This is a genomic window from Mesorhizobium sp. BHscii (genome assembly GCF_053848065.1).
The window spans coordinates 274,279-330,776 of sequence record NZ_JBSPKW010000002.1; the positions used below are offsets into that span (position 1 = coordinate 274,279).

At 61.6% G+C, this 56,498-nt stretch carries 50 protein-coding genes and 3 pseudogenes (2 of these 53 only partly in view); 27 read left to right on the forward strand and 26 right to left on the reverse strand.

Translation table 11 applies throughout. The annotated features are described in order from the left end of the window. On the reverse strand, positions 1 to 546 hold the 5' portion of the coding sequence (gene mobA, locus ACWTU7_RS04130; RefSeq protein WP_455837802.1) for a molybdenum cofactor guanylyltransferase MobA. The gene continues 87 nt to the left of window position 1, outside the view; the window shows 546 of its 633 coding nt (coding positions 1–546); its start codon is at positions 544 to 546; the stop codon falls past the left edge of the window. Then, a complete protein-coding gene (gene fdhD, locus ACWTU7_RS04135) occupies positions 536 to 1,429 on the reverse strand; it encodes a formate dehydrogenase accessory sulfurtransferase FdhD (protein ID WP_095518952.1) in 894 nt (297 codons plus the stop codon). The genes mobA and fdhD overlap by 11 nt, the downstream gene beginning before the upstream one ends. A 181-nt stretch (positions 1,430 to 1,610) precedes the next feature. On the opposite strand from fdhD, the gene ACWTU7_RS04140 reads away from it, so the two are divergent. From ACWTU7_RS04140 to ACWTU7_RS04160, 5 genes are all read left to right on the forward strand, one after another. Continuing rightward, entirely contained in the window at positions 1,611 to 2,867 is a 1,257-nt protein-coding gene (locus ACWTU7_RS04140) for a molybdopterin molybdotransferase MoeA (protein WP_455837801.1), read from the forward strand. A gap of 117 nt (positions 2,868 to 2,984) precedes the next feature. Next, positions 2,985 to 3,224 carry a sulfurtransferase TusA family protein gene (locus tag ACWTU7_RS04145; protein WP_127209119.1) on the forward strand — a complete coding sequence of 80 codons (240 nt, stop codon included), beginning with the start codon at positions 2,985 to 2,987 and terminating at the stop codon, positions 3,222 to 3,224. 227 nt (positions 3,225 to 3,451) lie between these two features. Beyond that, a complete protein-coding gene (locus ACWTU7_RS04150) occupies positions 3,452 to 5,125 on the forward strand; it encodes an NAD(P)H-dependent oxidoreductase subunit E (RefSeq protein WP_455837800.1) in 1,674 nt (557 codons plus the stop codon). A 1-nt stretch (position 5,126) separates the two neighbouring features. Beyond that, a complete protein-coding gene (gene fdhF, locus ACWTU7_RS04155; protein WP_455837799.1) occupies positions 5,127 to 7,916 on the forward strand; it encodes a formate dehydrogenase subunit alpha in 2,790 nt (929 codons plus the stop codon). A gap of 669 nt (positions 7,917 to 8,585) precedes the next feature. After that, positions 8,586 to 9,380, forward strand: coding sequence for an inositol monophosphatase family protein (locus tag ACWTU7_RS04160; protein ID WP_455837798.1), 795 nt, complete (start codon positions 8,586 to 8,588; stop codon positions 9,378 to 9,380). Here the strand turns inward: ACWTU7_RS04160 and ACWTU7_RS04165 are convergent. Genes ACWTU7_RS04165 through ACWTU7_RS04175 form a run of 3 tightly spaced genes read right to left on the reverse strand, consistent with a single transcriptional unit; the run spans position 9,370 to position 13,756 of the window. Then, entirely contained in the window at positions 9,370 to 10,446 is a 1,077-nt protein-coding gene (locus tag ACWTU7_RS04165; protein WP_455837995.1) for an ABC transporter ATP-binding protein, read from the reverse strand. The two genes, ACWTU7_RS04160 and ACWTU7_RS04165, sit on opposite strands and share 11 nt — an antisense overlap. Beyond that, entirely contained in the window at positions 10,446 to 12,728 is a 2,283-nt protein-coding gene (locus tag ACWTU7_RS04170) for an ABC transporter permease (protein ID WP_455837797.1), read from the reverse strand. Before ACWTU7_RS04170 ends, ACWTU7_RS04165 begins: the two co-directional genes overlap by 1 nt. A gap of 2 nt (positions 12,729 to 12,730) precedes the next feature. Next, the gene (locus ACWTU7_RS04175) at positions 12,731 to 13,756 is read right to left on the reverse strand and encodes an ABC transporter substrate-binding protein (RefSeq protein ID WP_455837796.1); all 1,026 of its coding nucleotides are present in this window, start codon (positions 13,754 to 13,756) and stop codon (positions 12,731 to 12,733) included. A 1,393-nt stretch (positions 13,757 to 15,149) separates the two neighbouring features. Here ACWTU7_RS04175 and ACWTU7_RS04180 point away from each other — a divergent pair. The 7 genes from ACWTU7_RS04180 (at position 15,150) to ACWTU7_RS04210 (ending at position 23,045) form a co-directional block, all read left to right on the forward strand. Next, positions 15,150 to 15,626, forward strand: a complete 477-nt coding sequence (locus ACWTU7_RS04180) for a hypothetical protein (RefSeq protein WP_455837795.1) — start codon at positions 15,150 to 15,152, stop codon at positions 15,624 to 15,626. 464 nt (positions 15,627 to 16,090) lie between these two features. Then, a complete protein-coding gene (locus ACWTU7_RS04185) occupies positions 16,091 to 16,270 on the forward strand; it encodes a hypothetical protein (RefSeq protein WP_455837794.1) in 180 nt (59 codons plus the stop codon). Further along, positions 16,267 to 16,464, forward strand: coding sequence for a universal stress protein (locus ACWTU7_RS04190; protein ID WP_455837793.1), 198 nt, complete (start codon positions 16,267 to 16,269; stop codon positions 16,462 to 16,464). Before ACWTU7_RS04185 ends, ACWTU7_RS04190 begins: the two co-directional genes overlap by 4 nt. Before the next feature lie 598 nt (positions 16,465 to 17,062). Next, a complete protein-coding gene (gene rnk / locus ACWTU7_RS04195; RefSeq protein ID WP_455837792.1) occupies positions 17,063 to 17,512 on the forward strand; it encodes a nucleoside diphosphate kinase regulator in 450 nt (149 codons plus the stop codon). A 146-nt stretch (positions 17,513 to 17,658) separates the two neighbouring features. Further along, on the forward strand, positions 17,659 to 18,198 hold the full coding sequence (locus ACWTU7_RS04200) for a nucleoside-diphosphate kinase (RefSeq protein ID WP_455837791.1): 540 nt from the start codon (positions 17,659 to 17,661) through the stop codon (positions 18,196 to 18,198). A gap of 1,048 nt (positions 18,199 to 19,246) precedes the next feature. Further along, positions 19,247 to 19,801: a DUF488 domain-containing protein gene (locus ACWTU7_RS04205; protein ID WP_455837790.1), complete on the forward strand. Its 555-nt coding sequence runs from the start codon at positions 19,247 to 19,249 to the stop codon at positions 19,799 to 19,801. 703 nt (positions 19,802 to 20,504) lie between these two features. Further along, positions 20,505 to 23,045 (forward strand): NAD-dependent epimerase/dehydratase family protein, encoded by a 2,541-nt coding sequence (locus tag ACWTU7_RS04210; protein ID WP_455837788.1) that lies wholly within the window; start codon positions 20,505 to 20,507, stop codon positions 23,043 to 23,045. A 129-nt stretch (positions 23,046 to 23,174) separates the two neighbouring features. Here ACWTU7_RS04210 and ACWTU7_RS04215 read toward each other — a convergent pair whose 3' ends face one another. The 4 genes from ACWTU7_RS04215 to ACWTU7_RS04230 form a co-directional block, all read right to left on the reverse strand. Beyond that, positions 23,175 to 23,945, reverse strand: a complete 771-nt coding sequence (locus ACWTU7_RS04215; protein WP_455837787.1) for a sensor histidine kinase — start codon at positions 23,943 to 23,945, stop codon at positions 23,175 to 23,177. Between the two features lie 133 nt (positions 23,946 to 24,078). Then, positions 24,079 to 25,041 carry a CBS domain-containing protein gene (locus tag ACWTU7_RS04220; RefSeq protein WP_455837786.1) on the reverse strand — a complete coding sequence of 321 codons (963 nt, stop codon included), beginning with the start codon at positions 25,039 to 25,041 and terminating at the stop codon, positions 24,079 to 24,081. Between the two features lie 483 nt (positions 25,042 to 25,524). After that, positions 25,525 to 26,373, reverse strand: coding sequence for a LysR family transcriptional regulator (locus tag ACWTU7_RS04225; protein ID WP_455837785.1), 849 nt, complete (start codon positions 26,371 to 26,373; stop codon positions 25,525 to 25,527). Between the two features lie 279 nt (positions 26,374 to 26,652). Further along, a complete protein-coding gene (locus tag ACWTU7_RS04230) occupies positions 26,653 to 27,024 on the reverse strand; it encodes a DUF488 domain-containing protein (RefSeq protein ID WP_455837784.1) in 372 nt (123 codons plus the stop codon). 142 nt (positions 27,025 to 27,166) lie between these two features. Between ACWTU7_RS04230 and fsa the strand changes: the two genes are divergently transcribed. The 3 genes from fsa to ACWTU7_RS04245 all read left to right on the forward strand — a co-directional run bounded on the left by fsa (position 27,167) and on the right by ACWTU7_RS04245 (position 29,876). Then, entirely contained in the window at positions 27,167 to 27,823 is a 657-nt protein-coding gene (gene fsa, locus ACWTU7_RS04235) for a fructose-6-phosphate aldolase (RefSeq protein WP_455837783.1), read from the forward strand. Positions 27,824 to 28,066: 243 nt separating this feature from the next. After that, positions 28,067 to 29,593 (forward strand): FAD-dependent oxidoreductase, encoded by a 1,527-nt coding sequence (locus tag ACWTU7_RS04240; protein WP_455837782.1) that lies wholly within the window; start codon positions 28,067 to 28,069, stop codon positions 29,591 to 29,593. A gap of 73 nt (positions 29,594 to 29,666) precedes the next feature. Then, positions 29,667 to 29,876, forward strand: a complete 210-nt coding sequence (locus ACWTU7_RS04245; protein ID WP_455837781.1) for a hypothetical protein — start codon at positions 29,667 to 29,669, stop codon at positions 29,874 to 29,876. 227 nt (positions 29,877 to 30,103) lie between these two features. Here ACWTU7_RS04245 and ACWTU7_RS04250 read toward each other — a convergent pair whose 3' ends face one another. The 3 genes and pseudogenes from ACWTU7_RS04250 to ACWTU7_RS04260 all read right to left on the reverse strand — a co-directional run. Beyond that, the gene (locus ACWTU7_RS04250) at positions 30,104 to 30,784 is read right to left on the reverse strand and encodes a Tim44/TimA family putative adaptor protein (protein ID WP_455837780.1); all 681 of its coding nucleotides are present in this window, start codon (positions 30,782 to 30,784) and stop codon (positions 30,104 to 30,106) included. A gap of 44 nt (positions 30,785 to 30,828) precedes the next feature. Further along, positions 30,829 to 32,424: a cytochrome c oxidase subunit I gene (gene ctaD, locus ACWTU7_RS04255; protein WP_455837994.1), complete on the reverse strand. Its 1,596-nt coding sequence runs from the start codon at positions 32,422 to 32,424 to the stop codon at positions 30,829 to 30,831. Positions 32,425 to 32,541: 117 nt separating this feature from the next. Further along, a pseudogene (locus ACWTU7_RS04260) lies at positions 32,542 to 33,177 on the reverse strand (5-formyltetrahydrofolate cyclo-ligase); the annotation flags it as partial. An 848-nt stretch (positions 33,178 to 34,025) separates the two neighbouring features. Between ACWTU7_RS04260 and ACWTU7_RS04265 the strand changes: the two are divergent. From ACWTU7_RS04265 to ACWTU7_RS04275, 3 genes and pseudogenes are all read left to right on the forward strand, one after another. Then, positions 34,026 to 34,305 (forward strand): annotated as a pseudogene (locus tag ACWTU7_RS04265) (MFS transporter); the annotation flags it as partial. Then, the gene (locus ACWTU7_RS04270; protein WP_455837779.1) at positions 34,302 to 34,775 is read left to right on the forward strand and encodes a cyclophilin-like fold protein; all 474 of its coding nucleotides are present in this window, start codon (positions 34,302 to 34,304) and stop codon (positions 34,773 to 34,775) included. The pseudogene ACWTU7_RS04265 and the gene ACWTU7_RS04270, both read left to right, overlap by 4 nt. Before the next feature lie 23 nt (positions 34,776 to 34,798). Then, positions 34,799 to 35,815 (forward strand): zinc-dependent alcohol dehydrogenase family protein, encoded by a 1,017-nt coding sequence (locus tag ACWTU7_RS04275; RefSeq protein WP_455837778.1) that lies wholly within the window; start codon positions 34,799 to 34,801, stop codon positions 35,813 to 35,815. 52 nt (positions 35,816 to 35,867) lie between these two features. Here the strand turns inward: ACWTU7_RS04275 and ACWTU7_RS04280 are convergent, their stop codons facing one another. Beyond that, positions 35,868 to 36,764, reverse strand: a complete 897-nt coding sequence (locus tag ACWTU7_RS04280) for a LysR family transcriptional regulator (RefSeq protein WP_455837777.1) — start codon at positions 36,762 to 36,764, stop codon at positions 35,868 to 35,870. A 156-nt stretch (positions 36,765 to 36,920) separates the two neighbouring features. On the opposite strand from ACWTU7_RS04280, the gene ACWTU7_RS04285 reads away from it, so the two are divergent. The 4 genes and pseudogenes from ACWTU7_RS04285 to ACWTU7_RS04300 form a co-directional block, all read left to right on the forward strand. Then, complete coding sequence (locus ACWTU7_RS04285; RefSeq protein ID WP_455837776.1) at positions 36,921 to 37,367, forward strand: (2Fe-2S)-binding protein; 447 nt, start codon at positions 36,921 to 36,923, stop codon at positions 37,365 to 37,367. Positions 37,368 to 37,378: 11 nt separating this feature from the next. After that, positions 37,379 to 39,616, forward strand: coding sequence for a molybdopterin cofactor-binding domain-containing protein (locus tag ACWTU7_RS04290; protein ID WP_455837775.1), 2,238 nt, complete (start codon positions 37,379 to 37,381; stop codon positions 39,614 to 39,616). After that, positions 39,613 to 39,987, forward strand: coding sequence for a c-type cytochrome (locus ACWTU7_RS04295; protein ID WP_455837774.1), 375 nt, complete (start codon positions 39,613 to 39,615; stop codon positions 39,985 to 39,987). The genes ACWTU7_RS04290 and ACWTU7_RS04295 overlap by 4 nt, the downstream gene beginning before the upstream one ends. A gap of 205 nt (positions 39,988 to 40,192) precedes the next feature. Then, a pseudogene (locus tag ACWTU7_RS04300) lies at positions 40,193 to 40,860 on the forward strand (3-keto-5-aminohexanoate cleavage protein); the annotation flags it as partial. 283 nt (positions 40,861 to 41,143) lie between these two features. On the opposite strand, the gene soxR reads toward ACWTU7_RS04300, so the two are convergent. Continuing rightward, positions 41,144 to 41,578 carry a redox-sensitive transcriptional activator SoxR gene (gene soxR, locus ACWTU7_RS04305; RefSeq protein ID WP_455837773.1) on the reverse strand — a complete coding sequence of 145 codons (435 nt, stop codon included), beginning with the start codon at positions 41,576 to 41,578 and terminating at the stop codon, positions 41,144 to 41,146. 86 nt (positions 41,579 to 41,664) lie between these two features. Here soxR and ACWTU7_RS04310 point away from each other — a divergent pair, with 86 nt between their 5' ends. Together ACWTU7_RS04310 and ACWTU7_RS04315 are read left to right on the forward strand one after the other, a co-directional pair. Beyond that, on the forward strand, positions 41,665 to 42,387 hold the full coding sequence (locus tag ACWTU7_RS04310) for an SDR family NAD(P)-dependent oxidoreductase (RefSeq protein ID WP_455837772.1): 723 nt from the start codon (positions 41,665 to 41,667) through the stop codon (positions 42,385 to 42,387). After that, positions 42,384 to 43,418, forward strand: coding sequence for an S-adenosylmethionine:tRNA ribosyltransferase-isomerase (locus ACWTU7_RS04315; protein ID WP_455837771.1), 1,035 nt, complete (start codon positions 42,384 to 42,386; stop codon positions 43,416 to 43,418). The genes ACWTU7_RS04310 and ACWTU7_RS04315 overlap by 4 nt, the downstream gene beginning before the upstream one ends. A 1,088-nt stretch (positions 43,419 to 44,506) precedes the next feature. Here ACWTU7_RS04315 and ACWTU7_RS04320 read toward each other — a convergent pair. Beyond that, on the reverse strand, positions 44,507 to 44,746 hold the full coding sequence (locus ACWTU7_RS04320) for a DUF2905 domain-containing protein (protein ID WP_342586922.1): 240 nt from the start codon (positions 44,744 to 44,746) through the stop codon (positions 44,507 to 44,509). Positions 44,747 to 45,400: 654 nt separating this feature from the next. Between ACWTU7_RS04320 and ACWTU7_RS04325 the strand changes: the two genes are divergently transcribed. Further along, the gene (locus ACWTU7_RS04325) at positions 45,401 to 46,120 is read left to right on the forward strand and encodes a DUF899 domain-containing protein (protein ID WP_455837770.1); all 720 of its coding nucleotides are present in this window, start codon (positions 45,401 to 45,403) and stop codon (positions 46,118 to 46,120) included. A gap of 127 nt (positions 46,121 to 46,247) precedes the next feature. On the opposite strand, the gene ACWTU7_RS04330 is transcribed toward ACWTU7_RS04325, so the two are convergent. Together ACWTU7_RS04330 and ACWTU7_RS04335 are read right to left on the reverse strand one after the other, a co-directional pair. Continuing rightward, a complete protein-coding gene (locus tag ACWTU7_RS04330) occupies positions 46,248 to 46,673 on the reverse strand; it encodes a GFA family protein (protein ID WP_455837769.1) in 426 nt (141 codons plus the stop codon). 23 nt (positions 46,674 to 46,696) lie between these two features. Further along, complete coding sequence (locus tag ACWTU7_RS04335; protein ID WP_455837768.1) at positions 46,697 to 47,167, reverse strand: SRPBCC family protein; 471 nt, start codon at positions 47,165 to 47,167, stop codon at positions 46,697 to 46,699. 106 nt (positions 47,168 to 47,273) lie between these two features. On the opposite strand from ACWTU7_RS04335, the gene folP reads away from it, so the two are divergent. Continuing rightward, a complete protein-coding gene (folP, locus tag ACWTU7_RS04340) occupies positions 47,274 to 48,107 on the forward strand; it encodes a dihydropteroate synthase (RefSeq protein WP_455837767.1) in 834 nt (277 codons plus the stop codon). 11 nt (positions 48,108 to 48,118) lie between these two features. Here the strand turns inward: folP and pqqE are convergent, their stop codons facing one another. From pqqE to ACWTU7_RS04385, 9 genes are all read right to left on the reverse strand, one after another. Further along, positions 48,119 to 49,240, reverse strand: coding sequence for a pyrroloquinoline quinone biosynthesis protein PqqE (pqqE, locus tag ACWTU7_RS04345; protein ID WP_455837766.1), 1,122 nt, complete (start codon positions 49,238 to 49,240; stop codon positions 48,119 to 48,121). Further along, a complete protein-coding gene (gene pqqD, locus ACWTU7_RS04350; RefSeq protein ID WP_127208872.1) occupies positions 49,237 to 49,533 on the reverse strand; it encodes a pyrroloquinoline quinone biosynthesis peptide chaperone PqqD in 297 nt (98 codons plus the stop codon). Before pqqD ends, pqqE begins: the two co-directional genes overlap by 4 nt. After that, positions 49,530 to 50,288, reverse strand: a complete 759-nt coding sequence (pqqC, locus tag ACWTU7_RS04355) for a pyrroloquinoline-quinone synthase PqqC (protein ID WP_455837765.1) — start codon at positions 50,286 to 50,288, stop codon at positions 49,530 to 49,532. Before pqqC ends, pqqD begins: the two co-directional genes overlap by 4 nt. Continuing rightward, the gene (pqqB, locus tag ACWTU7_RS04360; RefSeq protein ID WP_455837764.1) at positions 50,285 to 51,223 is read right to left on the reverse strand and encodes a pyrroloquinoline quinone biosynthesis protein PqqB; all 939 of its coding nucleotides are present in this window, start codon (positions 51,221 to 51,223) and stop codon (positions 50,285 to 50,287) included. The genes pqqC and pqqB overlap by 4 nt, the downstream gene beginning before the upstream one ends. A 172-nt stretch (positions 51,224 to 51,395) precedes the next feature. Next, positions 51,396 to 51,491, reverse strand: a complete 96-nt coding sequence (locus tag ACWTU7_RS04365) for a pyrroloquinoline quinone precursor peptide PqqA (RefSeq protein ID WP_101918690.1) — start codon at positions 51,489 to 51,491, stop codon at positions 51,396 to 51,398. Positions 51,492 to 51,650: 159 nt separating this feature from the next. After that, complete coding sequence (locus ACWTU7_RS04370) at positions 51,651 to 52,208, reverse strand: PQQ-dependent catabolism-associated CXXCW motif protein (RefSeq protein ID WP_455837993.1); 558 nt, start codon at positions 52,206 to 52,208, stop codon at positions 51,651 to 51,653. A gap of 19 nt (positions 52,209 to 52,227) precedes the next feature. After that, the gene (locus ACWTU7_RS04375) at positions 52,228 to 53,088 is read right to left on the reverse strand and encodes a substrate-binding domain-containing protein (protein ID WP_455837763.1); all 861 of its coding nucleotides are present in this window, start codon (positions 53,086 to 53,088) and stop codon (positions 52,228 to 52,230) included. 1 nt (position 53,089) lies between these two features. Beyond that, positions 53,090 to 53,614 carry a c-type cytochrome, methanol metabolism-related gene (locus ACWTU7_RS04380; protein ID WP_095518902.1) on the reverse strand — a complete coding sequence of 175 codons (525 nt, stop codon included), beginning with the start codon at positions 53,612 to 53,614 and terminating at the stop codon, positions 53,090 to 53,092. Positions 53,615 to 53,798: 184 nt separating this feature from the next. Further along, on the reverse strand, positions 53,799 to 55,697 hold the full coding sequence (locus ACWTU7_RS04385) for a methanol/ethanol family PQQ-dependent dehydrogenase (protein WP_095518901.1): 1,899 nt from the start codon (positions 55,695 to 55,697) through the stop codon (positions 53,799 to 53,801). A gap of 685 nt (positions 55,698 to 56,382) precedes the next feature. Here ACWTU7_RS04385 and ACWTU7_RS04390 point away from each other — a divergent pair. Beyond that, positions 56,383 to 56,498: the 5' portion of a hypothetical protein gene (locus ACWTU7_RS04390; protein ID WP_455837762.1), read on the forward strand. Its footprint extends 238 nt past the window's final position; 116 of the gene's 354 nt are visible here — the first part of the coding sequence; its start codon is at positions 56,383 to 56,385; its stop codon lies beyond the right edge, outside the window.

The window sequence follows — 56,498 nt, forward strand, 5'->3', positions numbered from 1 at the left end:
GGCCGGCCAGGACGCGGTGGCAACCTGGTAGCGAGCCGTCCAGAGGTCGATCTTGCGAATGCCCTCTTCGACGAGTGCATGGCGTAACTCATCGCGCATCGCCACTTGCCAGAGTCCGATGACAGGATGCGTCCGGCGCGCTGACACCGCCACCGCCAGATCCGCACCTTTCGCCAAGCGCGCCCGATGCAGCCGTTCGACGAGGTCGCGCGGCAAAAAAGGACAGTCCGCCGCGACGCTGACGACCCATTCGACGTCGGGCCTGTTCTCCTCAGCCCAATTGAGGCCCGCAAGCACGCCAGCGAGCGGCCCCGGATAGTTCTCGACCGGGTCGGCGACGACTGGAAGGCGAAAGCGGTCAAAGCGGGCAGGGTCGCCATTGGCGTTCAGCAAGAGCCCGTCGCATTGCGGGCCGAGGCGATCGAGGACACGATCGAGGATCGTGAGTCCGTCGATCCGACGCATGGATTTGTCGCCACCGCCCATGCGCCGGGCGAGCCCCCCGGCGAGAACGACGCCCAGGGTGGGCACCTTCTTATTCGCCATCGGCGGCTCCCTTGCGTCTGTGACGAGGTGCTTCCTCGTCGACGGAAGCGAGGTCCTGGTCGAAGACAATCCGATCCTCGCCAGACAGCACGGCGAACCGCTTGCCGCGCGCCCGGCCGACGAGCGTCAAGCCTGCCTGACGCGCCAAATCGACGCCCCAAGCGGTAAAACCCGAGCGTGAGACGAGGATCGGAATGCCCATTCGAACCGTCTTGATCGTCATTTCCGACGTCAGCCTGCCCGTCGTATAAAGGATCTTGTCGGCCGGATCGATGCCGTGGCGATACATCCAGCCGGCGATCTTGTCGACGGCATTGTGGCGCCCGACATCCTCCATATAACAGACCGGCGTTCCTTCCTTGCAAAGCACGCAGCCATGAATCGCGCCCGCTTCAAGATAGAGCGACGGCGTCGTGTTGATCGTGCGGGTCATTTGGTAAAGCCAGGAGGTGTGCAGTACGGCTGCCGGCAGAGCGGTATTTTCGAGCGCCTCGAGAAGATCGCCGAAAGCCGTACCCTGCGCGCAGCCTGAAGTCTGCGTCCGTTTCTTGAGCTTCTGCTCGTAATTGGTGTTGCGCTCGGTACGAACGATCACGACCTGCAGGTCGTCGTCATACTCGACTTCGGTTACGACGTCGTCGAATTTGAGCATGTTCTGATTGAGCAGGTAGCCCAGCGCCAGATATTCGGGATAATCGCTGATCGTCATCATCGTGACGATCTCCTGCGCGTTCAGATAGAGCGTCAGCGGGCGTTCAACGGGGACGCGGACTTGAATAGCGGCGCCCGTATGATCGATGCCGCTGACCTGTTCGGTCAATCGGATGTCCTCCGGACTCGGCATGATGATGGCGGGGTCTGGTCGGCTTTTCATCTGCTGCATGGCGCTCTCTTGAAAATTGCAATCCCGCTCGCCGGGGTGGATGCATTACCTTCAGCTTGACGTCTACTATATACCCTGTTCAAACGCAGGCCGGTCGACAAAAGCGCCTATAAGCGCAGACTGGCTTGCCGGATGGCGCCGAGCTGCCGGTTCGGCCAGATCCACAGAGGCTGAAGGCTCGATGGCGCAACTTTCAGACGACTGCTTCGCTTTCGGCGGCCCGATGCGATCGGTCGATGATACCGCCGCACTGATTGCTTCACGGCTGACCGTTGTGGACGAGACCGAAACCGTCCAGCTGGCGAATGCCGATGGGCGCGTCCTGGCGAGAGATTTAGTTGCGCCGCTGCCCCTGCCGCCTTTCACCAACTCAGCCGTCGACGGCTATGCACTGCGCGGCGACGACCTGCCGGGAACCGCTGAAAAAGCTTTCCTCGTGAGCGACAGGATCCAGGCCGGGGTGGCCCCGGATCGGCCCGCCGCGCCCGGACAAGCCATACGCATCTTCACTGGCGCTCCGCTGCCGGAGGGGGCAGACACGGTCTACATGCAGGAAGATGTCCGTGTCGACGAGACCGGCAGGGTCATTCTTCCGCCCGGCCTGAAAAGGGGAGCCAACGTGCGGTCGGCGGGCGAGGATGTCGCAGCAGGCAAGGTGGTCCTGCAGGCCGGCCAGCGCATGCGCCCGCAAGATGTTGCGCTCGCCGCGGCTCTCGGCATGACGCAGCTCGAAGTCCGGCGCAAAGTTCGCGTCGCGATCTTCTCGACCGGCAACGAGATCGTCACGCCGGGAAATGCCCGGGGACCGGCCCAGCTTTTCGATTCGAACCGTTTCATGCTTATGGCCATGCTCGCAAGAGTGGGCTGCGAGACCACCGATTTGGGCATTCTGACCGACGACAGCAGCCTGATCGCGGATGTGCTGAGCGAGGCTGCCCCAGGCCAGGACCTGATCCTGGCCTCCGGCGGGGTCTCGACCGGGGAGGCCGACTGCGTCAAGGCAGCACTAGAGAGGGTGGGCACCCTGGTATTCTGGCGGGTGGCCATAAAACCCGGCCGACCAGTCGCCATGGGGGTGATCAGGGGAACAGCCTTCATCGGGCTGCCCGGAAATCCGGTGGCGAGCTTCGTCACATTCGCCCATATTGCGCGCGCCGCGATCTTGGCACTGGCCGGCGCACGGCAGCAGCCACCAAACTCGCGGCCTGTGCGGGCCGCCTTTTCCTACCGCAAAAAGCCGGGGCGACGCGAATATGTGCGGGTAAGCCTGCGTGGAACGCAGGACGGTACATATGAAGCCGTCAAATTCCCGCGCGAGGGCGCGGGCCTGCTGTCTTCTTTGGTCCAAACCGACGGCCTTGTCGAACTCGGCGAGGAAGTAGCCCAGGTAGAGCCGGGTCAGACCGTTCAGTTCCTCGCCTATTCGGACCTGAATTGACGAACGCCGTCGGGCCGGCGCACGCAGTTTGCCGAGACCCCTGGCCGCTCTTGTTTGCGGCAGCCGGGAGGCCGTGGCCGTTGACGACCGGTCACCGGTCCGCCATGGTGCGCCACCATGACAACGAGACAGCTCGATCTGACGGGATTGAAATGTCCCTTGCCGGCGCTGAAAACCCGCAAGGCGCTCAGCGGCATAAGGCCAGGCGAGCGTCTTGAGGTCCGTTGCACCGATCCGCTGGCGGCCATAGACATTCCCAATCTGATCAACGAAACGGGCGACCGCCTGGAGGCGACGGAACGGGATGGCGACCACATCATTTTCTTGATCGAGAGGGCGCAAGCTGCCCCGGTATAAACCGTGCGACAAATCAGGGCGCAGATCAGTTCTGTCGCGGCGCCCCGGGATGCTAAAAATTGCCAGACCGGCATTGCTTCAACTCGTGTGCCAGGTCCTTGATCAAAGGTGCGCCGGGCTCAAGGGCAGGATACGGCTAACTTGAACCCTGTAATGCGGGAACACAACGATATCGGTGGCTTGAGCCGCCTTCCTCAGACGAAGGGTTCGCGCCGGGAGGAGAGAGAATGACAATGCAGCAACGGCGGTCCCCGGATCGCGGACCCAAAGGGCGGGCGCTGGATGACGTGGCCCTGGCCGATGTCCGGGAACTTCTTGGCCATCGCGAACGGCGCCGGGAGCTCTTGATCGAGTTCCTGCATCTGATCCAAGACCACTACGGTTGTCTGTCGGCCGCGCATCTGCGCGCGCTTGCCGAGGACATGCGCCTGTCCCAGGTGGAGGTTTACGAGGTCGCGACCTTCTACGACCATTTCGATATCGTGAAGGAAGGCGAGGCGCGGCCCGCGCCGCTGACAATCCGGGTTTGCGAATCGATAAGCTGCATGCTGGCGGGCGCGGAACGCCTGTTTGGCGAACTGGCCGGCGACGCCGACCCGCAGGCCATCCGCGTCATGCGTGCGCCCTGCATGGGCCGCTGCGCCACCGCCCCTGCCGCGCGCGTCGGCGACCGCGAAGTCGACCACGCGACAAGCCACAAGCTGTTGGCGATGGCGAGAGACGGGGACATCCGCACAGCGGCGCCTGACTATGTCGGCTTGGATGCCTATCGCGCTGCCGGTGGGTATCAGCTCTTGCAGAAAGTGCGCGACGGCGTGCTGACCACGAATGCCATTATCGAGATCATGGAGCACGCCGGCCTGCGCGGCCTCGGCGGCGCCGGCTTTCCGGCCGGCAAGAAATGGAGTTTCGTGCGCGGCTATCCAGGGCCGCGGCTGATGTCGATCAATGGCGACGAAGGCGAGCCTGGCACTTTCAAGGACCGCGTCTATCTTGAAAGCGATCCGCATCGTACCTTAGAAGGGGCGCTGATCGCTGCCTACGCGGTGGAGGCCAAGCGCGTTTACTTCTACATGCGCGACGAATACCCAGCCGTGCTCGCCATTTTGCGCGCCGAGATCGCGGCGCTCGAGGTGGCCGGCATCGTCAAGCCCGGCTTCATCGAACTGCGGCGCGGCGCCGGCGCCTATATTTGCGGCGAGGAAAGCGCGATGCTGGAAAGCATCGAGGGCAAGCGCGGCATGCCCCGACACCGGCCTCCTTATATTGCCGAAGTCGGCCTTTTCGGACGCCCGACACTCAACCACAACGTCGAGACGCTGTGGTGGATTCGCGACATCGTCGAGAAGGGGCCCGAATGGTTCGCCGCGCAGGGCAAGCCCGGCCATCAGGGAATTCGCTCCTGGTCGGTTTCCGGACATGTGAAGGAGCCGGGTGTCAAGCTGGCCCCGGCCGGCGTCACCGTGCGCGAATTGATCGAGGATTATTGCGGCGGCATGGCAGACGGGCATGAATTCAAGGCCTATCTGCCAGGTGGAGCCTCGGGGGGCATCCTTCCGGCGTCGATGGGCGACATTGAACTCGATTTCGGCGGCGAACTCGCCAAACAGGGCGCCTTTGTCGGCTCACATGCGGTGGTCGTCCTTTCGCAAGCCGACAATATCAAGGATGTGACCCTCAATCTCATGAATTTCTTCAAACATGAGAGTTGCGGGAAATGCACGCCGTGCCGGGAAGGAACCGAAAAGTTGGTAACGCTCTTGAAAGAGAAGGGCGTGCCCAACGAGACGGCGATGCGCGACCTTGAAACAGTGATGCGAGATTCCTCCATCTGCGGTCTCGGCCAGGCGGCGCCCAATCCGGTCAATCACCTTTTGACGCATTTTAGGGATGATCTTTGAAATGGCAGATGGCGTCATATTCACCCTCGACGGTAAAACGGTCACAGCTGCTGACGACGAGACCATTTGGGACGTTGCGAAGCGCGAAGGCACCAGGATCCCGCATCTGTGCCATGTTGACATGCCGGGCTATCGGCCAGACGGCAATTGCCGCGCGTGCATGGTCGATGTCGAGGGCGAGCGGGTGCTCGCCGCCTCCTGCATCCGCAAACCTTCCGCCGGAATGGTGGTGAAGACGGATACCGAACGGGCCAGGAAATCGCGCGAGATGGTGTTCGAGCTTCTCGCCAGCAATATGCGGCCGGCGGCCGACGGTCCGGATCAGCAGTCGATGTTCTGGCAGTGGGCCGGTTCGATGGGGATCTCGGGCGATCGCTATAGCTCAAAATTTGCCAGAGACGATGTTCGGCCGGAATTCGACATCACGAATCCCGCCATTGCCGTCAATCTCGATTCCTGCATCACTTGCGGCGCCTGTGTGCGGGCCTGCCGCGAGGTCCAGGTCAACGATGTGATCGGCATGGCCGAGCGCGGCAATCACTCGCTTCCCGTCTTCGACATGCACGATCCGATGGGCCTGTCGACTTGTGTCACCTGCGGTGAATGCGTTCAGGCCTGCCCGACCGGCGCGCTCTACGAAAAGTCGCTGATGGACAAGACAGGCAAGACCCGCGTCATCCAGGAATTCGACAAGGTCATCGACACGCTGTGCCCGTTCTGTGGCGTCGGCTGCCAGACCAGCGTTGCCGTCAAGGACAACAAGATCGTCCAGGTCGATGGCCGTAACGGCTATGCCAACGAGAACCGGCTCTGCGTCAAGGGGCGTTTCGGCTTCGATTATGCCATGTCGCCTGAACGGCTGACGAAGCCGCTCATCCGCCGCGACGACGCCCCGAAATCGGGCGATTTGGACATGCGCGGCGTCGATCCGCTGACCGTGTTTCGCGAGGCTACCTGGGAAGATGCGCTCGCGCGTGCCGCCGGCGGGCTGAAGCGCATTCTCAAGGATCATGGCGGGCAGGCGCTGGCCGGCTTCGGCTCGGCGAAAGGCTCCAATGAAGAGGCTTATCTGTTCCAGAAGCTGGTGCGCCAAGGCTTCGGCACCAACAATGTCGACCATTGCACGCGGTTGTGCCACGCATCGTCGGTGGCAGCACTCATGGAAGGCGTCGGTTCGGGAGCAGTTTCGGCGCCCTTCAACGACGCGCTGAAGGCCGAATGCATCATCGTCATCGGCGCGCGGCCGACCACCAACCATCCGGTCGCCGCGACCTATTTCAAGCAGGCGGCCAAGCGCGGCGCCAAGCTGATCGTCATGGACCCGCGCGGCCAGGACCTGATGCGCCATGCGTCGCATTCGCTGCGGTTCAAGGCTGGCAGCGACGTCGCCATGCTGAACGCGCTGATCCACGTCATCGTTGAGGAAAAGCTCTACGACGAGCAGTATATCCAGGCCAACGCTTCCGGATTCGAGGCGCTGAAGGCCAAGGTGAAGGATTTTTCGCCCGAAGCGATGGCCGAGGTCTGCGGTGTCGAGGCGAGCGTGCTGCGCGACGTCGCCCGCACTTACGCGACCGCCGAGCGGTCGATCATCTTTTGGGGCATGGGCATTTCCCAGCACACACACGGGACCGATAATGCGCGCTGCCTGATCGCTCTGGCGCTGATCACCGGACATGTCGGCCGGCCGGGAACCGGCCTGCACCCGCTGCGCGGCCAGAACAACGTGCAGGGCGCATCCGATGCCGGGCTCATCCCGATGTATTTCCCCGACTATAAATCGGTCGAGAACATCGACATCCGCGGCGCCTACGAGAACTTTTGGGGCCAGACGCTGGACCCAAAACGGGGCCTGACGGTCGTCGAAATCATCGACGCCATCCATGAAGGCGAAATCAAGGGCATGTACATAATGGGCGAGAACCCGGCCATGTCCGATCCGGACCAAACCCATGCCCGGCAAGCACTGGCCATGCTCGACCATCTCGTGGTGCAGGACATTTTCCTGACCGAGACCGCTTGGCATGCAGATGTGGTGCTGCCGGCCTCGGCACATGCCGAAAAGCTCGGCACATACACCAACACCAACCGGCAGGTGCAGATTGGGCGTCCAGCGCTCGAACTGCCAGGCCAAGCGCGTCAGGACTGGGAACTGATCGTCGAACTGGCGAGGCGCGTGGGTCTGGACTGGAATTACGGCCATGTCTCGGATGTCTATGCCGAGATGGCCAGCGTCATGCCTTCGCTCAAACACATCTCCTGGGATCGCGTCGAACGCGAGGGATCGGTTGTCTATCCGGCCGACGGCCCCGACAAGCCTGGCAACGAGATCATCTTCTCGTCCGGATTCCCGACCGCGGACGGACGCGGCCGCATCGTGCCGGCCGATTTGCTACCGCCCGATGAGGTGCCCGATGAAGAGTTTCCACTGGTGCTCACCACCGGCCGCCTGCTCGAGCATTGGCACACCGGCGCCATGACGCGCCGGGCGGGCGTGCTGGACGCGATCGAGCCACACGGGATCGCCGCGATGAACCCTTATGAGATCAAACGGCACGGCCTACGCCAAGGGGAGATGATTGCGGTCGAGACGCGGCGCGGCACGGTGGACGCCATCCTCCGCGCCGATCGGGAGGTCGCCGACGGCATGGTGTTCATGCCGTTCTGCTTCAACGAAAGTCCGGCCAACATGCTCACCAACCCGATGCTGGACCCCTACGGCAAGATTCCGGAGTTCAAATACTGCGCCGCACGAATTGCGCCGGCGGCGAAGGCCGAAGCTGCCGAATGAAACCGATATCACGCCATCTACACGACCCAGACGGCTGGGCGTGCCATTGGTCGCGGCCCGCAGCCCGCGTTCGCTTCGCAAGCGTCGCCGAACTGTGCGGTGCTGTCCGGCCTAACGTCCATTTGGTCGAGCTCTGAGGCCGAGGCAATTGAAGCGGCTGGCCTGCTGGCCGCAGCCCGTCCAAGTGGATGAGCACCTTGGCGAGAATGACCGCTCCGCAACAGGCTTCCTTCCACCCGCCGATTTCGAACGAGTCGCTTACTCCTGCTTCGCTAATCCACATGAGAGTGTCCGCGGATGGGACCGTGCGATGCCCAAGAACTCAAAGTACGGGCCGTGTTTCGCTCCATCCGACGGTGATATTGCTTTCGTCGCACGGCGCGGTGTCGGCACGCTCTTGCTCTGCGAGCTACTGGATGCGCCGATTTCGCGCAGGGGGATCAACCGTTCCCTGGACATTTCTTCACTTTCGAGTGGCCGGGATACGAGGTCATCCACGCGAGGGTTAAACTCAAGCTTTCCCCCGAAAAATCGGCGATCAATACAAACGGCTGACGGAACGAACGGAAGCAGAAACAATGACACAATTACCTGCGTGAATGATCCTGATCAGCGGAAGGCGATGACATCTGCTTTGACAAGAGGTGGATCAACAAAGAGCGAGTGCCCATGGCCGGTGGCAATAACGATCGGATGCTGTTTGCGACTGCGTTGGCGCGGCGCGGCGGCGAGCTCGGCCTCCAATATTTCCGACAACTGGAGACGCTCACAATCGAGAGCAAGGGTCATCAGGACCTGGTTTCCGAGGCCGACCGGAATGTCGAGACGTTTATCCGCCAGGAGCTTGCGACTCAGTACCCGGAAGACGGCGTTATCGGAGAGGAACACGCCGCACTAGCGGGCGGATCGGGTTACACCTGGGTGATAGATCCGATCGACGGCACTGCCAATTTCCTGCGCGGCATCCCAGCCTGGACCGTCGTCATCGCCTGCGTCAAGGAGGGGGTGACGGTCGTGGGCGTTATCCATGAACCGTCTACCGGCGAGACTTTTTATGGACGACGCGGCGGCGGAGCTTTCCTCAACGAGCGGCCCATAAAGACAAGTCCGACGACGAGTCTGATGCAAGGCTCGGTCGGAACCGGCTTCTCAAATCGGCGTGAAGCTCGTGCCGTCGCCAAACTGATCGATCTCCTGCTTCAGGAGGGCGGCGTCTTTTTCCGCAATGCATCCGGCGCGCTTATGCTTGCCTACGTCGCGTCGGGCAGGCTGCTCGCCTATGTCGAGGAGCATATGAACGCTTGGGACTGCCTCGCAGGCATGCTTCTGGTCGAAGAGGCCGGCGGATTGGTCGTCCCGGCCGATCCGAAAACGGTCCTGGAGGAAGGAACACTGGTCATCGCGGGCGGTAAGGGCGTGTTCGACAAGGTCCACGCGCTTTGCAAAGAGGCGTTCAGTCTGTGATCAGCACGGGCCCGCGTTCGGGAAAGCCGATGCTTACCGGCTGCCCCGCTCGAAACGCCGTGTCAACATCCGGCGAGATCACGAAGACTTCGCCGAATTGCGTGGCGACTACGAATTCGAGGTGGCTGCCGACATAGGTCACTTTTTCAAGTGTGCCGGGCAAAGTGCCGGGAGCATTCGGTTCACCAATCTCGAGGCGGCTCGGTCTCGCCGCCAGCTTGGCTGGCCCCGGTTTGCGGCCGCGAGCCGGCAGCTTCAGGACAGCGGATCCCAGCTGCACGGTGGCGCTGTCGCCCTCGACCGACACCACCTCGCATTGGAACATGTTGGCTTCGCCGATGAAGTCGGCCACGAAAGCATTTGCGGGCTGCTCGTAGAGCTCGCGTGGCGTGCCGTCCTGAGCAATCACCGCATTGTTCATGACAATGATGCGATCGGAGACGGCGAGCGCTTCCTCCTGGTCATGGGTGACATAGACGACCGTCAGGCCGAGTTTCTGCTGAATCTCGCGGATCTCCTCGCGCACGCGCCGGCGCAGCTTGGCATCCAGGTTCGACAAAGGCTCGTCGAAGAGCAGCACCTGCGGCTCCAGAACCAGCGCCCGCGCTACCGCCACTCGCTGTTGCTGTCCACCCGAAAGCTGGCTCGGCAGGCGGTCGCCGAAGTTGGAGAGTCGGACCAGCTCAAGCCCTGCTCTGGCCCTCTCGGCCGTCTCCTTCCTCCCGAAGCCGGAAAAGCCCAGGCCGTATTCGACGTTCTGGGTCACGGTCATGTGCGGGAAAAGCGCGTAAGATTGAAACACCATGGACACATCACGATCGGTAGCCGGCAAACGGGTGACGTCGGCGCCCCCGATCAGGATCTGGCCGCCCGTTACCATTTCCAGTCCAGCGATCATGCGCAAGGTGGTCGTCTTGCCGCAGCCCGACGGTCCAAGGAGGGTGACCAGCTTCCCGGCCTCGATGAACAGCGAGACGCCATTGACGGCGGGCGCCTTGCTCTTGCCGTAGATCTTGGTGACGTTCCTGAATTCGACTGAGGCGGCGTTGCTGCGAATTTCGGCCATCATCCGCCTCCCGAGATCGCCGGCTGTGGACGCGCCACCACTGACTGGCTGACATTGGTGCGCGACTTCGCCAGATCGCCGTCGAGACCGCGCCGGCCGATCATGCGGCTGCCAACAGCAAGCTGCATCAGGCCGATCACCGCTAGCATGACACCGATCAGGACGGCGGAATAAGCGATGGCGATGCCGTATTCGTTATTCTCGACGCGGCCGACGATGTAGCTGGTCGACATGTCGTACTGGGCGCTGACCAGAAAGATAATGGCGCTGATGGCGGTCATTGCGCGAACGAAGGAATAAACCAGCGCGGCAAGGATGGCCGGCCGCAGCAGCGGCAGCACCACCTTGCGGAAGGTTTGCCAGGAGTTAGCGCCGAGAGTCAGGGAGGACTCGTCAAGGCTGCGGTCGATCTGCGACATCGACGCGACACCCGCGCGAACCCCGACCGGCATGTTGCGGAAGATGAAGGAGAGCACCAGGATAATGCCGGTGCCGGTGAGCTCGATCGGCGGCACGTTGAACGCGATCACATAGGATACGCCGATCACAGTGCCGGGAATGGCGAAGGACAGCATCGTTGCGAACTCGAAAGCGTCTTTGCCGGCAAAATTCTGGCGGACCAGCAAATAGGCGGTCAAGAGTCCGATGGCCGCGGTCAGCGGCGCGGCGATCAAAGCTATTTCCATGGTCGTCCAGAACGAACTCCAGGCCGAGCCGCGCCAGTGGACGCCGAACTCGTTCCACCCGATGGAGAACGCCTTCACGTAGTGTTCAAAGGTCAGAGAGAAATCGACGCCCCACAGCTTGACGAAGCTGCCGTAGAAGATCGTCGCATAAATCAGCAAGGTAAAAAGCGTCCAGACAGCGGCTACCGCGACGACGAGGTTGCGGAATGTTGCCGGTAGAAGCGGGTGGACGCCGGCGTCGCCTTTTCCGGAAACGGTCGTGTAGGACTTTTTGCCGAGCCAGAATCGCTGGGCGTAGAAAGCCCCAAGGGTAAAGAACAGGAGTACGAGGGCGAGGATCGCCGCCTGCGCCTGGTCGTATTGTGCGCCGACAATCGCGAAGAAGATCTCGGTGGACAGAACGTCAAAATTGCCGCCGAGCACCAGCGGATTGCCGAAGTCAGCCATGCTCTCGATAAAGCCGAGCAGAAAGGCGTTGGCTAGACCCGGCCGCATCAAAGGTAGAGACACGGTGATGAAGGTCTGCCAGCGATTGGCGCGCAGGGTCTGGGCGGCCTCCTCCATGGAGGGGCTGACGCCCTCGACCACTCCGATCATCACCAGAAAAGCGATCGGCGTGAAGGCGAGCACCTGGGCCATGAGCAGGCCAGGCAGTCCATAGATCCATCGCGTCGGACTGACGCCGATTAGCTCGGCGAACCCCAGGTTGATGGCGCCCGAGAGGCCGAACAGAAGAATGATGGCGAGGCCGATGACGAAGGGTGGTGTGATGATCGGCAGCACGGTCAGCGCCCGCAACAGCGCGCCGTAGCGAAAGCCAGTACGCGTCACTACCAGGGCAAAGACCAGGCCGAGTGCGGTGGTCATCACGCCGACCAGAATGGCGAGAAACAGCGAATTCCAGGCGACGCCGCAGCGCGGACCGCCGAAAAGGCAGCCGAGATTCCAGAGCCGGTCGCTGGAGAGTTTTGCGAGAAAGATGGGAAGCGAATAGTCGCCCTCTTGTGTGAGCAGTGCGCTCCCCAGCATTTGACCGATCGGCATGAAGATGAAGATGGTGACCACGGCGACGACGAAGCCGATCGAGCCGACGACGAACTCGTCGCCGGCCACCGCGCCGCGCGCCGCAAGCCCTAGGGTGAACAGGAACAGGAACGCGCCGCTTACGAGCAGTGCTCCCCAGCCCATGCCGAACTGGCGGTCGTCGAGCTCGCCAACGAACCAGGTCAACCATTGCCACTGGAAACCACGCAGACCAATGCCGAAACCTTGAAGCAGGAAGTAGGCGACGCCGGTCGCGCCGACGACGATTAGCAAATTCCCAAAGAAAGGGTCGGACTTCCTTCGCCCCCATAGCAGGAGCGGCGCGAGAAGCAGCGGCCCGAGGGGTGCAAGCCAGAGTTTCTCGCCTTGCAGCACAAGGAAAAGCGCCGGCGCGACGTCATCGTCATGCGGATAGCCGTCCAACAGCCAGGACAAGGTAAAGAAGTTGCTTTCCAGCCCATACCAAGGCAGCAGTGCATAGCCGACCAATCCGACCGCCGTCCACAGGACGACGGTCGGGTGAAGCGCGCTCGTGGCAGTGCGGACGCGCATGATTACTGCGGCAGGGTCGAGACCTCCGTATCCCACTTCTGCAGCAGACGCTTGCGCTCGGCGCTCGATCCATACTTCTTGAAGTCGTAGTCGATGAGCTTGATGGTCGACAGGTCGGGCGACAGGTCGGACGCGGTGGCGTTCTTATTCGAAGGCAACTGGAACGACTTCACGTCCTTCGCCTTCGACTGCATCTCGGCGGTCAGCGCCCAGTCGTAGAACTGCCTTGCTGCTTCCGGGTTGCGGGCGCCCTTGATCAGCGACATCGAGCCGATTTCATAGCCGGTGCCTTCGCACGGCGCCACCGTGACGATCGGGAAGCCGGCTGCCGTCTGCGCCACCGCGTCATGCATGAAAACGATGCCGATGGTCGTTTCGCCAAGACCCGCGGCCTTAATCGGAGCGGAGCCCGACTTGGTGTACTGGTTGATGTTGGCGTGGAGGGCCTTCAGGTATTCAAAACCCTTTTCCTCCCCCATGAGCTGAACCATCGTGGCGAGCATCGTATAGGCGGTGCCCGATGAGTTCGGGTTGGCCATCTGGATGTGGCCCTTGTATTCCGGCTTGGTCAGATCGGCCCAGCATTTCGGCTCCGGCAGATTGCTCTTGGCCAACAGATCCTTGTTGTAACCGAAGCCGAGCGCACCGGAGTAGACGCCGATCGTCTTGTTGTTGGCGGCTTGCGCCTGCTTGATCGCCCAGTCGTGCAGTTCGCCCCGCATTGGGGACGTATATTCCACAGTCAGTCCTTCTTCGGCCGCCTGGAGATGAGGATCGCCGGTTCCGCCCCACCAGACGTCGCCCTTCGGGTTTCCGGCCTCGGCGCGCAACTGGGCGTATGTCTCGCCGGAGCTCTTGCGGGTCATGTCGACGGTGATGCCGGTCTTTTCCTCGAAGGTAGTCTTGATCTGCTGGCACCAGGCCTCCTCGGCGGCGCAATAGAGGGTGAGGCTGTCAGCGTAAGCCGAGGTGGCGGCAGAGACGAGCATTACAGCCGTTGCCGCCAGACGGACATAGGTCTTGTTCATGTGCGAATTTCCTCCCATTGTTTCGCCGTCTAACAAGTATCAAGCTTTGCTGCGGCGACAACCAGATTGGGAGCTTTTGTGCCGATTTGCAAATCGAGGCGGTAGCGGCAGGAACAGGGCTGCCCATAGATCCTCCCGCAATGGACCCTCGATGTTACGTCAGGCGCGTCCAATGAGATTCACGATTTGATGGTCAAGGAAAAGCGGATCGTCCGCGGGGCGAAGAAGGGTAAACCGATCAGGCAGATGCGGCAGTTCCGCTCCGGCTTGACGGCCACGGCACGTAGAGGTGATGCTGATCACCTCCAAGACGACCAACCGCTTCATCGTGCCGAAAGGCTGGCCGATGAACGGCATAAGCGGAAGGAAGACAGCAGTCGCCGAAGCATGGGAAGAGGCCGGCGTTGTTGGCGAGGCATTGAAGGAGCCACTGGACGTCTACGGCTATTGGAAGCGCCTTTCCGGTCACTTCGTGCGGGTAACCGTCAAGGTTTATCTGCTATCGGTCGTCGATGTGCAGCCTGACTGGAATGAGCGTTCCCAGCGGCAACGCGCCTGGCTCTCGCCAGCCGACGCTGCGGCCCTGATCGATGAACCCCAACTGGTCAGTCTCGTGAGATCGATGGCTCAGGCTTCCTGTGCCCCGAACCAGCGGTCAGCTACATCTATCGTCAAAGTCCAGCGAATACCGCATCTGGCCAACCCTGCCGCGATTTGCGCTAACGTCGGAAGATGGCGCAGAGCACGGGCCCATTTTCCGACAATCCTGGCGTCGTCTTGCGGGTGCAGAGTATCTCCGCGGTGGCCGCGGGCCGCAGCGACTACTGATGCCGCTGTCGCGACGCGCCGCTGCTTGGCAAGGGACCTCACGGGGAATGGTCGACCAATGGGTCGGATTTGGCTCAGGTCCCCGATGATTTCAGAGTTGGCCTCACGCAATGACGAAGCGCGGATCCTTGGCGTGTTTGACACGGTGAACAAGAAAGAAGCTGCGATCGATCACCGCCAGTTAGGGCAGCAATTCAGATTGTCGCGAACGCGTCGATGTTGGACGTTCGCTCCGCCATGATTTCCAAGCTTTGAGAACACAGCAGTGCGAGCACCTTTGGGCGAAATACGGTACGTTGCTGGTGAGGGCGAACTGCGTGCCTTGACTGCGACGGCTCCGGCTGCAAGCACACGTCGACCTCCAGGCCTTGATCGGAGTTGCGATCAACTGCTGAAGATACGGCTAATATTCCAAGATCGTCATGGAACGAAGATCGGTCAATCCGGTTTGAAACTTAGTCCGCCGGCCACCGGCAAGTAGCCGCGGATGGCTGGCCCGCCAGAGGCCGGCCGGCCCGCGCCTGAAGGTTGGCGCGGGCTACCGGCCATAATCGAGGCCACGCTAATGAGACAAGTCACACGTTTCCCGCTCATTCTAACCTTCATCATGATCCCCACCGCGTTGCTCCATGCTCAGACCTGGCTGCCCATTGGCTTCAGGCACTTTGGCTTCGCGTTCGATGTTCCACCCGGGTTTGTGCTGACGCAGCGTTCGGATGAGGGAGCAGCGTTTGAGGGCAAAAACGACGCGTTTCTTGCTGTCTGGGGCGCGCGGCTCGGTAAGGCGAGTTTTCGGACCGAGATCGAGCATCGCATGGTCGAGGACGAGAAGAACGGCTGGCAATTGACCTATCGTCGGGTGACGCCGGAATGGGCCAGCTACTCCGGTGTTAAGGACGGCCAAATCCGGTATGTGCGGGCCATCAGAGTCTGCCGGGACCGCGCCGCCCTGTTCACCATCAATTATAGCCGCAACGAGAAGATCCCCTACGATCCGATTGTAGTCCGAATGGTACGTTCGCTGAAGGCGGAAGGCTGTTAGGAGGCGCCAAGCCCGAATCTGCACGAGTGCGCGATGGAGGCTGTAATCAACAATGTGTACTCATCTCAAGGCAGTTCGATTTGGGAGGGTGTCGCATTCTTGTGCCGCTAAGCGTGCCTGCTCGGACAGAATGCCGTTAAGCCGCCATCCACTCGTTGAAATAACCCATCGGCTGCTATGTTGACTAAAATCGCGTTTTGTTGAACGGACCGACAGCCATCCGGCCTTCTCCTTGGTAAGGATGGTAGGATTGCGGGTCGTGTGAGCGCTGATCTAATCAAAAGGGCCAAAGCCCGAAGACCGGAATAGCCGGGACCGGCCCTTGGCTCATGTACTGATCGGCAGCACAGTCAACGCTCTTGCGCGGACGTCGCCGGTACCACTCCTGGTTGTGAAGAAGGGTGCTGGAGACGGAGGGTCGAGCAGCCGTGGCGACCGACCTGTAGGACTCGTCGAAGCCGGCGTTGATGGTGGGGTTGCGATGGTTTGGGTTTCGGCGTCTTGAGCTGTTTCACGCGTTCGACCCGCCGTATCGCGGTCTGGTGGACGACAAGGCAGCTTACGACACCCAGTTCGAGGAAAGCGCGGTCGAGAAGTGCCGGGCTTTCGTCCAGGGCGTGGCTGCGCGGATGCTGTCTCTATGATTGAGGTCATTGTCCGGCATGGGGACCCGGTGACCGGACTCGAGGTACTGACGAATGAAGCCGATACCGATCTCGTCATCGCAGGCACGCACGGACGAAGCGGCTTGATGCATGCCCTTTTGGGTAGCGTAGCCTCGCGCATTCTGAATGATGTTCCCTGCGATGTACTCGTCGTGCCGAGCCGTGCGCGTTGACACTCGACTGCGTCGCGACGCTTCAGCTTCTCGCCCTGGCATCTCGGTACTGCGGACGGTCCACCGCGGGCGTTAACGCCTGAACCTCCGCGGCTGATGCACGCAAACTGGCCGCCGGTCACGGACGGTGCCAACCAATAGGACGGAGCTAGTCGCATGGAAGTTTTGTGACGGCTGCGGGCCTGGGGTCCAGCGAGCGGATTGCTCGCGTGGCAAAATTCGATGTCGGCTGGCGTCAGCTCGCGGGGAGGGCAGCCATGTTGGCTGTTTACATTGCTTGGCCCGCAACTTGCGTGTGGCGAGACCATCACAATAAGAGCGGGCGTCGACTTAGTCCAGCTTGGTGGCCGAGCTTGACTTTTCGTCATTGCCATCCCACCTTCATACCATGTTGACCGACCGAATTACTTTTCTCCTTACGCGGGTGTGCCCCATCGCGGGCACCTGACCCCCGGCCAGCGCGTCGCGCCCTGGTCGCGGGGCAGAGGCCACTTTCCCTGACGCAGGGATTAGCCGCAGAGCGACATAATCCAAGACAACGATCAAGGCTGCGGGCACGCCGTGCCCGGCAGCAGCATGAAACCAGTAGGAGGCCTAGATGGCTCCCGAGAGTAAGAGACAGCGCAAGCCCGCGATCACAATGACGCGCTCCGACCGCGAGCGGCTGTGGCTGCTGGCGGAATCCTATGCGGTGAGGGCCCCCGATGTCGCGGACGTACTCATGGCAGAGTTGGAACGCGCGCGCGTGGTCGAAGACGCACGCATCCCGGCCGATGTCGTTCGCATGGGGTCCACCCTTCGCTTCACCAGCGACCTGGGAGAAGACCGGCGCGCGACACTGGTGTTTCCGGGCGAGGCCGACATCGCCGAGGGCAAGATCTCGATCCTCACACCGATCGGCGCGGCGCTTATCGGCCTTTCCGCGGGACAGTCGATCGACTGGACTGCGCGTGATGGCCGGATCCACCGTCTCACAGTCGAGACGGTGGAGGCACCGGGTACAATCCCAAGTCCTGTTGCGTCCGCCGAACTGAGGACGACGCCGTGATACAAGTCCCGGCCCCTTGCCGCCTCTCGCTCTTCGGAGGCTGCCTCATCGCGGGATCGTAGCCCCTGCGCCGCAGTGCGCGGCCAGGGGATTCTCCATTTCGTTTCAATGCAACCGCTCCCAGGCCGGAGCGATGGAGAACTGCGATGTCCAATGAAAGCTGTATCCTGACGACCAAGGACTTCACGATCATCGAGGTCATGCACGACCGCTGTCTCGGAAGCGGCGACCCGCTCGCGCCGATCCTGAAGAGAAAGATCGAGACCGCCCTGGTGGTCTTCCGAGAAGACGTTCCCGTTAACGTTGCGACTTTGAGTAGTCGCGTAACCTTCAGGATCGACGGGAAAGCGCCCGACACGCGTATTCTCTCGCACGACCGCATGAACTCGTCGGTCGGCCTATTCCTGCCGATTACGAATCCGCGCGGATTGGCCCTCCTCGGCCTCACAGAGGGTCAGGGCTTCCTTGTGACCGACCACGAAGGGCGGGAAGAGCGTGTCGTGCTGGAGAAGGTGCACTATCAGCCGGAAGCCGCACGGCGCGAGAGGGAAGCCTTGTCGAGCTCTTCCACTCCCGCGCAGCGCAAGCCATCGCTGAAGCTGGTTCGCGGCGCCCTCTACAACGAGCCGCGCCTCGTGCCCGCCGGGTCAGACGATTTCGACGGCCCGGGACCCTCGGCTGCATGAGGCCGGTGCACGAGCGAGGGTGGAGGCCGGTTCTTTTGAAAGCGAATGCCGGCATCCAAAAGGACTGCATCGGGGAGGAATGGATACTTGTCAGTTTGGAGGCTGGAATGCTCTCATATCCGGACTTGCCCCCTGTCGTCATATCTGCAGGCGACCGAAATAGTCTGCAGGCGATTGCCCAGTCCTTCCTGGAACAGTCCCACCCCCTGGCAGCACCGATCCTGCAGGAACTCCAGCGTGCGGAATTGCGCGATCCTGAGGCAATCTCGGCAGACACAGTTTCGCTCGACCGCTTCGTCACTTACAGGACGGTAGGCTCCTACAAGGCAGGACGCGGACTCCTGATCCATCCGGATGACAGAATGTGGCCTCCCGCTGAGATATCAGTGGCCACGCCTCTCGGGATCACTTTGCTCGGACTGTCGACGGGAGACCGAATGCCCATGATCGGCAGTGACATTGCAGAGACGCCATGGGTCGAGGTCGTTGCGGTAGGCCCCGCAGCGACAGGCGGTATTGCGCGCCGCGCCAGTTTCACGGGACGAGAAACTTCCGCGTCGTTTGCGGATCGGCGCCGATAGCTTAAAGAGCAGTAGAGTGTCGCCCAGTCTCAAGGAACCTGCCGCGGCTGTGTTGGCAACACTGCAGCGGCCGGTTGCATTCGGCACGCCGGGCGACGCTTCGGTCGATCTGCTATTTGCTCTGCTGTGGCCGACGCCGGATTCGAGAGGATTCGTACCCGCCCTGCGCGGAGTCTGGCGCCACTTGCGGCGCGATGGGCTTCCGAACTTACTCCGGCAATCCCGGACGGCTGCCGAGGCGCACGCCTGGATGCAAACCTTCGAGGAAGGAGACGGGAGCGACTCGCAGACCTCCTACCAAGTCGAGAGGGTACCTGACGCTTCGATAGCCACCGGGATGGATGGATCGGCCGGCCCATCATGTCTCGAGGGCATCTCACTGAGGTAACCAATCGAGGATGCCGCTCGCGGGAACATAGCCTTCGGCTCCAGCGTAATGTGGAAGGTCAAAGGTCGGGAGGGAGTTGATGGCCAACCCATTCTTTTCGGTCGGACATTCGAACCGAAGCCTCCATGAGTTTCTAGATATCCTTCGTGTTGCTGAAATCGGCATCGTGGCGGATGTGCGTAGATCCCCAGGTTCGCGAACCAACCCCCAGTTCGACCAGGATCGACTCTCCCGATCGCTAGCCGAGTTCCAGATCGCCTATGAACACCTCCCGCTTCTCGGCGGACGTAGAGGAAAGACGAACTCCGTGGCGCCCGAGTTGAACGGCGCGTGGCGGAACAGCAGCTTTCACAACTATGCCGACTACGCCCTCTCGCAAGAGTTCCAGAAGGGGCTCGCGATCCTGATCGATTTCGGGAGGGCACGGAGGTGCGCCATGATGTGCTCCGAGGCGGTATGGTGGCGATGCCATCGACGCATCGTTTCGGACCACCTTCTTGCGCGCGGAGAGGACGTCTGTCACCTGATGGATGGAGGCCGAGCCGAAAGGGCCGTTCTCACCTCCGGGGCGGTCATCCGTGAAGACGAGTTGGTGATCTATCCATCATACCCCTGGTCAATGCGGATGAGCTGAGCGCAGCCACGGCATCGCAGCGCAATGGCACGAGCGATTTAGCCGCTTTCCAGCCCCGCTCGGTGTGCAACTAAATTGCATTCAAAGCGCAATAACATTCATTTGACGTTTATGTTGGTCGCCCCATTTCAGGGCTATGAGTACCACTAAATGGGCCATTGAATCCCAACGTATACTTTCCGAGCGTGAGAAAGATACTTTTGCGATCATCCTTAGGCTTGGTCCGCGCTGCAGCCGAGGATCTTCGACGAAACTACTCGGAAGATGTGCTTCTCCTGACGGTCAACTCCGATGCGAGGGTCATAACGCTCTACGGAGGTCGGCGGACGGTTGGGGCGGCAGTTGCCGGAGGCGCGGTTCCACGTTGCCGCAAAGCAGGTGAGCGGGCGGTATGCGCTGTTGGTCTGGTCTGCGAAATCCACGCGTTTTGACGCGGTCGAGCGCGCCGACAGCTTCGTGATCGAGAACGGCAAGATTGTCTTTCAAATCGATCCACTATGGCCTTACGCAAAGAGGCGGGGCGATGACGACGATGTGACAGAAGGCCCTCAGACACGTTGAACGGGCGATTTCCTCGTGTGAAGGGAACGGCAGACGGGATTCGAAACCGTGGTCCCGGCCGGCGGCGCCCCGTGATCGTTGTCGCAGTGCGCGGCGCGAGCCGAGATAGATAGCCATCCGCAGCACCCGACGGGGCAAGATTATGATAAATGAAAGTCTCCCCTTCGTCCTGATCACGGGGTCCAGCGGCTTTCTGGGCCAAGCGATCACCAATCGATTGAAGGGACGATACCGGGTCATCGGCTTCGATCTGCTCAACGCGAGGCAAGCAGCGAAAGAAACGGAGACAATCCCCGTCGATCTCACCTCGGACGACAGCGTCACGAAGGCGGTCGAAGAGGTGCGCCAACGCGGCAACGGGCGCATCGCCTCCGTCATTCACCTCGCTGCTTATTACGACACGACGGGCCAAGACAATCCGAAGTACGAAGCGGTCACGGTACAGGGAACGCGCCGGCTGCTTTCCGCCCTGAAGGCGCTGGAAACCGAGCAGTTCGTCTTCTCCAGCACCTTGCTCGTCCACGCACCCAGCCCGGAAAAGGGAGTGAGAATCGACGAGGAGTCGCCACTCGATCCGACATGGGCCTACCCAAAATCGAAGGCGGAGACCGAGGCTCTGATCGCCCGCGAGCGCGGCAACATCAAGACCGTCATCCTCAGGCTCGCCGGCGTCTATGACGAGGATTGCCGCGCCGCCTTCATCGCGCAGCAGATCGCACGCATCTTCGAACGGCGGCCGACGGCCTATCTCTTCACGGGCGATCTCGAAAGCGGCCAACCTTATCTGCACCGGGACGATCTCGTCGATGCAGTGGTCCGAACCGTAGACCGCCGCGCAGAGCTTCCCGATGAGACGGTGCTCCTAGTCGGCGAGGAGGAGACGCTTTCCTATGAGGAGATGCAGAAGCGTATCGGACGGCTCGTTCACGACGAGGAATGGCGAACGCTGTCACTGCCTAAGGGTTTGACCAAGGCCGGATCATGGTTCCAGACTGAGGTGCTGGACGAGGACACCGACATCCGGCCGTGGATGATCGAGAACTCCGACGACCATTACGAGATAGACGCCTCGCGCGCTCGGCGGCTCCTCGGCTGGCAGCCGCGCCACGGCCTCGGGGAAACGCTGGCGGAGATGATACGCCGGCTTAAGGCAGACCCGACCGAATGGTACGAGAAGAACAAGCTGCACCCTGCCGCGGTGGCGGCATCCGGGCCGGAGCTCGTGCAGGCGAGGCGGCGGATAGCGGGCCCGCTGGAGCGCAACGAGGCGGAGGTGGACGCGGGCCTGGAGCAACACCGCTATCGGACGCTCTGGGCACCGCTGACGAACGCCGTGCTCGGCCTGTGGCTGATTTCGTCGCCGATGATTCTTGGACTGTTCGATCCCGTGAGCGTCGCGCCGCCGCCGGCACTCGGACACGAGATTGACGAGGCCAATATTCGCAACCTGCGCCTCGGGGCGAGCGAGATTGTATCGGGTCTGCTGGTCGCCATTTTCGCGCTGCTGGGCATGTATCGCCGCTGGAACTGGGTGCAGTGGGTCACCGCCGCGGTCGGCGTGTGGATCATGCTCGCGCCGCTCGTCTTCTGGACCACCAGCGCCGCCGCCTACGGCATCGACACGCTGATCGGCATGCTGATCGTCGCCTTCGCGGTGATGATCCCGCCGACACCCGGAATGAGCCGTCGCGCGCTCGCCGCAGACGACGACCGGCCGATGGGCTGGAGCTATTCGCCATCGTCCTTCACCCAGCGCATTCCAATCGTGGCGCTCGCCTTCGTCGGCCTGTTCGTCTCGCGCTATCTAGCGGCCTACCAGATGGGACACATCGACGGGCTATGGGATCCGTTCTTCGGTTCGGGCGACGCGCCGGTCGCCAACGGCAGCGAGGCGGTGGTCACCTCCTGGGTCTCGAAGGGCTTCCCCATCGCCGACGCCGGCTTCGGTGCCTTCGCCTATGCCTTGGACATCCTGGCCGGCGCGATCGGCGACCGCAGGCGCTGGCGCACTATGCCGTGGATGGTGTTCCTGTTCGGCCTGCTCATCATCCCGCTCGGAGTGACCAGCGTCTTCTTTATCATCATCCAGCCACTTCTGATCGGGGCGCTGTGCACGCTGTGTATCGTTCAGGCGGCGGTGACGGTGGCCCTCATCCCCTATTCGATCGACGAGGTGCTGGCGACCGTCCAGTACCTGTGGCGCGCCACGAAGGCGGGCGAGCCGTTCTGGCGCACTTTCTGGAAAGGCGGACCGGCGCTATCGGAGAACCAGACGCCGGCTCCAGACCTCGACCGTCCGGCGACAAGACTTCTGCGCGATTTCGTCATTGGCGGAGTCAACTACCCCTGGACGCTGGCGGCGAGCGTGGCTCTCGGCATTCTGCTGTTGGCGACGCCGCCAATATTCGGCACCGAGCCGCCGCTCTATTTCAGCGATCACGTTCTTGGCTGCCTCATCATCATGGTCGCGGTGACAGCGATGGCCGAGGTGGCGCGACCCGTTCGCTTCCTCAATGTGCCGTTTGGTCTCGCCGTCGCAGCATCACCGTTCGTGTTCGAGGGCGGCACACCGATTGGGACGGCGGCAGCCGTGATCATCGGCGTGGCGCTGACAGGCCTGAGCTTGCCCCGAGGAACGCGCAGCGAAGAGCACTACGGCGGCTGGGACCGAGCGATCGTCTGACTCGAACACGGCCGAGGAGGAACGAGCCAGCCCTGTTCGAAGGTGGAGAATACGAGGTGGGGCTGGAATGCCTATGCGAACTAACCGTTCGGTGCACCGTCGACCGAGCCTGTCGCGACAACAGCTGGTTTACGAGACAGATGGGAAAAGCAGATCGACAGTCGTGCCCGCTTCGGGCTCGCTGGAAATCGCTATCGTGCCGCCAACCATCTCCATGAACGCGCGCACCTGCGGAAGCCCGAACCCCGTCCCGTGATCACCTTTCGTCGTAAAGAATGGATCGAACACTTTGCGGATGATGTCGGCGGGCATTCCACAGCCCTCATCTCTGACCCTGACGCGAACGTGGCTCGATGTGAGGTCGATGCCAGGTGTCTCTGAGCCAGAAACCTGTCTGGTGCTGATGTCAATCCTGCCTCCGTTCGGCATGGCGTCTCTGGCGTTAGTCACAAGATTTAAAACGGCCGCGTCGAAGAAGGCTGGATCCAGCAGGCAGTTCGGCAGGTCAGGAGTGAGATCCAGGATGAGACGAGCGTCCGGCCCGGCGCCGTATCTGAGAAAAGGCTCGAACGTGTGCAAATATTCGTTCACGTTGCCGACATGGGGGTCCAGGCTCTGATGCCTGGCGAATGCAAGGAGCTGAGACGTCAGCGCGATCCCTCCGTCGATCGCGATCTTCGTCTCTGCGAGGTACGCGCGCAGTTTCGCGGGATCGTCCCAGTTGTTTTCAGCCAGCCTGAGGCCCGACCCGATAGCTGTCAGCAAGTTCCGGAAATCGTGGGCTATTCCTCCGGTGAGTTCGCCAAGCGCTGCCAGCCTTCGTGTCGCTGCTGCCCGCTGCTCCGCCGCAGCAGCGGAAGGTAGCGGCGTATGAAGCTGGACGGACGTTTCCTGTGTCACCTTCTTTCCAATCGCGGATGGGAGATCGGACGCCGTTGCGGCATTCGTCACGACGGCCGCGAGCCAATCCGACCGCAATTCCTGGCCCTTTTAGCATAACAAGACGCAGGATGTGTCTTCCTACCTGCGCCGATCATAGGGCAAAGGTCGGAAAGCTCAGAATCATACGATGATCCTCGACTTTTTGGACACCTGGAACGTTTTCGCATAGGACCCGGAGGGCGTTGCGTTCCGCGTCGGACTCTACGATGCCCCAGAAGGAGACCACGCCGTTCTTGACCGTAAAATTGGGCGTGCTGCCGCTCGGCCACGCCTCGTCGCGCAAAGCCAAAAGAATCTGCTGGCGGATAGTTTCGTCATCTGCCTTGCACGCGCTTCGTGGCAGGTTCGCGGTTACAGCTAGGGCGCGAACTATGTTGGCGCGACTGACTATCCCCACAAGCTTCCCGCCGCGTATCACGGGCACCCGCCTTATCCTTCGCTGCGCCAATAAGTCCGCGATGTCCGCAATCGGCGTGAATTCGTCTACGGTCACGACGTTCTTGGTCATGACGTCCACCACGCGACTGGAATGCTCGCGGCTGTACGCGGCGGCAAGCAGTGCCTTGTTCTTGAATAACCTGGACCACCATGACGCTGGGCGCCGAGCTGTGCCGATTTCGGCGCGATGGAGGAGGTCCCCTTCGGTCACGATACCCACCAGAACATCCTTGTCCAGAACGGGGACCCCGCTGATGCCTTGGGTGACGAGGATATCCGCGACAGCGTGAATAGGGGCGTCGGACGCCACGGTGATGACGTCCGGGGTCATTACATCTTTGGCCATCAGCATTTCGACTGCTCCTTCATTACCCACGCCCGGGCGCCGCTCGCTGAGCGCTGCCGCGGAGTTCGACGCCATGGCGCGATAATACGAAATCGCTCGCTGCAGTTCTCTCGCGTGGAATGCCAACGCATCGAGTTCATCCGACAGCGAAGCCAGCCGTCCGGTCATTCGAGCCTTGCTGAAGAACCATGGCTCCGGACGCCCGCCTGCTTGTGTGCCTATAACCAACGCCGCCACGAAGGGCCTGGCGGCGATCGTGTCCTCGTCCATCAGTCTTTCAAGGGCGGCCCTGACAAGAGTTGCGTCGGCGTCTGATACATTTGCAATTGATCGGAGCAGCTGCCTGTATGTGATAGGTATTCCACGGCACGCGCACCTGGTTAGTTCCCGTTGCAGGCGGATGCTCACGAGCCGTGCCTGCCGACGTCCCGTTGGTTGGGCGGTCGTAGCTGGAATCCGCGTTATCAATGTTGGGAACTTGGGCTTGAAAGCCGTGTGGAGTGGCATGCAGCGCCCCTTTCAAGTCAAAAATGTCATTGTCTGCGACCGACACCCGATTGTTTGCCGGATAGGGTTCCACGTCCAACGAATGTTATTGCCGCGTGAGTGCACGTTCATTGCTCGATCCAGCCCGCCTGTGCATAGCCCAACCGTTTGTTGGCGAAGTACCTCGCTGGCTTTGCGCTGAACGGAACAACAAGGTTTCTATGGTCCTGTTCGCCGCTCTACCGGAGAACGCGGAAGGCGAATGGCCTATTCGGTGCTGCCTTCTGAAATGGAATGCAGTCCAGCCAGGGCGGGCCCTACTACGGTGTCATCCGAATTAGCTGAGTGCACAGCGTAGACCGGATAGGAGAACTGCGGCATCTCGGGAACGAGGTGAAGCCGGCCTTCCGCTATATGATGCTGGACTGCACTCATCCTGACATAGCCGGAGCCTCCGGCTGAAAGGAGATAGCTGAGCGCGAGTGGACCGAGATCAAAAGAAAGATCCGGTGCGACGTCCGGAAAACTCATGTCGTGGTGAAGTACAAAGTCGGGCCCCCAATCCGTATACACATAGTCGGAGCCGCCTAGAAGGCGCGCTTCGGGATCGGTCGTCACGAGCACGAGCTTTTCTTCGGTGAGCAGGTCGATTTTCAGACCTGGGCGATGCTGCGGGGCGTACATGATCGCAGCGTCGACCAGTCCAGACGCAACTTGATTAATCAGATCCTGCGGCACATCGACGTGCACTCGAAGCGCGATGTCCGGTAGCGACTGGCGCATCCATCGGACCCAATCAAGGAGCAGCGGTTGCCAAAGGCTGACCTCGCTTCCGACTGTTAGAACAGCGCGACGACCCGGTGGCACGGCAACCTGATGAAGCGTACGCTGCCATAGCTGAACGAACATCGGAGCGTGGCGAAGAAATTGCTCGCCTGCCGGTGTGAGCGTAGCTCCACCCTTATGTCGAATGAAAAGCGCACGTCCGAGCTGTTGCTCGAGGCTGCGGATTCGGGCACTCACGGTGGTTTGAGCGACATTCAGCCGCTCCGAAGCCCGGATGAAGCTGCCGGTAGAAACGATTTCGATGAAGGTGCGCGCGAGTTCGATGTCCATCCGACATAGCATAAAACTTGCATTCAAATGTCAATCGACTTCGTTTGTCAGATAGGTAGCTGCGCGCTACGCTTCGGTGAACCTACAGCCGAGCGCCTGACCATACTGCAGGGCGAGGTTGGATCGGCGAACGCCGCGACGAGTGCTCCGCATTGCTGGGAATGAGGATGCTGACGAGCTTCTGCGTCACGCGAGTTGGTGATGAAGGGGCATTCGCCCGCCTCAAGAAGGACTAGATATGACGCACCGCCCATCTGGGAAACATGGATGCGGCCTGGTTTACCGGCGCGCCAGCAGTATCTCTCTGAGCACTACGGCGTCGTTGTGGGTCTCGTCATGGGCTGCGTAGACAAGCGTGACCGGACCTTTTCGAGCCAGATCGCGCAATCGGTCGAACTCCTCGCGACGTTGGCGGATCTCCTCCGAATAGCGTCGGCGGAATTCTTCCCAGCGGGCCGGATCGTGTCCAAACCATTTCCGCAGATCCGTGCTCGGCGCGAGCTCTTTTGCCCAATGGTCGATCGCAGCATCGGTCTTCTTGAGACCGCGGGGCCAAAGGCGATCAACAAGCACCCGCGTGCCGTCGTCGTCGGCCGGGCGCTCATACGCCCGCTTCGTTTTCACTCGTTCCTCGGGGACCTTTTCAGCCATCGACTACGCTCCGGCACTGCACTTACCTCAAAGACATAGGACGCCCAGCGATGACTAAAACACGAATCATCATTTTGGAACCGAACTGGCGGAACGGCATCCAATCATCAAGGACACAGGTTCTCTTTCGAAGAGAAGAAAAATGAAGTTCTTTGTCGATACAGCCGATATTTTGGAGATCCGAGAGCTCGCTGCGGCGGGAGTACTTGATGGGGTGACGACCAACCCATCGCATATCGCCAAAACCGGCCGGCCAATCCGTGACGTGATCGCAGAAATTTGCCAGACAGTTGTGGGTCCTGTGTCCGCTGAAGTGACGGCGACCAACTTCGACGGCATGATATCTGAGGGAGAACGGCTAGCCGACATTGCCGCCAACGTGGCCGTCAAGGTGCCGTCTACATGGGACGGGTTCAGGGCCTGCCGGACGCTCAGTGAGCGCGGTCGAAAGGTCAACATCACCCTGTGCTTCTCGGCCAACCAGGCGCTACTCGCCGCGAAGACGGGCGCAACCTACGTTTCTCCCTTCGTCGGAAGGCTCGACGATATCGGTCTGGACGGCATGGAGGTGATCCGCGAAATCCGGACAATCTATGACAACGACAAATCTTTTGAGACCAAAATCCTCGCGTCCTCGATGCGCACGCCTCTCCACGTCAAGCTAGCAGCGGTGGCAGGCGCGGATGTCGCCACTATTCCGCCGGGAGTACTGAGAAATCTTGCCAAGCACCCGCTCACCGACAAGGGGCTCGAAGCTTTTCTCGCGGATTGGAAGAAGACAGGGCAAGCGATCCTGTAACCGTGGCGGTGATATTGAGTTAGCATAAAAGTTGCGCGGAAGTGCCGGTTAAATTCGTTTGCATGCTGCCATGAACGGTTCGACAATCGGTTGAATGCGGCCCGACCCGCCACGGAGGACATAGTTCGGCGCGGAGCAAAAGCCGGAGGATGCCGGCAGGACAGAATCCGAAGCGGCCGACCACAGAAGTTCGTGCCTCCAGTCGCAGCGGCTGGTTCGATCAGATCGTCAAGGAGAAGGAAAATGGCTGAAAGCCAGGACGGACCGGATCTCGTCAAAGGCATTGCGCTTGGCGATCTCCCCGACGGTAGCAAACTCGTCGGTCGATGCGGCGACGAGCAGGTGCTGCTGGTGCGCCGCGGGGCCGAGGTGTTCGCGGTCAGCGCGACGTGCACGCACTACGGCGGGCCGCTGGTCGATGGGTTGGTAGTCGATGACACCGTCCGTTGTCCATGGCATCACGCTTGCTTCGATTTGCGCACAGGCGAAGCCGTGCGCGCTCCCGCCTTCAGTCCGCTCGCGTGCTGGTCGGTGGAACAGCGAGAAGACAAGATATTCCTAGGCGAGAAGCTCAAGCGCATCGCCCCGAAGCAGCGTGATGAAGGGCCCGCTGAGGCTCCGGATAAGATCGTCATCGTCGGCGGCGGCGCGGCTGGCTTTGCCGCGGCCGAGAAATTGCGCCGCGAACGATATCAAGGCAGCATCGTCATGCTCAGCGACGACAAAGCGCCACCCGTCGATCGCCCCAATCTTTCCAAGGACTACCTCGCTGGCAAAGCCTCAGAGGACTGGATTCCGCTGCGCGCGCAAAACTTCTATTCGAAGAACGAGATCGATCTGCGTCTCGAGACGAGTGCAAGCGGCATCGACGTCGGTTCCAGTGAGCTGGTGCTCGTGGACGGAAGCAGGATTCCCTTCGACAGGCTCCTGCTGGCGACCGGAGCCGAGCCCGTTCGCCTGACCATCCCCGGCGCTGACCAGCCGCATGTTCATACGCTGCGTACACTCGCCGATTGCAAGACGATCATCGACAGCGCCGGGACCGCGCGCCGCGCGGTCGTGCTGGGCGCCAGCTTCATCGGCCTCGAGGTAGCGGCGGCGCTTCGCGCCCGTGACATCGAGATTCACGTCGTGGCGCCGGACAAGCGACCGATGGAACGGATACTTGGGGCCCAGATGGGTGACTTCATCCGTTCCCTGCATGAGGAAAACGGCGTCGTCTTTCACCTCGAGGACAATGCGAGCAGAATCGACGGCGCGACGGTGAAACTCGACGGCGGCGGCACATTGCCTGCGGATTTCGTCGTCGCCGGTATCGGCGTGCGTCCGCGGACGGCGCTTGCCGAAACCGCGGGGTTGAGCCTCAACCGCGGCGTGACCGTGAACGCCTTTCTCGAAACGAGCGTGCCGGGGATCTTCGCGGCTGGCGACATAGCCCGGTGGCCGGATCCTCACACCGGCGAGAACATTCGAGTCGAGCATTGGGTGGTTGCGGAACGACAGGGGCAGACTGCGGCGGTCAACATGCTTGGCCGGCGCGAGAAATATACCGACGTGCCTTTCTTCTGGAGCCAGCATTACGATGTTTCGATCAACTATGTCGGCCACGCCGAGCACTGGGACGCGGTCGAGATCGAGGGCGACATTGCGACCAGAGATTGCCTTCTCCGGTTCAAGCGCAACGGGCGAACACTGGCTGTCGCATCAATCTTCCGGGATAGCGAAAGCCTAGAGGCCGAGCTGGCTATGGAACACCAGAGGGCGGCGTAGGAAGAGCTCTCGACAAGGAACTCGCATAGAAAGCGGAATCACGAATGTCGCGGTGATGGAAAGGAATAGCCTCATGGCCACAATGCAGCAGGAACCGAACACCACCAGCGGTGTGCGCCTAGTTACGCCCGCGCAACGCCATTCGGCGGCCGTCAAGTTCATCGACAAGGTCATGGACAGAGAGTCGAGCCCGACATCCGTTGAAATCTATGCGATCGGTAACAACTGGTATTGCAAATGTTCGCTGCGGCGACAAAAGGACCCGCCCCATGGGGCCTTGTAGCAAACAGCAGGCGGAGCGGATGCAGGATGTCCGCAGGAGGCTGATTGCAAAGAGGGGTACTGCTCGTTTGATGTTCGAGTAGAGCGAAGAGACCTACAAGCTTCGCAGCCCATTGCAGTCGGCTGCGTCACTAGCGATGCCTTGGGGGAAATTCGCCGGCTAGGGGGCCTCAGGCTCTCGCGCCCGCAACGTGCCGGCTTCTCCCGTCGACAGTTAGACCTGACGGGTCAAGGGCCACCCGTAGCGACAATCTTCCAATTGGGATTGCTTGATGGCACGCGGCGGGCAAATGTCCACAAATCGGTCGAGGTAACAATCCTGGTGGGGTCACCGGCGATAACTGTATTGTCGGCCGCGTGCGTTGCCGTGACCAGCTCGCTGACGAAGCGAACGGTGATTTCCGCCAGACCCGCCTCGAGCCAGGCGTCGGCAATATCCAGTTCTCGAATGCCGACGAAACTAAGCGTGAGAACTTCGCCTTTCTCCCTGCGCTCGCCTATGGCGTCATGGAAAGCAGCGGCCACATCGGCGTCGAGAAGGCCGTTCAGCTTCGACATATCTCCCTTGGCATAGGCATTGACGACGAGTTCGTAGGCTTGTGATGCCCCGGAAAGAAAAGCGCTTTCGTCGAAATGTTCGTCCGCCGCGCGGATCCGCTCAAGCGGTTCGTCCGGTTGCACTGCTTTGGTCGACGGACTCGGCTGGCCATTGTCGCCGGGAGGGGGCGGCGCTATCTGCCGCCCGGTTGCTCGGGATGACACTCCATCCGGAACGACGGCCTTGTTATTGCCGGCCTCGTCGCGCCTCTCCGACGGCGGAGGCGGCAACCATAACCGAAGCATGATCACGTAGTATGCGGCTATCAGGACGTAGGACGCGTAGGCGTTAAGATCGACCGTTTCATTCATGTCAGTGCACTCCTATTCAAGCGCCTCCCCAAACGAAACGCAGGCTACCGAATGCGAGGGAGCGTCTCGAACTGATGGAAAGGCGGAGGTGATGACAGCGTCCATTCGAGCGTGGTCGCCCCTTCACCCCAAGGGTTGGCACCCGCGATGCGCTTGCGGCCGAAGGCCTCGGCGACGGTGATGAAGAAGATGACGAGCCCGGCAGCAGAGATGTACGAGCCTATGGACGAGACGAAATTCCAGCCTGCGAAAGCGTCCGGATAGTCGGCGTAACGGCGCGGCATGCCGGCCATGCCGAGGAAATGTTGCGGGAAGAAGACGAGGTTCACGCCGACGAACATCAGCCAGAAATGCAGCCTGCCCAGCGTTTCGCTGTACATGTAGCCGGTCATTTTCGGGAACCAATAGTAGAAGCCGGCAAAGATCGCGAAGGCGGCTCCTAACGACAGAACGTAGTGGAAATGCGCCACGACATAGTAGGTGTCGTGCAGCATCCGGTCGACGCCCGGGTTGGCAAGGACGACGCCGGTGACGCCGCCGATGGTGAAGAGCAAGACGAAACCGATTGCCCACAGCATCGGCGTCTTGAACACGATCGACCCGCCCCACATGGTCGCCAACCAGGAAAAGACCTTTACCCCGGTCGGCACGGCGATGACCATCGAGGCGAAGGCGAAACAGCGCTGCGTGTCCACCGACAGGCCGGTCGTATACATGTGATGCGCCCACACCACGAAGCCGATGGCGCCGATCGCCACCATCGCATAGGCCATGCCGAGATATCCGAAGATCGGCTTCTTCGCGAAAGTCGAGATGACGTGGCTGATGATGCCGAAGCCGGGCAGGATCATGATGTAGACTTCGGGGTGGCCAAGGAACCAGAACAGATGCTGATAGAGGATCGGATCGCCTCCTCCAGCGGGATTGAAAAACGTCGTTTCGAAATTGCGGTCGGTGAGTAGCATCGTGATGGCGCCGGCGAGCACCGGCAGCGACAGAAGCAGCATGAACGCGGTGACCAGCATCGACCAGGCGAACAGCGGCATCTTGTGCAGCGTCATGCCGGGCGCACGCATGTTGAAGATCGTGGTTATGAAGTTGATGGCGCCGAGGATGGACGAGGCTCCCGACAGGTGGATCGACAAGATGACGAGATCAACGGCGGGGCCCGGCTGGCCATCCGTCGAATAAGGCGGATAGAGCGTCCATCCGCCGCTGTGACCGAAGGAACCGGAGGCCCCTGGCAAGAATAGGGACAGGATGAACAGGACAAGTGAGGTGGCCAGAAGCCAGAACGAGATGTTGTTCATCCGCGGGAACGCCATGTCCGGGGCGCCGATCATGATCGGAACGAACCAGTTGCCGAAGCCGCCGATCAAAGCCGGCATGATGACAAAGAAGATCATCACCAATCCGTGCGAGCTGACGACGACATTGAAGAGATTAGGGTCGGCGAAAATCTGCAGGCCCGGCTCCTGCAGTTCGGCACGCAACAGGACAGACAGTCCGGTGCCGAGGACACCCGATAACATCGACAGTACGAGATACAGCGTCCCGATATCCTTGTGGTTGGTCGAGAACAGCCAACGTCTGACGAACGGTGGTCTGTCATCTACTGCAGTGCTCGTCGTGGCCGACATCGCGTCCCGCCTTTCTGTTGCGCCAGGCCCGGTGGTTGGAGCGAGATGGCGTCTCCGGTGCCGTCGTCGTGTTGCGCCGGGCCTTGCCTGCGTACCCCGTCGGTCCGTGAGAACCACATCCATCGGGGTGTCGTGGGGCTGAGGGTAAATGGTCGGTATCCTGCTCTGGGCGTAGCCCACGCCGATGATCAACGGCTTGCGCTGCATGATAGCCAGCGTCCGGTCGAAGAAGCCGCCGCCGTAGCCCAGGCGATAGGGCGCCACGTCGAAACCGACGACCGGCGCGATTACGATATCGGGTTGCACGGAAGGGCCTTGCGCCGGAACGCGTATGTTGCAGACGCTGCGTTCAAGCGGATCGCCCGGCGTCCATATCCGGTATTCGAGTGGCCAACCATTCTGGATAACGACGGGTAGGGCGATGCGTCCGCCTCGCTCAACGACCTGGGCGCCCCAGTTGCGAAGATCCGATTCGCCGCGGAATGGCCAGTAAGTGCCAACGATTCGCCCGCTATAATCGCTGATCGTCAGGTCGAGCATGCTGGCGATGCGGCTGGAGCGGGCTTCCCGATCGTGCTGGGTCAACGCCAGCCGTCTGTCGAGAAGCCGTTTCCGCTCGGCTTTCCGCCATCTGGGGACACCGCTCCATGCGTCCGATCGCAGGGCCTCGACGCGGTATTCCGGCGAGAGTTCATGCATGAAGCACGGGGGAGATGCGTATTCAGTGGTCTCTGCTGGGATGGCGTCTTGCATGGCTGAGGTCCGTTCGGTGCACAGCCTGCGCGCCGCGAGAATCGAAGGCAAACGGAATTAAGTGCTTCATAAACGCAAAAATTTTGCTCTGAGCGGGTTGCGGAAGTTGAACAGACGAGGACACAGCCCGTGAATTCGAGCACGCGCCGGGACGCTTTATTCCGCTTTCTCGTCTTAGAGGACACCCAGAAGCCGAGGCGGACTGAACACGTCCTCCGGGCCCATCACTATTTTAACTATTCGATTTGTTAGATTTTCTGGCGCTATTCGAGCCCATCTTTTGGATTCGAACCCATTTGGAATCTTCGAGAAATCGGAAGTTCCATTGCAAGCGGGTGGTACGGCCGTGTGGACAGCGCGAGAGTTCGCGTGGCTTGGTGCAACGGGCATTTCGGTGCGACGCGTCCCTGCGAAACCCGAATGTCTGACCCTCTCGGACACTCCGCGAGCCTCGCTCTAAGTCGGCTTGGCACTAAATGCGATCGCGTCCGGCCCAATGTTCCGTTCGGTGAGCTCGGAATTCAAACGGACCATGGAGGCGCGCGGGGCAATTAAGCTTTCTTGGCCACGGCCGGAGCCTCGGCAGGCCGCGGGCAGGCACGGCTTCGGACCTCATTTATGCCCAGGATCGATAAGTCCAAGTGGATTGGGCTGTCTAATATGATGAGCGTAGGGACGCTATTTCCCGGGCATCGCGGTGGACTGACGGCACGAATGACCGCCTGCCGCCTTGTCAGGATGCTCGCCATGGAAGCCACCTACGACACCCGGCTTGCCGATGCCCGCGGCGCATGGGGTGCGGTGCTCTCGATGGCGCTTTGCGTTGCGGTCCTGATCGCGTCGGAGCAATGCCGGTTGCTGTGTCGCTGCTGCTCGTCGCTTGGAATTTTTTCGCCACCGCCTCGCCGGTCGGTTGGGGGCCGCACTCTGCCTGATGAGGCGGAGGCCGGCGGCGGGCTGCAGGTTGCCGTCATCCAGCTTGCGATTACGGGCGGCGCCGCGATCGGTGGCATGCTCTTCGATGCGATCGGCTGGTGGAGCGCGTTCGCATTCGGCGCGGCACTTCTCTGCGGATCGTCGCTCTTGGCCGTCGCCGCGTGGCGCGCAGCTCGGAGGTCTCTGCCATGACGATCAAGCACTCAGCCCTCACCCGCCGGACGCTGCTCGGCGCCGTGCTCGCAACGGCGGTCCTGCCGCGTCTCGCCTACGGCCAGCAGGGCAGGGACCCGGCCAGTCAGGAGCTTACCGACATGCGGATCAGCATGACGTTCGACGGTCGGACCATGACCGCCACGCTTTACGACAACCCGTCGGCGCGTGATTTTTTCTCTATGCTGCCGCTCGACCTTACGATCGAGGATTTCAGCAACAACGAAAAAATCGCCCACCTTCCGCGCAAGCTCACCGAGGAAGGCAGTGGCCCCTTTGGCAATGAAAGGCCCTACGACCTTTGCTACTTCATTCCCTGGGGCAACCTGGCGATGTTCTACGCCGACTACCGCCATCCCGGTCTGATCAGGCTCGGCCGTTTCGACGAGGGCTACGAGGCTCTGCACGTGCGCGGCGAATTCCCACTGCGCGTAGAGGCCATTTCCTGACGCAACGCAAGAAGGAGCACTCCATGCTCGCGACCATCCTACATCAGCCAGGCGATATTCGCTGCGAGGAGATTGCAGATCCCAAGATACAGCAGCCGACCGATGCCATCATCAAGCTGTCAGCCAGTTGCATCTGCGGGTCTGATCTGTGGCCCTATCGCGGGCTGCAGCCGGTGGACCGCCCAATGCATATGGGTCACGAATATTGCGGCATCGTCGTCGAGGTCGGCAGCGAGGTCCGCACGGTCCGCCCCGGCCAGTTCGTCGTCGGCTCCTTCTGTATTTCCGACAATACCTGCTCGCATTGCCGCTTTGGCTTTCAGTCATCCTGTGTGCAGCGCGAGTTCATGAGCGGCGCACAGGCGCCTTTTGCCCGTGTGCCGTTGGCGGACGGCACGCTGGTGGCAACAGCCGATGTTCCTTCCGACGATCTGGTGCCGGATCTGCTCGCGGTGTCCGATGTTCTCGGCACAGGCTGGTATGTAGCGGATGCCGCAGAGGTTCGGGAAGGCTCGACCGTCGTCGTGGTCGGCGACGGTGCGGTCGGCCTGATGGGCGTGCTCGCGGCCAAGGAAATGGGTGCGGAGCGCATCATCGCGATGAGTCGTTACGAGAGCCGACAGAGCCTCGCCCGTGAGTTCGGCGCGACCGACATTGTCTCGGAACGCGGCGAGGAGGGGGTGGCGCGCGTCAAGGATCTCACCAAAGGCGTCGGGGCGGATTCGGTGCTGGAATGCGTCGGCACATTGGAATCGTTTGATCAGGCGCTGGCCAGCTCGCGCCCTGGCGGCACAATCGGCTATGTCGGCGTTCCGCATGGCGTCCGCTTGGACGGCCAGCAGTTGTTCTTCGGACAGAAACGCCTGCTCGGTGGGCCGGCGCCGGTTCGCCGTTTCCTCCCCGATCTGATTGACCGCGTGCTCAAGGGCAGAATCAAGCCGGGCAAGGTCTTTGATCTCGAGCTGCCGCTGAACGACGTCGCAGAAGGCTACCGTGCCATGGACGAGCGGCGGGCGATCAAGGTGCTGATTCGGGTCTGATGCTGCAGCCGACAGAGCCGGCAGCAAGGACTAAGGGTGCCGCGTCCGCTGCTCACACTTCCCCTTGCCGCAGCGCGTCGACAATCACCTTGAACGCCGGCAGGTTCTGCCTGCGGCTTGGATAGTAGATGTAGTAGCCTGGAAACTTCAGGCACCAGTCGTCAAGCACCTGGACGAGCTTGCCGGACGCGATGTGCCGCTTCACAAGATCCTCAGGCAGAAACGCGATGCCGTATCCGTTGAGAGCCGCATCCACCATGGCGTAGGAGGCATTGAAGGTGAGCTGCCCGTCGACGCGGACACGCAGCTCTTGCCCGTCCTTCTCGAACTCCCAGGCATAGAGCCCGCCGCTACGGGTCTGGCGCATGTTCATGCAGTTGTGCGCGATCAACTCTTGAGGATGCTGGGGCGCGGCATGCGCGGCGAAATAATCGGGCGAGGCCACAGCGACCATGCGCCAGTCAGGACCGATGCGGACCGCAATCATGTCCTTCTCGACGCTTTCCCCCAATCGGACGCCGGCGTCGAATCCGTCTTCGACGATGTTGCGTAGCCCGTTGTCGATGCTGAGCTCCAGCTTGATATCGGGATAGGCGGCGAGCACAGGCCTGAGCTTCGGCCAGACGACGCTTTCAAACGCGTGATCCGAAACCGTCAGCCTGATGGTCCCGGCGGGCTTGTCGCGGAATTCCATGAGCGCGGCGATCTCGGTCTCGATCTCCGCGATACGCGGCGACAGAGACTGCCGCAGGCGCTCGCCGGCCTCGGTCGTTGCCACGCTGCGGGTCGTGCGCGTGAGCAGCCGAATACCCATTCGCGTCTCCAGCCGCTTGATCGTGTGGCTGAGAGTGGATTGCGTGATGCCGAGCTTTGCTGCCGCACGCGTGAAGCTTTTCTCCTCGGCCACGGCCAGGAACCACAAGAGATCGTTGAAGTCTTCCTTGGCCATGTCGCCGTCCACTGATCAGATGAAGATTTATGCCTCTGGTCGATAGACGCAAGTGAATTATGCGGTCTAATCGAGGCGATCCTGGGCACCTACTCTTCGGGTTCGAAGAGCCAACAGCCAGTCGCGTTGGCTTTCTGCGAATACGAGGAGAAGGCCATGGAACTGACTGTCAACGGCACGGCACATCAGGTCGACGTCGAACCGGACACGCCGCTGCTCTGGGTGCTGCGCGACGAATTGGGCATGACCGGCACGAAATATGGCTGCGGCGTGGCGCAATGCGGCGCATGCACCGTGCTGATCGACGGGCAGGCCACGCGCTCCTGCGTGACAACGGTGGATAGCGTGGCGGGAATGGCGATCACGACGATCGAGGCGATCGAGCAGGATGCCGAGGGCCAGAAGGTCGTCGAGGCTTGGGTCGCCAACCAGGTGCCGCAATGCGGCTACTGCCAGTCCGGCCAAGTCATGGCCGCGACGGCTCTCCTCAAGCAGACTCCACAGCCGACCGACGACGACATCGCGGGCGCGATGGTGAACCTGTGCCGCTGCGGAACCTACAACGCGATCTCGGCTGCCGTCCGGCAGGCCGCACAGGCTTGAGGAGGGGAACGATGAACGACATGACTCTCATCCGCGACCGCCTGTCCACGGGCGGCGAAGACGGGCCGCTCAATGTCTCGCGGCGCGGCTTCCTGGGTGGCGCAGCGGCGCTCGTTCTTTCGGTGACCGTGCCGGTCGGACGTGCCAGGGCGCAGGCCGCTGCTGCCGTCGCGCCCGGCACGCGCGTCAACGCCTTTTTGGAAATTCGCCCCGATAGCACCGTCCTGTTCCGCAGCGCTTTCATCGAAGGTGGGCAAGGCATCTTCACCGCCATGGCGCAAATCGTCGGCGAAGAGCTGGATGTTGATCCTGCGAACTTTACCGTGGAAGGCGCCCCTCCCGGTCCCGACTATCTTTTGACTGGCGGCGGCCGTTTCACGGGCGGCAGCATGTCGGTGCGCATGAGCTACGAGACTATGCGCAAGCTCGGCGCATCGGCGCGTCAGATGCTGATGCAGGCGGCGGCGACGCAGTTCGGCGTGCCGGTGTCGGAGTTGTCGACGGAACCCGGCCGTGTCGTGCATTCAGCATCCGGCCGGACGATCCCTTACGGCGAGATAGCGGATGCGGCCGCCTATCTGCCTGTGCCGGCCGATGTCGTGCTCCGCAGCCCTGCAGACTTCCGCTGGATCGGAAAGCCGGTCGCAAGGTTGGACGCGCGCGACAAATCCACGGGCCGCGCGCACTACGCGATCGACCTCAAGGTGGACGGCATGCTGCATGCCGCCGTCCAGCACAGCCCGCGCCTTGGTGGCGAACCGAGCGCGCTGGCGAATGAGAGCGAAGTCCACGCCATGCCGGGCGTGCATTCCGTTCACCGGTTGCCCGGCGCGGTAGCGATTCTGGCCGACAGCTGGTGGCGGGCGCGCCGGGCCGTCGAAACCCTCCAGGTGACCTGGGCGGAGCCTGCGGCCGGAACGCCTCGCGCAATGCCGGCTGATTTCTCCTCCGAGGCCCACAAGGAGATGCTGAAGTCGACACCGGGCGACGGCATCGCCTTCGAGCAGGAAGGCGACGCCGCGGGCGCCCTTGCCGGCGCAACGCGCATCGTCGAGGCGACTTACGACGCGCCTTATCTGGTGCATGGCCAGCTGGAGCCGCCGTCGGCGATCGCGCGCTGGAACGACGACAGCACGCTGGAGCTGTGGATCCCCAACCAGGCGCCGGAGATGTTTCAGACCGAAGCCGCGAAGGTCGCGGACATCGAGCCGGACAAGGTCATCATCCATTCGCCGATTTTGGGCGGCTTCTTCGGCCGGCACTTCCTCTACCAGACGGCCAATCCATTTCCGCAGGCAATCTTGCTTGCCAAGGCGGCGGGGCAACCCGTCAAGCTCGTCTGGAGCCGCGAAGAGGAATTCCTGCGCGACACGCTGCGGCCGATGACTGCGGCTCGCTTTCGTGCGGGTCTCGACGCTGCCGGTTTGCCGGTTGCGCTGGATGCGGTTGCGGTGGGCGAAGGTCCGATCGGTCGCTTGTTCGGCCGCCAGCCGGACAAGGTCGACAGTTCGGCAGTCGAGGGCATTGCGGGAAAGGTCTATGCGATCCCAAATCGGCGGGTCGGCCAGATCCACGTCGATGATCCGGCGATCATCGGCTTCTGGCGCTCGGTCGGCCACTCGATGAACGACTTCTTCTACGAGACCTTCTTCGACGAGATGGCCGATGCAGGCCGGCAGGACCCCTACGAGCTGCGGCTGCGGCTTCTGGCTGACAGCCCGCGGCACAGCAATCTCCTGCAGGCAGTCGCCGAGCTGTCCGGCGGGTGGAAGCGCGGTCCCTTTACTGCGGAGGATAGAACACGGCGCGCAAGGGGCGTCGCCATGGCCTCGCCTTTCGGCAGCGAGGTCGCGACGATCGCCGAAGTGTCGCTCAGAGATGGTGGGGTCGTGGTTCACGACGTCTGGGTGGCGATCGACCCAGGCAGCATCGTCAATCCGGCAATCATCGAGGCGCAGGTGAACTCGGCAGTCGCCCTAGGCCTGTCCTCGGCTCTACTTGAGGAAGCTATCTATGTCGATGGCATGCCTCAGGCGCGCAATTTTGACGGCTATCCAATCCTGCCGCCCGATCGCATGCCGCGCGTGCATGTTCGCATCGTAGAGAGCGGAGCGCCGATGGGCGGGATTGGCGAGCCCGGCCTGCCGGGCGTGCCGCCGGCAGTGGTCAATGCCGCTTCGGTGCTCACGGGTCAGCGCATCCGCAGCCTGCCACTCTCGAAGCTCGACTTGAAGGGAGTGGAAGGATGAGGAATGCCGTCCTCGCCGCCATGGCGCTGGTCGCACTGTCGTGGGCAACGCACGCATCTGTTGCCCAGGAAGCGGACGCCGCTGCAGGAGAGCGCCTGTTCCGGCAGCGCTGCGGCGCCTGCCACCAGATCGCGACGACACGTAACGGTGCCGGGCCTCATTTGCAGGGTATGGTCGGTCGGGCCGCCGGCAGCATCGAGGGGTTCAACTACTCGCCGGCCCTACGCGACTCCGGCATCACTTGGACAGCCGACACGCTGGAGTCCTATCTCACCAATCCGACCGCGATGGTGCCGGGCACCCGCATGGTCCAGCGCTTCAACAACGCAGTTGAGCGGCGCACCATCATCGAACTCCTGAGTAGCCGGTAACGCGGCGCCAAGCCTGCCTCGCGCCATGCTGCCGGATTCGTCGGGCGCGGTGCGTTTGCGGATTGTCGGCCGACGTGGACAACTGGACGCGAGCGGCACACGGAGGGGTGCTGCCGATCGCGGTAGGTCACATGAGGAGACAACCGACAGACTTGGCGCGGATACAGCACTGCCGGTTCATTTGCGGCGGCGGCAGCTGGATTCATCGTCTGAACCAACGCGCTTCGCTGCCGTTCAGGAGGGGGGTGCGTAGGCACTGCCCCCGGTATGATCGTCCAGTTTTCGACCGGCGGGCGCGGTCGTGATCCTGCCGCGCGTGGCTGGGCACTTTATCTGAAGCCGGACATGGCCTCGTTCTCGACCGGTTCGGTCAACTTCCCATCCATGGTCTACGAGAACCATCCCGCCCTGATCGGTGATCTCGCAACCGCGATGAACGCAAATGGCGTGCTGCCCGAGATCGAGATCTTCGACCTGTCGCACCTTCACACTGCCAGGCGGCTGGCCGACGGGGGACTTATAGGTGAGCGCCCGCACATTCAGTTTGTCATGGGCGTGCAAAACGCACTGCCTGCGGAGGAGAGATTGCTCGACGTGCTCCTCAGGGAAGCGAAATTCCTGTTTCCACAATCTACCTGGACGGCGGCCGGAATAGGCCGCAACCAAACGATCGTGATGAACTGGGCGTTGGCATGCGGAGCAGACGCAGTGCGTACCGGACTTGAGGATAATATCAGGATCACCAAGGAACGCCTGGCGCGCAGCAACGCGGAGCTCGTCGAACTCGCGGCGGCCTCAGTCGAGAGGCTTGGCCGGCGTGTGGCCACCGTCAACGAGGCGCGCCAAACGGTTGGTCTGGCGTTAGGACCGTAATCCTGGCTGCAACTTCGCGCCGCTTTGAATTACGGTGACAGTGCACCATTTTCTTTTCCTCACCTGCCGCGTCTGCCCGATTTCACGGCTTTTCCGGTTTGCTCGGCAATCCGGCCAGAAGTGGCTCGCTGCCCACCGGCCGCACAGATGCCGACATCGGCAGCGCGGCGACGCAAGTCGAGCCATGCGGTTCAATCTACACACAGCGACAGCCGAGCAAACATGGCAAAAAGTGCACTATCACCACCGTAATGCTAATGCACCGTAATGCCGTAATGGCAACTCACCCCAGCCAATACCTCGGCCCCGGCCCCTTGTGACCTGCCATATCGGCAGGGTTCGCAAGGCTACAGCGGTCGATCGACAGGCAGCCGCAACCGATGCACTCGGTAAGCCCAGACCTCAGACGCTGCAACTCAGCGATGCGCTGGTCGATGCGCTTGGTCCACCGCCCCGACAAACGCGACCAATCCCGACGTGACGGCACGCGATCGGCTGGCAACTTGGCGAGCTCGGCGCCAATCTCCTCAAGCGTCAGCCCAATTCGCTGCGCGAAGACGATGAAGGCGATCCGGCGCAGCACCGAGCGCGGATAGCGCCTATGCCCCGAGCCCGCCCGCTCGGAAGCGATCAGCCCGCGCTCCTCGTAGAAACGCAATGCCGATGAGGCGACGCCGCTGCGCCGCGCCACGTCGGTGATGGTCAGCATGGATTCCATGCATGAAAGAAAGCACAATTCCCGCTTGACTTCAAGTTAACTTGAACTTGTAGCAACGGGCGGTGCAGATTGAAGGAGCACCGGCAATGCAGACGAATATCGAGCTTCAGGGACTTCGCGCGGCGGTCACGGGCGGCACGTCCGGCCTCGGACTGGCGCTTGTGCGGCAGCTTGCCGAGCAGGGTGCGTCCGTCGCCTTCGTCGCCCGCACCACCGCGGACGTCGAACTCATCGCCGACGAGACCGGCGCGCACGGGATTGTCGGCGACGTCGGCAAGAAGGAAGACATCTACCCGATCGCGTTGCAGGTCACCGCCAGCCTCGGCGGGCTCGACGTCCTGATCAACAATGCGTCGAGCCTTGGACCTGTTCCTCTGGCGCTTCTTGCCGATACCGAGTGCGAGGAGTTGGAAAAAGCGCTCGCGGTCAATCTCGTCGGCGCGTTCCGGCTGACGAAAGCCCTGTTCGGTGCGCTTGCCGCGTCCGCACGCGAGGGCCGTGGCGCGCTGGTGATCAACATCTCCAGCGACGCGGCGGTGAACGCCTATCCCGGCTGGGGCGCGTATGGCGCGAGCAAGGCTGCTCTTGCCCATCTCACGGCGATTTGGGACGAGGAGGCGAAAGCCGACGGAATCCGGCTCCTCGCGTTCGATCCCGGCGATATGGACACCCCGCTGCACGCGCTGGCGCTTCCTGACGCCGATCCGTCGACATTGAAGCACCCCGAAGTGGCTGCTGCCGAGATCATCGAAAGGATGCTCGACGCGTTGCCGGTCAGCACAACGACTCTCGCCGGGACACGCGAATGATTGCCGCCGACCGTCCCGATCGGCGCTCCGCCAGGCTGTTCGTCGTCAAGGCAGACGGCGCGATGCGCGACCTGCCGCGCGCTGAACTCGCGATGCTATTCGATCCCGGCGATCTGGTCGTCGCCAACGACGCCGCGACCTTGCCTGCCAGCTTGCACGGCACGCATGTTCCCAGCGAAGAGGCGATCGAGATTCGCCTGGCAGGTTGGCTGTCACTTCCCGATCCAACCCGCTTCGTGGCTATTGCCTTCGGCGCGGGCGATCACCGCACGCGCACGGAAGACCGGCTGCCTCCGCCGCCGCTGTCACCAGGTGACCGCCTCCGGCTTAGCCCGCTGGAAGCCGTCGTAGAGCGCCTCCTCGACCATCCTCGCCTTCTCGAGCTGCGCTTCCCAGGCAACCGCACAGTGGTGCTTGCAGGCCTGGCGCGGCACGGCCGGCCGATCCAATACGCGCATGTTCCCGAACCGCTGGCACTGTGGGATGTCTGGACGAAGATTGCCGCCGGGCCGGTCGCGTTCGAGGCGCCGTCGGCAGGCTTTGCGCTCGACTGGCGCACGCTCCAAGCCTGGCGTCGGCGCGACGTCGGCTTCGCAACAGTCACGCATGCCGCGGGCGTTTCCTCCACCGGCGATCCCGCGCTCGATTCGCGACTCCCTTTCGACGAGCCGTACCGCATCCCCGAGCGCACCGCGGCGCAGGTTGCGCGGGCGAAGCTCCGCGGCGGCCGCATCATCGCGATCGGCACGAGTGTAGTGCGCGCGCTTGAGGCGGCCGCCAGTCCCGACGGGAATGTGCGTGCCGGAAATGGCATTGCGACAGGGCGCATCGCGCGGGACACGCGGCTTCACGTGGTTGATGCTATTCTCACAGGCGTCCACCAGCCCTGCGAAAGCCATTTCGAGCTCCTGCGTGCCTTTGCCGACGATGCTCTGCTCGCCAAGGCCTCCGCAACCCTCACCGCGTACCGATACCGCACGCATGAATTCGGCGATTCCATGCTGCTCAATCGCCAACCGCTGCATCTATAGCGCGAACAGGACCGGGCCGCCTCCTCCCTGACATGCGTCCATCACGGTCATGGAAGATTGGCGCATCGCCGCCACGGTGGCACGCCTGGACGCTGCATTCGGCGAGGCGCACTTCGATCCAGAGATGAGCGGTTGCCTGCTGGCTAGGTTCCGACACACAACGACGGCTTGCAACTTTCACCCGCACTAGCCTGACGACTGGATCTCGCCCAGCACATCGGCAGCCGCTCAAACCTTGCTTCAGCCTCGTGCTGGACATTCCGAACGCTGGCGATATCAGCGGCTTCGTGGTCGCAGATCATACGCAGCCGGTCAGATGCGACCTTGCTCCGTGGGGAAGGAACGAGAACGGGCTCGAATTCCCCCAGGCATGGTGGCGCCGCCATTGACGAGTTCGGCAATCGCTGAGTGTCATGGGCACAACCGCGAACTGCGGTGACAGTGCACTATTTTCCTTTCTGCCTGCCGTGCCTTCGATCCGTAATGCCGTCGTGGGCGCAGATCCGCCTCCTGAAGATAGTGCGCGTCCGCCCTGCCGCCGGGCCGGTTAGCCTGGCGGCATCTTCTCGAACGTCTTCAGCGCGGTATCAATCTTGTCCCAAGGGAGGGCCCGGATACCATAGGTCACGAATGCGAAGTGCGGCTGCTTCTGCCAATACGAATTCAACATAGGAGCCGGCCAAGGACCCGCCCTTTCTGAATCACTCGGTTAGGGCCTTGAGAATCGACGTGGACCATAGGATCAGAATGAATCCGATACCCGACCAAAGCATCACAGCATCCCAGTCGCGATAATCCCGGCGCATTTCAGGCCTCCCTGACAACACACGTATCTCGTACAGAATCTCGCGCTCACAGCCGCATCCTCCGAAGTAGACGAAGGGCTGTATAGGTCCCGCCGTCTGTACCGCCGGGTGACTCGCCCAGCAAAATCGAATTGGTGAAAGCCGTGTCCTATTCAAGAGTTTCTCTTGCCGAGCAGCGGAAAAACCGCCTTCGCCGAGATAAGGCGCAATCGCTATTGCTGCCAGATCGGGTTGCTCCCCGCGTCGTCCGTTCCCTCCGGAGACGCAGGCTCGCCGGACTCGTTACCGGTTGAGTAGCCACAGAACAAAAGAGAGAACGATGCTGATCAATATTCCGGTGCCGATCGGAGCATAAAACGTAAAGTTCTCACGTTCGATCACGATGTCGCCAGGCAGTCTGCCCAGACCGATTCGAGACAACCAGGGCCACAATAGGCCTGTGGCGACTATAATCAAACCAATGACAATCAGGGTTCGCGACATCTCGTTGCGCTCAATTTCCGCTGCTTCTTTCTCGTTCATCTTCGGCGTTTCATTGTCGGCGTCTCGGGACGCTGGATGGCCAGCGTCAACTCGCAAGAGCGGCGATGCCATGCCAGGCTGGCTGAGCTCGAGGTCGAAGATCAGCCAAAGCGCCGGACGGATTGGGCGTTATCTGGAACTCACGAGTTTGGCGCAGGTTCCACACGGCCCACAGGCGCGTGAGAAAGTCGAGGTTTTGTTGTCGACAGCTGCTCGGTTATCAGCGGACATGGCGGGCTGCAGGATCTTCGGGTCGACATGGGCTGGCCGTTGTAGGTGCCGTCGCCGCTCCCCCTGTGTTCGCTTGATGAACTCCATCAAGAGGGAGGGCGCCGGTTCGGCGTGCGTCTCAAGCAGGAAATGCCCGCCGCGAGGGAACATCAGCACCCTCGCCTTGTGACTCCGTCCTTCTTTTTCAGCCTGCGGTCCGCAACGCATCGAGCAGAGGTGTTCGAGCGGGAGCGCTATCCATTTCCAGCTTGTAGTCTTCGAAGGCCAAAGTGACATCATTGGCATCCGTGATCAGGGAGTCCATCGGAAACCCGCCCCACATCTGGCTACCTTGTTTCGCCTCCGGCGTTAAGTTTATCTCCTGACGCAACAAGTTGCTTCGAGGAACGGAAAGGAAACCCCCCGGGTAAGGAGACAGGAGCGATGACGAAACACAAGACCGGAACACACGAAGAATGGCTGGGAGCGCGGCTCGCACTGCTCGAGGCGGAGAAACGGCTCATGCGGCAGAGCGACGAGCTGGCGCGACAGCGACAGGAGCTGCCGTGGGTTCGGATCGATAAGGAGTATCTATTGGAGACCGAGGAGGGAAGCGCCTCGCTCGCCGACCTCTTCCAAGGGCGCTCGCAACTCTTCGTCTATCATTTCATGTTCGGCTACGGATACCGGCTCACCGATGAGCGCCGAGGATGCACCGGATGCTCCTTGATCGCCGATCACTTCGACTGCGTCATCCCCCACTTGAACGGCCGCGACATTACCCTCGTTTGCGAATCGATCGCCCCGTTGCAGGAGCTCCAGGATTACAAGCAGCAAATGGGTTGGCGTTTCCCGTGGGTTTCGTCGCTCGCGAGCGATTTCAAATACGACTTCGGCGCCGCCTTCACCGAAGAGCAGCAGAGAGACGGCGCCGACTACAACTATCAGCATGTCGACAGGGCCGAGCCGCAGAAGGAGGGAATGAGCGTCTTCGCGCTCCAGGACGGTGCCGTCTACCACACCTACTCCACCTACGCCCGTGGCACCGAGGCGCTTATGGGGGTCTACCGTTTCCTCGACCTGGCTCCGTGGGGAAGGAACGAGAACGGGCTCGAGTTCCCCCAGGCATGGTGGCGCCGCCATGACGAGTACGGCAATCGCTGAGCGGTGAGTGTCATGGGCACAACCGCGAATTACGGTGACAGGTGCGCTATTTCCTTTCTGCCTGCCGTGCCTTCGATCCGCGCCCGCGGTGGGCGCAGATCCGCCTCATGAAGATAGTGCGCGTCCGCTATGACGCCGGGCCTGGCGGCATCTTTTCGAACGTCTTCAGCGCGGTATCCATCTTGTCCCAGGGGAGGGCGCGGCTGCCGTAGGTCACAACGGTCGGATTGAACCGGCTCGGATCGTCGAGACTTCCGGCATAAACCGCGATCGGCTCCGGCATGGCGGCGAAGGTCAGGTAGACCGGCGTTCCGCAGACCGGGCAGAACGAATGGATGTTATCGTTGCCGCTGTCACCCGCAACGCGCCAGTCCGTCGCCGTGCCGGTGATCTTCACGTCTGCCCGCGCCGCAAACGTCAGATAAGATTGGTGGCCGGTGCCGCTTCTTTTCTGGCAATCGCGGCATTGGCAGTGGTTTTCGAAGATCGGGGCTGCCTTTGCCTCGTAGCGGACCGCGCCGCACGCGCATCCGCCGGTGTAGAGAGTACTCATCTGCTCGCTCCTACTTCCCGGGTTCAGGCCGCCAGTTCGGACGCGCGCGGCCTGGCGAAGACATCGATCGCCTGACCCGTTTCGAGGAAGGATTTCAGGCTGGAGAGGACGATCGGCCAACCGCGCTTGATGCCGTTCGCCATCCCGCTGCCGGCTTCGAGTTCGTCATGGCTGACGGTCAGCCGGACCATGGCCTCATATTCCTCGAGCTCGAAGGTCACCCGGCTGTAGCTCGCCGGATCAGACGCCTGCGAAGCGTTTGCCCAGGTGATGACGAGACGGGTCGGCGGCGACACCTCGACGACCTTGCCGACGAGCTCGACGCTCCGTTCATCATTGGCGCGGACATGCTCCCAGCTCGAACCGGGCTTCCAGTCGGAGACGTTCTCGTGGCCCCAGTAGCGCCGTGCGAGGTCCGGTTTGGTTATCGCCTCGAACACCTTTCCCGGTGTCGAGACAACATAGGTCGTGTAGATAAAGCTTTCCTTGGTCATTGCTACGCTCCTTGTAGTTTCGGGAGCATAGGTAGATGGGGAAACCGGACCCGTGTGAGTGACAATCGTGTCGCGAATGGCTTCTGATATGACGGAAGGTTGATGCATGACGCGCTGGCAGCTTGCTCATGGACGGCATCTCGACATTGGCGCGCAATCGTTGCTGATGGGGATTTTGAACGTCACGCCGGACAGTTTTTCCGACGGGGGAGAATTCGCTCGGCCGGAGCGGGCGCTGCAACAGGCGCGGCGGATGATCGGCGATGGCGCGGCGATCATCGACGTCGGCGGCGAGTCCACCCGGCCCGGCGCCGGCGCCGTTTCGGCGCGCGAGGAACAAGCGCGCATCCTGCCGCTGATCGAGGCGCTGTCATCCCACGGCGGCAGCCTGGTTTCGGTCGACACCTATCGGGCCGAGACGGCGCGGCTGGCGGTCGCGGCGGGCGCACATATCGTCAACGACGTGCATGGCCTGCAGCGCGAACCCGACATCGCGCATGTCGCGGCGGAAACCGGGGCCGGCCTCGTCATAATGCACACCGGGCGCGGCCGCGAAAAACTGGCGGATGTGATCGCCGACCAGTTCCTGTTTCTGAACAGTTCGCTGGAGATCGCGCGCGACGCCGGCATCCCGGAGGACCGGATCGTGCTGGACCCGGGCTTCGCCTTCGCCAAGGACGGAGAGGAAAACCTTGAGCTTATGGCTCGCTTCGGTGAATTGCGCGCTCTCGGTTTTCCATTGCTGGTCGGCACGTCACGCAAGCGTCTTGCCCGTCACCTGGTCGGCGGAAGCGACGAGGGGCGAGACGTCGGCACAGCGGCGACCAGCGTCATCTTGCGGCTGAAGGGCGCTTCGATCTTTCGCGTGCACAACGTCGCGGTCAATCGCGATGCACTGGCTTTCGCCGACGCGGTGCGCGAGCGCGAGACGGTGGAATAGAAGAGCGCGCGTCAGGCGGGCTCGGTCACGACGCCGATCCGCCGGTAGACGAATTGTTCGTCGTTCGAAGGAACTGCCGCAGCACGCTGGGCTTCGTCGATCAGCATTGCCATGCGCGCATGGATCGGCGATTTCGCGCAAGCCGGGTCCGTCGCGGCGGCATCGCCGGCGATCGCCATCGCCTGGCATCGGCAGCCGCCCCAGTCGATCTCACGCCGCTCGCAGCTGCGGCAGGGCTGCTGCATCCAGTCGGTGCCGCGAAAGGCGTTGAATGCCGGCGAATCCGTCCAGATCTCGGCCAAGCTGCGCGGTCCGAAACGCTCAAAACTGAGCGACGGGATGGTCTGTGCGGCATGGCATGGCAGCACGGTGCCGTCCGGCGTCACCATGAACGCGTCGCGCGCCCAGCCGCCCATGCACGGCTTGGGATAGATAGCGAAATAATCCGGTGGGACGAAATCGATGTTCATGATGCCGGTGAGCCGTTCGCGCGCCGCCGCGACGATCTCCGCCTGCCGGTCGACCGCAGCACGCTCTGGCATCAGTTGATCGCGATTGGTCAGCGCCCAGCCGGCGTACTGCACGTTGGCGATCTCGAGCCGCTCCGCGCCCAGCGAAAGCGCCAGGTTGATGAATTCCGGCACCTCCTCGATGTTGTGGCGATGGATCGGCGCGTTGATGGTAAGCGGCAGGCCGGCCGCGCGAGCGCGGCGTGCCGTCTCCAGCTTCTTTTCGTGGCCGCCTTTGTGGTTGCCGATGCGGTCGGTGGTCGCCGGACGTGCGCCTTGGAAGCTCAGTTGCAGATGGTCGAGCCCGGCTTCGGCAAACGCCTCAATGCGGCCTTCGGCGATGCCGACGCCGGCGGTGATCAGGTTGGTGTAGACGCCGCGCGCCGAAAGCCCGGCGATCAATTGCTCGAGGTCGCGGCGCAGCGTCGGTTCGCCGCCCGACAGATGCACCTGGAGAACGCCGAGATCGGCGGCCTGCGAGAACAGGTCGAGCCAGGTCTGTGTATCGAGTTCGCGATTGGCCTTCAGCAATTCGAGCGGATTGGAGCAATAAGGGCATTGCAGCGGGCAGCGATGCGTCAGTTCCGCAAGCATGCCGATCGGAGGGAGAAGGGGCTCGCTCATAGCTTCACCAGCAGCTTGTCCGACCATTCCTGCAGGAAGGCGACGACGTCGGCCGCCACGGCCTCCTGTTCGGCGTCATAATCCGCGGCAAGGTCGGCAATGATGTGGCCGACCGTGGACCGTCCATCGCAGCGGCGCAATATGTCGAGGCTGATGTCGTTCGGCCAAAACACTTTTTCCGGCGAAAGCACGGCGAAGGCCTGCCGCACGGGATCGTACTGTATGCGCACGTGCTTCGGCAGCGAAGGCACCGATCGTGACGACACCAAAGCTCTTTCGCGCAGCGCCATCATCGGGCTGTCTCCGGACGGAAGGCGCCGGGCGGGATGTTTCCCGGCTCGGCATAAGCGTGTTGAAGCGCGTCGAGCATGGCCCAGAGTATATCGCATTTGAACACCAGCGCATCGATCGCCTGCTGCTGGCGCTCCGCCGTGTCGGCATGGCTGAGCACGTAGGCGAGGGCGAAGTCGGCGTCGCGCGAGGCCTGTTCGGGCCGCCGGGTGAAATAGGCCAGCGTATCCTCGGTGATGTAATCGTATTTGGCCAGCATCGCCGGGACCCGCTCGCCGATAATGAGCGGCGAGAACATCTCGGTCAGCGACGATGCGACAGCCTCGAACAGCGTCCGGTTCGTGCAAAAGGAGAGGTAAGCGCCGACCGCGAAACGTGTCACCGGCAGCGCCAGCCTTTCGCTCTTCACCGCATCGGCATCGAGGCCGAGCGAGGTCGCCAGATGCAGCCAGCGCGCGATACCGCCGCTCCAGCCGTCCTCGCCGTCGTGGTCCTCGATGCGTTTGCGCCAGGCGGCACGAAACGCCGGGTCCTCGGCATGGGCGAGGATCATGGCATCCTTGCGCGGAATGACGGCCTGGTAGCAGTAGCGGTTCAGGGCCCAGGCCTGCATCTCGGTCCTCGACAGCGCACCGCTGGTCATCCTGTGATGGAAAGGATGGCGATTGTGATAACGCTCGGCACCGACCCGACGCAGCACGGCTTCGAGTTCGCTGGAGGACAGGCCGTTCCTAGCCGCGTCGTGGAAATCACTCAAAATTCCATCTCCATCCCGTCGCGGGCGACTTCCCAGCCAGCCGCTTTGACTGCTGCGTGTTCGGCGGAACTCTCGTCCAGAACGGGATTGGTGTTGTTGATGTGGACGAAGACACGGCGGCCGATCCTTACATCGGCTAAGCCGGCGATCGAACCCGCGTCTCCCGACATTGCCAGATGCCCCATGCGCGCCCCGGTTTTTTGGCCGACGCCGGCAGCAATCATCTCGTCGTCCGTGTAGACCGTGCCGTCGAACAGGAGGCAGGCGGAATCGGCTAGAAGCGTGCGCAGGGTCGCATCGATGCGCGCGCAGCCCGGGATATAGAAGACGGAGCCGCGACTGCCGGTACCGGCGATACGGACGCCGATCGTGTCTCCGGACTCGGAGCTGAAATTGGCATCCGGCTGGCCTCTTTCCTCGAGATAGAGCGCTATCTTTCCGGGCACCGGAAAGCTCTCGACAATCACGCCGGTGTCGTTGCCGATTACATCGCAGATCGCCAGTTCTTCCGCCGGCGGCAAGATGCGTCGCGGCACGAGCGTCGGATCGAGAACATTGAAAATCGAATTCGCCTCCAGCGTTGCCAGAACCTTTGTCGTTGCGTAGATGGCGAAGGGCTGCCGCTCACGCAAGCTAAGCAGGCCGGCGACATGGTCGACATCGGCATTGGTCAGCACCACCGCACGAATAGGTGTCGAACGCAGCGGCGCATCGTGCGCGGGCTGCAATTCAGGCGTTTGCGCAATCTGCTGGCGGATATCGGGCGAGGCGTTGAAGAGAACCCAGCCGGCCCCATCCACCGAGGCGGCGATGCTTGATTGGGTTCGCGAATGCACGCCAGCCATCCCGGTGCGAGCCGCGCGGCTTAGGCGATAGTTGCAATTCCACTGCGGAAAGCCGCCGCCTGCCGCCGAGCCGATGATCTTCAAGCGCATTGCAATGCCCGCCCAACGGCTTGTTCAACCAACAGCGGCCTGTTCAACCAACAGCAAATTTTCGACCGCGAATGGCTTCGCGCCCGCATTGAACGCGTCAAAGCATTTCACCAAGAGCTCGCGCGAAATGGCAGTGCGTGTCCCCGTTGCCGGGGACACGCACCTCTGCGGCCTACTTCTTGGGAGTAATTTCAGCAGGCAGATACCGCGAAATCTCGAAGCCCGCAGCAACCTGGCACATGGTCGGTTTTGTCCAGCTCTTCTTCATGGCATATCTCCTCTTCTACCAGCCCGAAGGGGCCGATCCTTTTCTCAGTCAACCATTGCTGGGCACCATTGCAATGGCTCGTCCATCAGCTCTCAAAATGGACAAATGAAACGGCAGGTCCTGAAAAGTCGAAAAACAAGAAAATATCAATGCTCATGCTCAATTGCTAATCACATAAGGCTTCCTTTCCTCCAGTGGAAGGTTGGCACGTTCCCATCCATCGGCGCCGGGCGGATACCAGATCACCGAACTGTAGCCCCATTCGATGGCCCGTTTCGCAGCATTCCACGACATCCAGCAATTCGTCATGCAATAGAACAGAATGGCACGCGACTTGTCGGGACCGGCTGCGGCCGCGAGGCCTTGGCGAAAATAGTTGGCGGTCTCCTCGGAGAGAGCGCCGTAACCGACATTGGCCAGCCAGGTGCTGCCGGGGATGTCCTTTCTGATCGTGGCTCTCCAAATCGTTCCTGCCGGCAAATTGGCCGGCTTGGGCGTGTTCGGCATGACGTCGAAGAAGACGGCCTTCTTCTCCCGCCACAGCTCCTCCGCCTCCGCCGTCGTCACGACCTTCGCGCCCTGCAACGTCTGTGGCACCGGCGCCCGATATTCGTCCATCCGGTAGCCGCCGGGCCCGGCGATATCGCCAGCCCACATCGGTTCGGTTAGACCCAGAAGGCCCGCGGCGACCAGCAAAATCGTCTCCTTTCCCTTCATACCCTTCATACGTTTCTCGTCATTGCGTGATCGGATTATCGTGTTCGTCGATCAGCGGCACATTGTAGTCCAGCAGGATCCTGTTGATCTCCGCCTGGTTTTCCCTGATCACCCGGTTGAGCGTCCGCTTCCATTCCTGGTCGGATGGACGCACGCCCATGGTGATACGGTAGGACATGCGGACGCCGGTTTTTTCCTTCACCAGCGGAACGACGGTGAGATCGGCGCCCGATTTCTTGGCGTAGTAGCCCGCCATCGGCCCCCACACGATCGCGGCGTCGATCGTGCCTGCCAAAAGATCCTTGATCATGATTTCGGCCATCGATGGGGCGATGCGCGTGTCGACCATCAACGGGTAGGTCTTGGCGCTTCGCATCAGCTTGGCCGCGGCCATGTTGGAAGCCGGCGGCGTTCCGCCGACAATTCCGATTTTCTTGTCCGCAAGCTTGGGATCCCCTATGGTTTCGACGCCGCCGAGACCGCCGCCCTCCCTGTAAACCAGCACATAAGCCGACCGGTAATAGGCGTTGGTATTCTGGACCAGTTCGTCGCCCTGCGCGTATCCCATGATGACGTCGCAGCGGTTGGCTGTCAGCGTGTTGCGCACGAAACCGGTGATCATGGGAAACCAGGTATAGGCAACTGATTTCCGGCCGGTCTTTTCGGCAACCAGTTCGGCCAGCCTGTTTTCAAAACCTTCGCCACTTTGGTCGGTGAACGGCATGTTCGAGGGATCGGCGCAGACGCGCAGCACTTCCGGGTCGACCAGTTCTCCGGCGGCGCCGAGTCCCGCATCTTGCGCCAGCGCATGGGCGGGGACGAACGCGGCAGCCGTGGCAGCGAACAGGAAGAGGCGCAGTCTATCGCGGTACCAACTCATCTCATCCTCCCATGCAGGACGCTTCATGGTCCTTGGCTGCCTGCGGCTTCTCCGCCTTCTTGGGCGGGCGGCCACGCGGAGCAGCGCCGATGGCGCGTGCGCGCAGATAGACATAGAGGTCGTCCATGTAGCAGTAGACGTTCTTGTTGTCGCCGAAGGCCGGCATGACGTTTTCCTTGCCGCCGCCGACATTTTTGCGACCCTCGGCGACGATCGACAGGAAGGTTCCATAGTCCATGTTCTTCATGGTCTCCGCCAGGGCCGGCGCGTAGCTCGAGCCGACGCCATCGGGCCCGTGGCAGACATGGCAGTCGGAGTGATAGCGGCGGTAACCGCTGAACGTGTACCAATCGACGGTTCCGTTTTCGATCTTGTAGGTCGGATTTCCGTCCGCGTCCAAATGCTTGCCGTTTTCTTCCGTCACTGCCTTGGCTTTTTCCGCGCTGTCCTGGGCTTGTGCGAGGCTTGAACTTGCCAAAGGCAGCAGAGCCAGAGCGAGAGCGGAAATTACAATGCGAACGGACATTCAGACTTCCTTCATTTCGCCTGCACACGGTCTTGCTGTCGTGAAGCGGCATTGATCGATGTTTTGGAGCGCGGCGAAATCGAGAGCCCGGCGGCATTCGCCGGTGATCCGGGCTCTCGTTTCTCAGGCCATTTCTCAGGCCATGGGCCTTTGCATCGCTAGGGTCGTGCGATGTCCCGGAAGATCAATCCGGGAGGCCGAAGACGGTGAGCTGACCGCCCAGCGTCGTGTAGTCGGCAAGAGCGGCATAGCCGCCGACCGCACCAAGACCAGCCGTGGAGATGGACTTTTCTTCCTCGGTCGGAGCTTTTTCACCCGCCACTGCCGCTTGCCAGGCCGCGGCGCCTTCGGCTCCCAAAAGGCCACCTGCGAGGCCGATGCCAGCCCAGCCGCCGACACCCGACAGGACGGCTATATACTGCTTGCCGCGATGTTCGAACGTGTTGACGTTGCCGATGATGCCCGACGGCGTCTTGAACTTGTAGAGTTCCTTGCCTTCGGTATCGACGGCCTTGATGTAGCCTTCCAGCGTGCCGTAGAAGACCACATCGCCTTCGGTTGCAAGCGCGCCGGACCAGACCGAGAACTGCTCGGGCTTGGACCAGACGATCTCGCCCTTGGCAGCGTCCCAGGCGATGAAGTTGCCCATGCCACCATGGCTGTTGGGGGTCGGGTACATCGCCACCGTGGCGCCGACATAGGGCTGGCCGGCGGTGTAGCTCACCTTGTAGGGCTCATAGTCCATGCAGACATGGTTTGTCGGCACGTAGAACAGACCGGTCTTCGGCGAATAGGTCGCCGGCTGCTGGTCCTTGGTGCCAAGCGCGGCCGGGCAGACGCCCGTCGTGTTGGTGTCTTCGCCGTTCTGCTGGGTCGAATATTTGGCCACGACCTGCGGGCGGCCATACTGGTCGCTCTTGGGGTCCATGTTGACCTCGGTCGCCCAGTTCACCGTGGGATCGTATTTCTTGGCGACCAGAAGCTCGCCGCTGGCGCGATCCATGGTGTAGGCAAAGCCGTTGCGGTCGAAATGCACCAGCACGTCATGCTTGGCGCCGTTGACCTCCATGCCGTCGACGAGAATGTTCTCGTTGACGCCATCATAATCCCACTCGTCATGCGGGGTCATCTGGTAGAGCCATTTGGCCACGCCTGTGTCGGCATCGCGCGCCATGAGCGTCATCGACCAGCGATTGTCCCCCGGGCGCTGGACCGGGTTCCAGGTCGAGGGATTGCCGGTGCCATAGTAAACCAGGTTCAGCTTGGGATCATAAGCGAACCATCCCCAGGTCGTGCCACCACCTGTTTTCCACTGCTCGCCCTCCCAGGTGTTGATGCCGGAATCCGGCCCGACGGGTTTGCCGAGATGCGTGGTCTTTTCCGGATCGATGAGCGTCTCTGCATCCGGACCGGTGGAATAAGCCTTCCAGGCAAGCGAGCCATCCTTGAGGTTATACGCCGCGGTCCAGCCGCGGACACCGAATTCAGCACCTGAAACGCCGATGATGACCTTGTCCTTGACGACCATAGGCGCGGCTGTGCCGGATTCGCCCTTGCTGCCGTCGGTCTCGCCGTTCTTGACCGACCAGACGACCTTGCCGGTCTTGGCATCGAGCGCCACAACAGTCGTGTCGGCCTGGTTGAGGATGATCTTGCCGTCACCATAGGCGACGCCACGATTGACCGTATCGCAGCACATGATCGCAATGACGTTCGGATCCTGCTTGGGCTCGTACTTCCAGAGGATCTTGCCCTCGTTATTGAGGTCGAGAGCGTAGACGATATTCGGGAACGGCGTGTGGATATACATCACGTCGCCGATCACCAGCGGGCCGCCTTCATGGCCGCGCAGCACGCCAGTGGACATCGTCCACTTGACCTGCAGATTCTTCACATTGTCCTTGTTGATCTGGTTCAGTTTCGAATAACGGGTGTTGGCGTAGTCACCCGTTGGCATCGCCCAGTTCTTGGGGTCAGAGGACATTTTCATCAGCTCTTCATTGGCCGACGTCATGTGGACCGCGCCGAACGACATGAGCGCCGCGGTCGTTAGTAGGTAGGCAGTTCTCGCTAATACACGCATCAAAGTCCTCCCAGGGTGCACAATGACGAATCGTCCGTTGAGCCCACCAGGGCTTGCCCAAGCGATTCATGTGGGGGAAGTATTTCCGGCAGCGTGTCACGACCTAAGCCGAATGAGCAGAGGGCACCGTTACTGCCCATCCCACCTGGCCTACGAAAGACTGTCGCCGCTCCCTAATGACGGTGACGCCCTTGAAGCCGGAAACAGGATGAAGCTATGTCATCCCCAGACGGAAGGCAAGAAAAATCACTTCCATCTATGTTGCACTGCAATATAGAGAAATAGATGTGAAAAAACCCGGACTGAAAGCTATTGATCGACTGTGGATGAAGCGAGATTTATATAAGTGGTTAAATTTTGCGTATTTTTTGCGCAAAATGTATTGATTTTTATTATCGAATATTCGTTGGAGCGTATGATTTTAAGTATGCGCACGTCGCTTCGGTTGCCGATAGTGGAGGAGACCTGAAATCAAGCTCAGCACCAGGATTCGGAGCCGATGTTCGTGCTGTCGGGGAGGCCTTTTGCCGGCCGGGACGGCCCTGTCCTTTGGTACTATATGGCCTGCACGAGAACTTGACTGGCGTGGTTTCGCGAGGCCAACTGGTGCGGTGATCCGTCTCGATCCAGCGGGCTCGGCCAGCGGGCTCGGCCTGTCACGTTCCGGGCCAATCGGAGGTTCTCCATGATCAGATTTGTCGGCTTTTCGAGCTTGCCGCTGTTGCTCATTTCGGGCCTGGCCTTCGCCAATCCGGCCGGCGCCGCATCAGATTATCCGACGGTGACGGTTGTCGACTATGT

Excerpts from the sequence above, each read along its gene's own strand:
- fdhD (WP_095518952.1), bottom strand. The coding sequence starts at position 1,429 with ATGCAGCAGATGAAAAGCCGACCAGACCCCGCCATCATCATGCCGAGT.
- ACWTU7_RS04140 (WP_455837801.1), top strand. The coding sequence starts at position 1,611 with ATGGCGCAACTTTCAGACGACTGCTTCGCTTTCGGCGGCCCGATGCGA.
- ACWTU7_RS04145 (WP_127209119.1), top strand. The coding sequence starts at position 2,985 with ATGACAACGAGACAGCTCGATCTGACGGGATTGAAATGTCCCTTGCCG.
- ACWTU7_RS04150 (WP_455837800.1), top strand. The coding sequence starts at position 3,452 with ATGACAATGCAGCAACGGCGGTCCCCGGATCGCGGACCCAAAGGGCGG.
- fdhF (WP_455837799.1), top strand. The coding sequence starts at position 5,127 with ATGGCAGATGGCGTCATATTCACCCTCGACGGTAAAACGGTCACAGCT.
- ACWTU7_RS04160 (WP_455837798.1), top strand. The coding sequence starts at position 8,586 with ATGGCCGGTGGCAATAACGATCGGATGCTGTTTGCGACTGCGTTGGCG.
- ACWTU7_RS04165 (WP_455837995.1), bottom strand. The coding sequence starts at position 10,446 with ATGGCCGAAATTCGCAGCAACGCCGCCTCAGTCGAATTCAGGAACGTC.
- ACWTU7_RS04170 (WP_455837797.1), bottom strand. The coding sequence starts at position 12,728 with ATGCGCGTCCGCACTGCCACGAGCGCGCTTCACCCGACCGTCGTCCTG.
- ACWTU7_RS04175 (WP_455837796.1), bottom strand. The coding sequence starts at position 13,756 with ATGAACAAGACCTATGTCCGTCTGGCGGCAACGGCTGTAATGCTCGTC.
- ACWTU7_RS04180 (WP_455837795.1), top strand. The coding sequence starts at position 15,150 with ATGAGACAAGTCACACGTTTCCCGCTCATTCTAACCTTCATCATGATC.
- ACWTU7_RS04190 (WP_455837793.1), top strand. The coding sequence starts at position 16,267 with ATGATTGAGGTCATTGTCCGGCATGGGGACCCGGTGACCGGACTCGAG.
- rnk (WP_455837792.1), top strand. The coding sequence starts at position 17,063 with ATGGCTCCCGAGAGTAAGAGACAGCGCAAGCCCGCGATCACAATGACG.
- ACWTU7_RS04200 (WP_455837791.1), top strand. The coding sequence starts at position 17,659 with ATGTCCAATGAAAGCTGTATCCTGACGACCAAGGACTTCACGATCATC.
- ACWTU7_RS04205 (WP_455837790.1), top strand. The coding sequence starts at position 19,247 with ATGGCCAACCCATTCTTTTCGGTCGGACATTCGAACCGAAGCCTCCAT.
- ACWTU7_RS04210 (WP_455837788.1), top strand. The coding sequence starts at position 20,505 with ATGATAAATGAAAGTCTCCCCTTCGTCCTGATCACGGGGTCCAGCGGC.
- ACWTU7_RS04220 (WP_455837786.1), bottom strand. The coding sequence starts at position 25,041 with ATGGACGAGGACACGATCGCCGCCAGGCCCTTCGTGGCGGCGTTGGTT.
- ACWTU7_RS04225 (WP_455837785.1), bottom strand. The coding sequence starts at position 26,373 with ATGGACATCGAACTCGCGCGCACCTTCATCGAAATCGTTTCTACCGGC.
- ACWTU7_RS04230 (WP_455837784.1), bottom strand. The coding sequence starts at position 27,024 with ATGGCTGAAAAGGTCCCCGAGGAACGAGTGAAAACGAAGCGGGCGTAT.
- fsa (WP_455837783.1), top strand. The coding sequence starts at position 27,167 with ATGAAGTTCTTTGTCGATACAGCCGATATTTTGGAGATCCGAGAGCTC.
- ACWTU7_RS04240 (WP_455837782.1), top strand. The coding sequence starts at position 28,067 with ATGGCTGAAAGCCAGGACGGACCGGATCTCGTCAAAGGCATTGCGCTT.
- ACWTU7_RS04245 (WP_455837781.1), top strand. The coding sequence starts at position 29,667 with ATGGCCACAATGCAGCAGGAACCGAACACCACCAGCGGTGTGCGCCTA.
- ACWTU7_RS04250 (WP_455837780.1), bottom strand. The coding sequence starts at position 30,784 with ATGAATGAAACGGTCGATCTTAACGCCTACGCGTCCTACGTCCTGATA.
- ctaD (WP_455837994.1), bottom strand. The coding sequence starts at position 32,424 with ATGTCGGCCACGACGAGCACTGCAGTAGATGACAGACCACCGTTCGTC.
- ACWTU7_RS04270 (WP_455837779.1), top strand. The coding sequence starts at position 34,302 with ATGACGATCAAGCACTCAGCCCTCACCCGCCGGACGCTGCTCGGCGCC.
- ACWTU7_RS04275 (WP_455837778.1), top strand. The coding sequence starts at position 34,799 with ATGCTCGCGACCATCCTACATCAGCCAGGCGATATTCGCTGCGAGGAG.
- ACWTU7_RS04280 (WP_455837777.1), bottom strand. The coding sequence starts at position 36,764 with ATGGCCAAGGAAGACTTCAACGATCTCTTGTGGTTCCTGGCCGTGGCC.
- ACWTU7_RS04285 (WP_455837776.1), top strand. The coding sequence starts at position 36,921 with ATGGAACTGACTGTCAACGGCACGGCACATCAGGTCGACGTCGAACCG.
- ACWTU7_RS04290 (WP_455837775.1), top strand. The coding sequence starts at position 37,379 with ATGAACGACATGACTCTCATCCGCGACCGCCTGTCCACGGGCGGCGAA.
- ACWTU7_RS04295 (WP_455837774.1), top strand. The coding sequence starts at position 39,613 with ATGAGGAATGCCGTCCTCGCCGCCATGGCGCTGGTCGCACTGTCGTGG.
- soxR (WP_455837773.1), bottom strand. The coding sequence starts at position 41,578 with ATGGAATCCATGCTGACCATCACCGACGTGGCGCGGCGCAGCGGCGTC.
- ACWTU7_RS04310 (WP_455837772.1), top strand. The coding sequence starts at position 41,665 with ATGCAGACGAATATCGAGCTTCAGGGACTTCGCGCGGCGGTCACGGGC.
- ACWTU7_RS04315 (WP_455837771.1), top strand. The coding sequence starts at position 42,384 with ATGATTGCCGCCGACCGTCCCGATCGGCGCTCCGCCAGGCTGTTCGTC.
- ACWTU7_RS04320 (WP_342586922.1), bottom strand. The coding sequence starts at position 44,746 with ATGAACGAGAAAGAAGCAGCGGAAATTGAGCGCAACGAGATGTCGCGA.
- ACWTU7_RS04325 (WP_455837770.1), top strand. The coding sequence starts at position 45,401 with ATGACGAAACACAAGACCGGAACACACGAAGAATGGCTGGGAGCGCGG.
- ACWTU7_RS04330 (WP_455837769.1), bottom strand. The coding sequence starts at position 46,673 with ATGAGTACTCTCTACACCGGCGGATGCGCGTGCGGCGCGGTCCGCTAC.
- ACWTU7_RS04335 (WP_455837768.1), bottom strand. The coding sequence starts at position 47,167 with ATGACCAAGGAAAGCTTTATCTACACGACCTATGTTGTCTCGACACCG.
- folP (WP_455837767.1), top strand. The coding sequence starts at position 47,274 with ATGACGCGCTGGCAGCTTGCTCATGGACGGCATCTCGACATTGGCGCG.
- pqqE (WP_455837766.1), bottom strand. The coding sequence starts at position 49,240 with ATGAGCGAGCCCCTTCTCCCTCCGATCGGCATGCTTGCGGAACTGACG.
- pqqD (WP_127208872.1), bottom strand. The coding sequence starts at position 49,533 with ATGATGGCGCTGCGCGAAAGAGCTTTGGTGTCGTCACGATCGGTGCCT.
- pqqB (WP_455837764.1), bottom strand. The coding sequence starts at position 51,223 with ATGCGCTTGAAGATCATCGGCTCGGCGGCAGGCGGCGGCTTTCCGCAG.
- ACWTU7_RS04365 (WP_101918690.1), bottom strand. The coding sequence starts at position 51,491 with ATGAAGAAGAGCTGGACAAAACCGACCATGTGCCAGGTTGCTGCGGGC.
- ACWTU7_RS04370 (WP_455837993.1), bottom strand. The coding sequence starts at position 52,208 with ATGAAGGGAAAGGAGACGATTTTGCTGGTCGCCGCGGGCCTTCTGGGT.
- ACWTU7_RS04375 (WP_455837763.1), bottom strand. The coding sequence starts at position 53,088 with ATGAGTTGGTACCGCGATAGACTGCGCCTCTTCCTGTTCGCTGCCACG.
- ACWTU7_RS04380 (WP_095518902.1), bottom strand. The coding sequence starts at position 53,614 with ATGTCCGTTCGCATTGTAATTTCCGCTCTCGCTCTGGCTCTGCTGCCT.
- ACWTU7_RS04385 (WP_095518901.1), bottom strand. The coding sequence starts at position 55,697 with ATGCGTGTATTAGCGAGAACTGCCTACCTACTAACGACCGCGGCGCTC.